This window comes from Bradyrhizobium sp. CCBAU 53415, from assembly GCF_028128735.1.
Classification (GTDB): domain Bacteria; phylum Pseudomonadota; class Alphaproteobacteria; order Rhizobiales; family Xanthobacteraceae; genus Bradyrhizobium.
Genome location: NZ_LBJF01000001.1, coordinates 798482 through 855354, shown reverse-complemented (window position 1 = coordinate 855354; position 56873 = coordinate 798482). Strand labels below are relative to the sequence as shown.

Annotated in this window: 57 protein-coding genes and 2 pseudogenes (2 of these 59 running past the window's edge); 18 read left to right on the top strand and 41 right to left on the bottom strand. The window is 63.1% G+C overall.

All coding sequences use genetic code 11. From position 1 onward, the window contains the following. The 4 genes in view from XH87_RS03980 to XH87_RS03965 are tightly spaced (at most 36 nt apart) and all read right to left on the bottom strand, a layout consistent with a single transcriptional unit that may run on beyond the window. Positions 1-433, bottom strand: the 5' portion of a protein-coding gene (locus tag XH87_RS03980; protein WP_271586240.1) for an SDR family NAD(P)-dependent oxidoreductase. 374 nt of this gene lie to the left of the window's left edge; 433 of the gene's 807 nt are visible here — the first part of the coding sequence; its start codon is at positions 431-433; its stop codon lies beyond the left edge, outside the window. Between the two features lie 22 nt (positions 434-455). Continuing rightward, complete coding sequence (locus XH87_RS03975; protein WP_271586239.1) at positions 456-1748, bottom strand: TRAP transporter large permease; 1293 nt, start codon at positions 1746-1748, stop codon at positions 456-458. Further along, positions 1739-2290: a TRAP transporter small permease gene (locus tag XH87_RS03970; RefSeq protein WP_271586238.1), complete on the bottom strand. Its 552-nt coding sequence runs from the start codon at positions 2288-2290 to the stop codon at positions 1739-1741. Before XH87_RS03970 ends, XH87_RS03975 begins: the two co-directional genes overlap by 10 nt. Before the next feature lie 36 nt (positions 2291-2326). After that, positions 2327-3298, bottom strand: a complete 972-nt coding sequence (locus XH87_RS03965; RefSeq protein WP_035704937.1) for a TRAP transporter substrate-binding protein — start codon at positions 3296-3298, stop codon at positions 2327-2329. Positions 3299-3588: 290 nt separating this feature from the next. Here XH87_RS03965 and XH87_RS03960 point away from each other — a divergent pair, with 290 nt between their 5' ends. Next, a complete protein-coding gene (locus tag XH87_RS03960) occupies positions 3589-4365 on the top strand; it encodes a cyclase family protein (RefSeq protein WP_271586237.1) in 777 nt (258 codons plus the stop codon). Positions 4366-4375: 10 nt separating this feature from the next. Here XH87_RS03960 and XH87_RS03955 read toward each other — a convergent pair whose 3' ends face one another. Both XH87_RS03955 and XH87_RS03950 read right to left on the bottom strand, forming a co-directional pair. Further along, on the bottom strand, positions 4376-5104 hold the full coding sequence (locus XH87_RS03955; protein ID WP_158668453.1) for a Crp/Fnr family transcriptional regulator: 729 nt from the start codon (positions 5102-5104) through the stop codon (positions 4376-4378). 500 nt (positions 5105-5604) lie between these two features. Beyond that, complete coding sequence (locus XH87_RS03950) at positions 5605-6366, bottom strand: helix-turn-helix domain-containing protein (protein ID WP_271586236.1); 762 nt, start codon at positions 6364-6366, stop codon at positions 5605-5607. 94 nt (positions 6367-6460) lie between these two features. Between XH87_RS03950 and XH87_RS03945 the strand changes: the two genes are divergently transcribed. Beyond that, complete coding sequence (locus XH87_RS03945; RefSeq protein WP_035704943.1) at positions 6461-6778, top strand: c-type cytochrome; 318 nt, start codon at positions 6461-6463, stop codon at positions 6776-6778. Between the two features lie 6 nt (positions 6779-6784). Here the strand turns inward: XH87_RS03945 and XH87_RS03940 are convergent, their stop codons facing one another. From XH87_RS03940 to XH87_RS03930, 3 genes are read right to left on the bottom strand one after another with little or no spacing between them, the layout of a single operon-like run. Continuing rightward, positions 6785-7888: an ABC-type transport auxiliary lipoprotein family protein gene (locus XH87_RS03940; RefSeq protein WP_271586235.1), complete on the bottom strand. Its 1104-nt coding sequence runs from the start codon at positions 7886-7888 to the stop codon at positions 6785-6787. 3 nt (positions 7889-7891) lie between these two features. Next, entirely contained in the window at positions 7892-8659 is a 768-nt protein-coding gene (locus tag XH87_RS03935) for an ABC transporter ATP-binding protein (RefSeq protein ID WP_271586234.1), read from the bottom strand. 2 nt (positions 8660-8661) lie between these two features. Then, complete coding sequence (locus XH87_RS03930) at positions 8662-9798, bottom strand: ABC transporter permease (protein ID WP_271586233.1); 1137 nt, start codon at positions 9796-9798, stop codon at positions 8662-8664. Between the two features lie 175 nt (positions 9799-9973). Here XH87_RS03930 and XH87_RS03925 point away from each other — a divergent pair, with 175 nt between their 5' ends. After that, on the top strand, positions 9974-10249 hold the full coding sequence (locus XH87_RS03925) for a hypothetical protein (protein ID WP_035704954.1): 276 nt from the start codon (positions 9974-9976) through the stop codon (positions 10247-10249). Beyond that, positions 10250-10733, top strand: a pseudogene (locus XH87_RS03920) (phage holin family protein). A gap of 93 nt (positions 10734-10826) precedes the next feature. Here the strand turns inward: XH87_RS03920 and XH87_RS03915 are convergent. Both XH87_RS03915 and XH87_RS03910 read right to left on the bottom strand, forming a co-directional pair. Further along, on the bottom strand, positions 10827-13520 hold the full coding sequence (locus XH87_RS03915; protein WP_271586232.1) for a bifunctional acetate--CoA ligase family protein/GNAT family N-acetyltransferase: 2694 nt from the start codon (positions 13518-13520) through the stop codon (positions 10827-10829). Between the two features lie 68 nt (positions 13521-13588). Beyond that, complete coding sequence (locus XH87_RS03910; RefSeq protein ID WP_271586231.1) at positions 13589-14428, bottom strand: universal stress protein; 840 nt, start codon at positions 14426-14428, stop codon at positions 13589-13591. 173 nt (positions 14429-14601) lie between these two features. Here XH87_RS03910 and XH87_RS03905 point away from each other — a divergent pair, with 173 nt between their 5' ends. The 3 genes from XH87_RS03905 to XH87_RS03895 are packed head-to-tail and all read left to right on the top strand — an operon-like array spanning position 14602 to position 18133. Next, complete coding sequence (locus tag XH87_RS03905) at positions 14602-15585, top strand: zinc-dependent alcohol dehydrogenase family protein (RefSeq protein ID WP_271586230.1); 984 nt, start codon at positions 14602-14604, stop codon at positions 15583-15585. Positions 15586-15608: 23 nt separating this feature from the next. Continuing rightward, positions 15609-17147 (top strand): bifunctional aminoglycoside phosphotransferase/ATP-binding protein, encoded by a 1539-nt coding sequence (locus tag XH87_RS03900; RefSeq protein ID WP_271586229.1) that lies wholly within the window; start codon positions 15609-15611, stop codon positions 17145-17147. Between the two features lie 11 nt (positions 17148-17158). Beyond that, positions 17159-18133: a CHAD domain-containing protein gene (locus XH87_RS03895; protein WP_271586228.1), complete on the top strand. Its 975-nt coding sequence runs from the start codon at positions 17159-17161 to the stop codon at positions 18131-18133. A 126-nt stretch (positions 18134-18259) separates the two neighbouring features. Here XH87_RS03895 and XH87_RS03890 read toward each other — a convergent pair whose 3' ends face one another. Beyond that, positions 18260-20113 (bottom strand): PHA/PHB synthase family protein, encoded by a 1854-nt coding sequence (locus XH87_RS03890; RefSeq protein WP_271586227.1) that lies wholly within the window; start codon positions 20111-20113, stop codon positions 18260-18262. 209 nt (positions 20114-20322) lie between these two features. Between XH87_RS03890 and XH87_RS03885 the strand changes: the two genes are divergently transcribed. Further along, on the top strand, positions 20323-21051 hold the full coding sequence (locus XH87_RS03885; protein ID WP_158668463.1) for a CBS domain-containing protein: 729 nt from the start codon (positions 20323-20325) through the stop codon (positions 21049-21051). A gap of 40 nt (positions 21052-21091) precedes the next feature. Here the strand turns inward: XH87_RS03885 and XH87_RS03880 are convergent, their stop codons facing one another. The 3 genes from XH87_RS03880 to XH87_RS03870 form a co-directional block, all read right to left on the bottom strand. Continuing rightward, positions 21092-21550: a RidA family protein gene (locus XH87_RS03880; protein ID WP_035704971.1), complete on the bottom strand. Its 459-nt coding sequence runs from the start codon at positions 21548-21550 to the stop codon at positions 21092-21094. A 21-nt stretch (positions 21551-21571) separates the two neighbouring features. Continuing rightward, entirely contained in the window at positions 21572-23263 is a 1692-nt protein-coding gene (locus XH87_RS03875) for a benzoate-CoA ligase family protein (protein ID WP_271586226.1), read from the bottom strand. A 148-nt stretch (positions 23264-23411) separates the two neighbouring features. After that, positions 23412-23930 carry a MarR family winged helix-turn-helix transcriptional regulator gene (locus tag XH87_RS03870; protein ID WP_035704988.1) on the bottom strand — a complete coding sequence of 173 codons (519 nt, stop codon included), beginning with the start codon at positions 23928-23930 and terminating at the stop codon, positions 23412-23414. A 250-nt stretch (positions 23931-24180) separates the two neighbouring features. On the opposite strand from XH87_RS03870, the gene XH87_RS03865 reads away from it, so the two are divergent. Together XH87_RS03865 and XH87_RS03860 are read left to right on the top strand one after the other, a co-directional pair. Further along, positions 24181-25356 (top strand): ABC transporter substrate-binding protein, encoded by a 1176-nt coding sequence (locus tag XH87_RS03865; protein ID WP_271586225.1) that lies wholly within the window; start codon positions 24181-24183, stop codon positions 25354-25356. A gap of 153 nt (positions 25357-25509) precedes the next feature. Continuing rightward, positions 25510-25965, top strand: coding sequence for a cupin domain-containing protein (locus XH87_RS03860; protein WP_035704990.1), 456 nt, complete (start codon positions 25510-25512; stop codon positions 25963-25965). A gap of 9 nt (positions 25966-25974) precedes the next feature. Here XH87_RS03860 and XH87_RS03855 read toward each other — a convergent pair whose 3' ends face one another. From XH87_RS03855 to XH87_RS03840, 4 genes are all read right to left on the bottom strand, one after another. After that, the gene (locus XH87_RS03855) at positions 25975-27225 is read right to left on the bottom strand and encodes a flavin-dependent oxidoreductase (RefSeq protein ID WP_271586224.1); all 1251 of its coding nucleotides are present in this window, start codon (positions 27223-27225) and stop codon (positions 25975-25977) included. Between the two features lie 51 nt (positions 27226-27276). Beyond that, positions 27277-29628 (bottom strand): bifunctional salicylyl-CoA 5-hydroxylase/oxidoreductase, encoded by a 2352-nt coding sequence (locus tag XH87_RS03850; protein ID WP_271586223.1) that lies wholly within the window; start codon positions 29626-29628, stop codon positions 27277-27279. 101 nt (positions 29629-29729) lie between these two features. Further along, complete coding sequence (locus tag XH87_RS03845) at positions 29730-30566, bottom strand: enoyl-CoA hydratase family protein (RefSeq protein WP_271586222.1); 837 nt, start codon at positions 30564-30566, stop codon at positions 29730-29732. 31 nt (positions 30567-30597) lie between these two features. After that, on the bottom strand, positions 30598-31359 hold the full coding sequence (locus XH87_RS03840) for an SDR family NAD(P)-dependent oxidoreductase (RefSeq protein ID WP_271586221.1): 762 nt from the start codon (positions 31357-31359) through the stop codon (positions 30598-30600). Positions 31360-31553: 194 nt separating this feature from the next. On the opposite strand from XH87_RS03840, the gene XH87_RS03835 reads away from it, so the two are divergent. From XH87_RS03835 to XH87_RS03815, 5 genes are read left to right on the top strand one after another with little or no spacing between them, the layout of a single operon-like run. Continuing rightward, positions 31554-32369, top strand: a complete 816-nt coding sequence (locus XH87_RS03835) for an alpha/beta fold hydrolase (RefSeq protein WP_035704998.1) — start codon at positions 31554-31556, stop codon at positions 32367-32369. Between the two features lie 12 nt (positions 32370-32381). After that, positions 32382-33671 (top strand): acyl-CoA dehydrogenase family protein, encoded by a 1290-nt coding sequence (locus XH87_RS03830; protein WP_271586220.1) that lies wholly within the window; start codon positions 32382-32384, stop codon positions 33669-33671. A gap of 2 nt (positions 33672-33673) precedes the next feature. Next, on the top strand, positions 33674-35209 hold the full coding sequence (locus tag XH87_RS03825; RefSeq protein ID WP_271586219.1) for a class I adenylate-forming enzyme family protein: 1536 nt from the start codon (positions 33674-33676) through the stop codon (positions 35207-35209). After that, positions 35206-36294, top strand: coding sequence for an NAD/NADP-dependent octopine/nopaline dehydrogenase family protein (locus tag XH87_RS03820; protein WP_271586218.1), 1089 nt, complete (start codon positions 35206-35208; stop codon positions 36292-36294). Before XH87_RS03825 ends, XH87_RS03820 begins: the two co-directional genes overlap by 4 nt. A 3-nt stretch (positions 36295-36297) precedes the next feature. Further along, a complete protein-coding gene (locus XH87_RS03815; RefSeq protein ID WP_271586217.1) occupies positions 36298-37290 on the top strand; it encodes a 3-hydroxybutyryl-CoA dehydrogenase in 993 nt (330 codons plus the stop codon). Here the strand turns inward: XH87_RS03815 and XH87_RS03810 are convergent. From XH87_RS03810 to XH87_RS03785, 6 genes are all read right to left on the bottom strand, one after another. Continuing rightward, positions 37287-38333 (bottom strand): peptidase M29, encoded by a 1047-nt coding sequence (locus XH87_RS03810; RefSeq protein ID WP_271586216.1) that lies wholly within the window; start codon positions 38331-38333, stop codon positions 37287-37289. The two genes, XH87_RS03815 and XH87_RS03810, sit on opposite strands and share 4 nt — an antisense overlap. A 32-nt stretch (positions 38334-38365) precedes the next feature. Continuing rightward, positions 38366-39133, bottom strand: a complete 768-nt coding sequence (locus XH87_RS03805) for an ABC transporter permease (protein WP_271586215.1) — start codon at positions 39131-39133, stop codon at positions 38366-38368. Continuing rightward, positions 39130-39915, bottom strand: a complete 786-nt coding sequence (locus tag XH87_RS03800) for an ABC transporter permease (RefSeq protein WP_271586214.1) — start codon at positions 39913-39915, stop codon at positions 39130-39132. Before XH87_RS03800 ends, XH87_RS03805 begins: the two co-directional genes overlap by 4 nt. Next, complete coding sequence (locus tag XH87_RS03795) at positions 39912-40757, bottom strand: ABC transporter ATP-binding protein (RefSeq protein ID WP_271586213.1); 846 nt, start codon at positions 40755-40757, stop codon at positions 39912-39914. The genes XH87_RS03800 and XH87_RS03795 overlap by 4 nt, the downstream gene beginning before the upstream one ends. 123 nt (positions 40758-40880) lie before the next feature. Next, positions 40881-42575: a dihydroxy-acid dehydratase gene (gene ilvD / locus XH87_RS03790; protein WP_271586212.1), complete on the bottom strand. Its 1695-nt coding sequence runs from the start codon at positions 42573-42575 to the stop codon at positions 40881-40883. Positions 42576-42649: 74 nt separating this feature from the next. Further along, a complete protein-coding gene (locus XH87_RS03785; protein WP_271586211.1) occupies positions 42650-43633 on the bottom strand; it encodes an ABC transporter substrate-binding protein in 984 nt (327 codons plus the stop codon). A 164-nt stretch (positions 43634-43797) separates the two neighbouring features. Between XH87_RS03785 and XH87_RS03780 the strand changes: the two genes are divergently transcribed. After that, positions 43798-44715, top strand: a complete 918-nt coding sequence (locus tag XH87_RS03780) for an NAD(P)-dependent oxidoreductase (protein WP_271586210.1) — start codon at positions 43798-43800, stop codon at positions 44713-44715. Positions 44716-44731: 16 nt separating this feature from the next. Here the strand turns inward: XH87_RS03780 and XH87_RS03775 are convergent, their stop codons facing one another. The 8 genes from XH87_RS03775 to XH87_RS03740 all read right to left on the bottom strand — a co-directional run bounded on the left by XH87_RS03775 (position 44732) and on the right by XH87_RS03740 (position 50160). Continuing rightward, on the bottom strand, positions 44732-45295 hold the full coding sequence (locus XH87_RS03775; protein ID WP_271586209.1) for a flavin reductase family protein: 564 nt from the start codon (positions 45293-45295) through the stop codon (positions 44732-44734). 9 nt (positions 45296-45304) lie between these two features. Then, the gene (locus XH87_RS03770; protein WP_193374117.1) at positions 45305-46510 is read right to left on the bottom strand and encodes an acyl-CoA dehydrogenase family protein; all 1206 of its coding nucleotides are present in this window, start codon (positions 46508-46510) and stop codon (positions 45305-45307) included. 89 nt (positions 46511-46599) lie between these two features. Then, positions 46600-47868, bottom strand: a complete 1269-nt coding sequence (locus XH87_RS03765) for a CaiB/BaiF CoA transferase family protein (protein WP_158668482.1) — start codon at positions 47866-47868, stop codon at positions 46600-46602. A gap of 203 nt (positions 47869-48071) precedes the next feature. Beyond that, positions 48072-48500: a GNAT family N-acetyltransferase gene (locus XH87_RS03760; protein ID WP_271586208.1), complete on the bottom strand. Its 429-nt coding sequence runs from the start codon at positions 48498-48500 to the stop codon at positions 48072-48074. A 62-nt stretch (positions 48501-48562) separates the two neighbouring features. Further along, the gene (locus XH87_RS03755; RefSeq protein ID WP_271586207.1) at positions 48563-48862 is read right to left on the bottom strand and encodes a hypothetical protein; all 300 of its coding nucleotides are present in this window, start codon (positions 48860-48862) and stop codon (positions 48563-48565) included. After that, positions 48859-49242, bottom strand: coding sequence for a hypothetical protein (locus XH87_RS03750; protein WP_035705028.1), 384 nt, complete (start codon positions 49240-49242; stop codon positions 48859-48861). Before XH87_RS03750 ends, XH87_RS03755 begins: the two co-directional genes overlap by 4 nt. A gap of 1 nt (position 49243) precedes the next feature. After that, on the bottom strand, positions 49244-49474 hold the full coding sequence (locus tag XH87_RS03745) for a hypothetical protein (protein ID WP_271586206.1): 231 nt from the start codon (positions 49472-49474) through the stop codon (positions 49244-49246). After that, the gene (locus XH87_RS03740; RefSeq protein ID WP_271586205.1) at positions 49471-50160 is read right to left on the bottom strand and encodes a hypothetical protein; all 690 of its coding nucleotides are present in this window, start codon (positions 50158-50160) and stop codon (positions 49471-49473) included. The genes XH87_RS03745 and XH87_RS03740 overlap by 4 nt, the downstream gene beginning before the upstream one ends. Before the next feature lie 57 nt (positions 50161-50217). On the opposite strand from XH87_RS03740, the gene XH87_RS03735 reads away from it, so the two are divergent. Further along, on the top strand, positions 50218-51297 hold the full coding sequence (locus tag XH87_RS03735; RefSeq protein ID WP_271586204.1) for an acyltransferase family protein: 1080 nt from the start codon (positions 50218-50220) through the stop codon (positions 51295-51297). Here the strand turns inward: XH87_RS03735 and XH87_RS03730 are convergent. From XH87_RS03730 to XH87_RS03695, 8 genes and pseudogenes are all read right to left on the bottom strand, one after another. Continuing rightward, complete coding sequence (locus XH87_RS03730) at positions 51290-52282, bottom strand: phage tail protein (protein WP_271586203.1); 993 nt, start codon at positions 52280-52282, stop codon at positions 51290-51292. The genes XH87_RS03735 and XH87_RS03730 overlap by 8 nt on opposite strands. Positions 52283-52351: 69 nt before the next feature. After that, positions 52352-52573 carry a hypothetical protein gene (locus XH87_RS03725; RefSeq protein WP_035705037.1) on the bottom strand — a complete coding sequence of 74 codons (222 nt, stop codon included), beginning with the start codon at positions 52571-52573 and terminating at the stop codon, positions 52352-52354. Then, positions 52527-53027: a hypothetical protein gene (locus XH87_RS03720; RefSeq protein WP_271586202.1), complete on the bottom strand. Its 501-nt coding sequence runs from the start codon at positions 53025-53027 to the stop codon at positions 52527-52529. The genes XH87_RS03725 and XH87_RS03720 overlap by 47 nt, the downstream gene beginning before the upstream one ends. Further along, positions 53024-53290, bottom strand: coding sequence for a hypothetical protein (locus tag XH87_RS03715; RefSeq protein ID WP_271586201.1), 267 nt, complete (start codon positions 53288-53290; stop codon positions 53024-53026). Before XH87_RS03715 ends, XH87_RS03720 begins: the two co-directional genes overlap by 4 nt. 57 nt (positions 53291-53347) lie before the next feature. Further along, a complete protein-coding gene (locus XH87_RS03710) occupies positions 53348-53869 on the bottom strand; it encodes a hypothetical protein (RefSeq protein ID WP_271586200.1) in 522 nt (173 codons plus the stop codon). 116 nt (positions 53870-53985) lie between these two features. Then, positions 53986-54468 carry a hypothetical protein gene (locus tag XH87_RS03705; protein WP_271586199.1) on the bottom strand — a complete coding sequence of 161 codons (483 nt, stop codon included), beginning with the start codon at positions 54466-54468 and terminating at the stop codon, positions 53986-53988. Positions 54469-54895: 427 nt separating this feature from the next. Further along, a pseudogene (locus XH87_RS03700) lies at positions 54896-55207 on the bottom strand (phage terminase large subunit); the annotation flags it as partial. Positions 55208-56435: 1228 nt separating this feature from the next. Next, positions 56436-56774 (bottom strand): hypothetical protein, encoded by a 339-nt coding sequence (locus tag XH87_RS03695; RefSeq protein WP_271586198.1) that lies wholly within the window; start codon positions 56772-56774, stop codon positions 56436-56438. Positions 56775-56862: 88 nt separating this feature from the next. Here XH87_RS03695 and XH87_RS03690 point away from each other — a divergent pair, with 88 nt between their 5' ends. After that, positions 56863-56873, top strand: partial view of a hypothetical protein gene (locus tag XH87_RS03690; RefSeq protein WP_271586197.1) — the 5' portion only. It continues 568 nt past the right edge of the window; 11 of the gene's 579 nt are visible here — the first part of the coding sequence; the start codon lies at positions 56863-56865; its stop codon lies off the right edge, out of view.

The following is a 56873-nucleotide window of genomic DNA, read 5'->3' as shown; positions in this document are numbered from 1 at the left end:
CGATGATGCTGCCGCCCTTCTGCGCGACCATGATGCGGCCAAAGGCCTGGAAGAACCAGACCGTGCCCTTGACGTTGAGGTTGAGAACGCGATCGAGATCCTCCTCGGTATAGTCGAGGATGGTCTTGCGGATGTTGAGCCCGGGCGTCGTCACGGCAATGTCGAGCCGCGGAAACTTCTGCATCACGGTCTTGGCCAGCGCGTTGACGTCCGCAGCGCTGGCGGCATCGCACCCGGATGCTTCCGCCCAGCCGCCCTTCTCGCGAATACCGGCGACGGTCGCCTCCGCGGCGTCAAGCGCGCGATCGGCGCAAACGACGCGGGCGCCGAGTCCGGCCAGCGCCTCGGCCGACGATTTGCCGATACCCGAGGCGGCGCCGAGGACGACTGCGGTCTTGCCGGTGAGATCGAAGAGCTTGCGATAGTCCGTCACTGATAGCGTCTCCCTGGTACTGCTAGCCCTTGTAGCCCATCAAGAGGCGCGGCAGCCACAGCGAGAATGCAGGGACGTAGGTCACGAACATCAGTGCTGCGATCAGTGCGGCGTAGAACGGCAGGATGGTGCGCATGACCGCGCCCACCGAGATGCCGCCGATGGCGCAGCCCACGAACTGCGTCGTTCCGACCGGCGGCGTGTTCAGCCCCAAGGCACAGTTGATCAGCATCAGCATGCCGAACTGCACCGGATCCATGCCCGCCTTCATCGCAATCGGCAGGAAGATCGGCGTGCAGATCAGGATCGTCGCCGCCATGTCCATGAACGTGCCGAGCACGAACAGGATGATGTTGATGAGCAGGAAGACGACCCAGGGCTGCGTCGACACCTTGCTCATCATTTCGCCGGCGAGGTCGGCAACCTCGTAAAGTCCCATCAAATATTGGAACATGGTGGAGACGCCGATCAGCAGCAGCACCACGCCCGTCGTCTTCACCGCCTTCGCTGCGGCTCGCAGGAAGTTCGGCAAGGTCATGGTGCGGTAGATCAGGAAGGTCAGCAGGATCGTGTAGGTGACCGCGACGGCGGCGGATTCGGTTGCCGTGAAGACGCCGGACAGGATGCCCGCCAGGATGATGCCGACGATCAGAAGACCCGGCAGCGCGGCCGCGAGCGAGCGGAAGACCTCGGCCCAGCCCGGAAACCTGCCCGCCGGATAGCCGCGCTTCACCGCGACCGCGTAGGCGGCGACCAGCATGCACACCATCAGCACGATCGCCGGCAGGAGCCCGGCGGCGATCAGCGCGCCGATCGACACCTTGCCGCCGGCGGCGAGCGCATAAATGATCATGTTGTGGCTGGTCGGCATCAAGGCTCCGACCAGCGAGGCATGGGTGGTGACGTTGACGGCGTAGTCGGTGTCGAACCCTTCCTTTTTCATCATCGGGATCATCACCGCGCCCATCGCCGACACGTCGGCCACGGGCGAGCCGGAGACCCCGCCGAACAGCGTGCAGGCGACCACGTTCGACATGCCGAGCCCGCCTCGGATGTGTCCGACGAGATTCTTGGCCAGCTGCACGATCTTGTCGGCGACCCCGCCATGCAGCATCAGCTCGCCGCTGAAGACGAAGAACGGAATGGCGAGGAAGGAGAAGATGTTCATCCCCGACATCATCTGCTGGAAGATGACGGCGACCGGCAGGCCTTCATAGAGAATGGTGCAGATCGCCGACAGGCCGATCGCGAAGGCAACGGGGACGCCAAGAATGAGGAATCCGAAGAACGTGGCGCCGAGGATGATCAGTTCCATGAGGGGACGACCTCTTCGCCGCGCAGCAGAGCCATGATGTGCTCGATGGAAAAGGAGACGATCAGGACGCCGGAGGCGATCAGCGGCACGTAGCGGATGACTTCAGGCAGGCCGAGATTTGGGATCCTCACGGTGCCGACCGATGCGCCGAGAATCCATCCGTTATAGGCCATCGCAATGCCAAACACTGCGACCAGAACATGGATCGCGATCTCGACCTTCTCCCGCACGTGGTCCGGAAGCATGACCAGCAGGCTGTCCATGCCGATGTGCCCGGCATCGCGCACGCCGACGGCGGCGCCGATCAGCGTGACGTAGAGGATCAGGACCAGCGCCAGGTTCTCCGTCCAGGTCGGGCTGGAGTTGAGCACGTAACGTCCGAACACCTGGTAGAATACGATGGCGACGATGACGAGCAGTCCGGCCACGGACAGATACATGCCCACGCGCGCAACAGGTGCATTGATCCGCGACAGCAGGCCGGTAGACGGGCGTGCCGCTACGGCGCCCTGCTCATGGCTTGCGACGTGTGGGTCTGTCATCCCGCGCCTCCTTACGGGGATCCGGCGCCACTGTGTCTACTTCGTGTCCTGGATGCGCTTGACGAGGCTCCGCAGCTTCTCGTCGCCGGCGAACTTCTGGTACACCGGCTTCATCGCATCGACGAATTCCGCCTTGTTCGCGATCGTGACGACCTGAACGCCGGCGGCCTCGACGGTCTTGCGGGAGGCCTGCTCACGCTCGTCCCAGAGCTTGCGCATGACGGGCACCGATTCCTTCGCTGCCTTCCGGATCATCGCCTGGTCCTCCTTGCTCAGCGTGTCCCAGACCTTCTTGGACATCACGAGGACTTCGGGCGCCAGGGAATGCTCGGTGATGTTGTAGAACTTGGCCGCTTCGAAATGACGGGACGACTCGTAGGACGGCCAGTTGTTCTCGGCCGCGTCGACAAGGCCGGTCTTGAGAGCGGTATAGACCTCGCCATAGGGCATCGGCGTCGGGTTGGCCCCGAGGCTCTGGATCATGCCGACCCACAGATCGGACTGCTGGACGCGAATCTTCAGGCCCTTCAGATCCGCGAGCGACTTGACCGGCGCCTTCACGGTGTAAATGGACCGGGCGCCGCTGTCGTAATAGGCGAGACCGACCAGGCCAGCGGGCTCCATCGCCGCCAGAATCTCGTCGCCGATCGGCCCGTCGAGGACGGTGCGCATGTGCTGGGTGTCGCGGAAGACGAAGGGCAGGCACAACGCGATGGTTTCCGGCACGAAGTTGTTGAGCGGCGACGCGTTGATCCGCATCATGTCGAGCGCGCCGATCTTGAGTTGCTCGATCGTGTCCTTCTCCGAGCCCAGGGCGCCATTCGGAAACACCTTCACGCCGAGCTTGCCGCCGCTCGCCGCTGCGAGCTGCTTGCCCATGAACTTGACGGCCTCGACGGTCGGGTAGTCCGCGGGGTGGACGTCGGCGGAACGGAAGTCGCGTGCGGTCGCCAGGGGCGCCGAGACCGCCAATGCAACGGCTGTGACGATACCGGTGAATATCTTCATCTGGGCTTTCCTCCTGGATTGATTATGTCGTTGTCGGGCGGATGCTTGGGCCGCCTTGGGGTCGCTCCGCTTCGAGTGTGAAGTCAAGCTCCAATGTCGTCCCTAGGGCGGGCGGCAATCTCTGTCCAAGCCAAATCCGGCATCGATCAATGCACGAGTTGCATCGATCGATCGGGCGCAGTTCATGGAGGACGACAGGCCAGGTTGACGTCGCCGCCACGTGACTTGACGCTACCGATGGAGGCCCCTCAAGATGCCAGATGCTCCGGACAAATCTTGAGGGAATGCCCATGCCGCGGAAGCTGATCGATATCTCCGTGCCGCTCGCAAACGACGTGACGGCCGATCCGCCCGGCAATCACCCGACGATCCAGTATATCGATCACCAGCAGGGCCTGCCGCGCATGCTGCAATTCTTCGACGGCCTCAAGGCGCAGGATCTGCCGGACGGCCAGGGCTGGGCCGTCGAACAGGTCTCGCTGTCGACCCACAACGGCACGCATCTCGATGCGCCCTGGCACTTCCATCCGACCATGAACCGCGGCGAAAGGTCATGGACGATCGACGAGGTGCCGCTCGAATGGTGCTTTCAGCCCGCCGTGAAGCTCGACTTCCGGCATCTGCCCGACGGCTACGTGGCAAGTGCGGACGACGTCGAGAAGGAGCTGAAGCGCATCGGACACACGCTGTCGCCGCTGGAGATCGTCGTCGTCAACACCAGCGCCGGCGCAAGGTTCGGCAGGGCCGACTACGTCAATTCCGGCTGCGGCATGGGCTATGAAGCCACCATGTACCTGCTCGAACGCGGCGTGCGGCTGACCGGCACCGACGGCTGGAGCTGGGACGCGCCGTTCGTCTACACCGCGAAGAAATATGCCGAAACAAGAGATGCCGGCCTGATCTGGGAGGGCCACAAGGCGGGACGGCACATCGGCTATTGCCATCTCGAGAAGCTGCACAATCTCGACCAGCTGCCTTCAACCGGATTCACGATCTCGTGCTTTCCGGTGAAGATCGAGCGCGCGTCCGCGGGCTGGACCCGCGCGGTCGCCATCATCGACAACTAGGTCGGGGGCATCAGTTGCCGTCGAGGCCGCTCTCGGCGAGCTCGCGCAGCGCGTCCGTATCCAGCACGACGATGGCGCCGTGTTCGAGGCGAACCCAGCTACGGCCGGCCCAGGCGCGCAACTGCTTATTGATGCTCTCGCGCGTCATCCCCACCATTTCGCTGATCTCCTGCTGCGTGATGGCGAGCGTGCCGCTGCCGGAATCGAGCTTGCGCTCTTCGGTGAGACCGAGAAGCGCACTCGCGAGCCGGCCCGGCAGATTCTGGAGGATCACCTGCTCGACCTGCTGACTGGTCCAGCGCAGACGCGCGCAGAGCAGCTCGATGAATTTCATCGCCAGCGCCGGCTGGCTCTTCACGAACGGCAGGAAGTCCCGGCGATCAATGACGTAGAGCTCGCAATTGGTGTTGGCGGTCGCATCCGCCGATCTGGGAGCGCCGTCGAGCACCGCGATCTCGCCGAAGATTTCGCCGGGACCGATCAGATTGAGAATGGCGTTCCGCCCGTCCGGCGACGAGGAGGAAATCTTCACTGTCCCCGAAATCACCGCGAACAAATTGTTGCCGGGATCGCCCTTCGCGGCGATCGTCGCGCCGCGCTTGACGGTGGTGTGCTTGGCGTAGCGGCAGAGCTGATCGAGCGCCTCCGGCTCCAGATCCGCGAAGATCGGGTGCTTGCGCAGGACCGATAGTTTGTTGCCCACCGACTGTCGGGGATCGCCGGTCTTGTCCTGAGGCACGCCGCGGGGCTCCTAAGACTACGAGGCTCTTGCTTCCTGCGTAGTCGACGTTACCAGGGTTTTCAACCGGAAAGCACGCTCGCGGTTTGAGGCAAATGCCGCGAGAAGACCGCGGCAGACGCCGGAAATTCGCATCCGAAGGATGCGACGATGCACCTCGGTCCATGCAGAGTTGCAGGCAACGCAAGCGCCGATTGCGTTGAGGCGCTGCCGACGGCCAGCGCCGGCCGGGCGAACGTCGGCCGTTGGCGCCAGAAGCGGATTGAGATCTGAGGGGCTCTAGTGTCTGGAATCCGGATCGAGCCGGCCCGCACTGGTTTGCCGGTCTGCCCAAGCCAGAGCCGTAGCGAATCCGACGAAGATCGCGACGACAACAATGGTCACCAGCAACGCGTCAACGGGCATCATGCTCCTCCCAGATTGTTGAGGGCATTATTTGCGGCGCACGACTGACGTCATTGATCGAGATCAAGAATTCGAGAGGCGTTGTGGACAGGATGTCAGGCTGCAGCCATCGCCTCGACGCGAGCCGGATCAAGCAGGCTGATACCGCCGTGAATGATCTGGATCACACCCTGACGCTCCAGCTTGGTGAAGGTGCGACTGACGGTCTCGATGGTCAGACCGAGATAGTCGGCGGTGTCCTGACGGCTCATCGGAAGCGGCACCGTGTCGGAGAGACCCTTGAGCGCGACCAGCCGCTCACGCCAGCCGAGCAGAAAAGTCGCCACCTTCTCGTCCGCCGAGCGTCGGCCGAGCAGGACCATATGGTCGCGAGCCTGACTCAACTCGCGAATGGCCAGCTCATTGATCCGCCTGAGCAGTTGTGGCCGGTCCTCGATGAAGCGGTTGAAGGGCGCTTTTGCGAATTGGCACACGGTCACCGCGCCGATTGCATCGGCCGAAAAGTTGTGCCGGCCGGATAGATTCATCCCCAGGAAGTCACCAGGCAAGGCGAAGCCGACGATCTGCCGCCGGCCGTCCGGCAGCAGCTTGTACAGCCGCATGACGCCCTCGATGACGTTGTAGAACGAGGTCGTGATGTCCTCCTCGGAAAACACGGTCTCGCCCGAGCCAAAATGGACGCGGCGGCCGAGATGCTCGAATTCCCTGAGCTCGGCCGCATCCAGCGACGAACAGACCGCCGCTCCGCGTACGGCACAATCGCTACAGAAATTCCCGTTCGGCTCAATTGCGACCACGGAAGCGCTCCTCGCGCCGGCTGCCCCGGACACCAGACCGAGTCCACCGCGCGGCTGCATTTTACTGCATCGCGCCAAAGCCGATTGACTCAGATCAAATTTGAGTGGCATCCCCGTCTTATTCTGCCTTTAGAGTTCGACGGGATCACTTTTCATGCTGCAAAGCGCACTGCGTCACGGCCTGATTGGGCTGCTTCTGATCACGCCTGCGCTGGCGGCGCCGACCGCCGAACAACGCGGCAGGACCTTTGCCCGAGTCAATTGCGCACGCTGTCACGCGATCGACCGCGTCTCCAAAAGTCCGCTCGAGATCGCGCCTCCGCTGCGGACCCTGCATCGGCGCTATCCGATCGACAGCCTCGGCGAGGCGCTGGCCGAGGGAATCTACACCGGCCATGCCGACATGCCGGTCTTCGAGCTCAGTCCGGACCAGATCCACGACCTCCTGTCCTACCTGAAGACGCTGGAATAGTCGGCCTCAGACCGCCTGCACGGTCCACCCGATCAGCTCCTTCGCGATGCGCGCGAAGGCCGCATCGAAGGCGGCGACTGAAGCGGCCGGTTCGACCTTGTCGAGCTTTTCGCTGGTCTCGATCAGGCGCGAGGCCACCACCTTGCCGTTCTTGTCGACGATCCGCGCCGACAGTGCGATCTCGGCTCGCGCCTCTCCCTCCGTAGCGATCCGAAAGCGTCTGATATCGATCAGGAGCTGGTAATCCGTCTGCCCGAGGTCGGTCGTGCGCAGCGGCGCGTGAGCGATGTCGTAGTTCTCGAAGCTGTCGATCAGGCGCGCCTGCACCAGTTTCGGAATGCTGTCAGCCCAGAGGAAATCCGCAAAGCCCGGCCTGTCCCCGGCGGGCGCGAACAGCATGCGCTGGGTCTGCAGCATTGCGACTGCGGTCGGCTCGGGAATCGCCAGCGACCCGGACAGCGCCTTGCCGGCCGGCCCGAGATTCTGCGGCGTGCGCAGATCGTAGGTGATCTTCTGCGCGGGCGCGCCGCCGCCGGTCATCTTCTCGAGGCCCGCCAGAATGCCGTCGATCTTGCCGGTGTTGCGCGCGAGCCCGTCGGAGAAGGTCTTGAAATTCGCAATGGTGTCCTTCAGCGGTCCGGAATTGTCCTGAAGCACCGTGTCGACCCGCCGCAGCGCATCGCGCGCCGCCTGCGTCATGCTCTGGCCGGCGCCGGCCTCCGCGATCAAGGTCAGGGGCTCGCCGGATTTGGCGACGATCACGCCGCCCTCCAACGTCACCACCGGCACGCCGGTCAGGCCCTGGAATTCGAGGCCGACCCTGGTGTCGGAACGGACCGGCGTCGCAGTGGCAACCGAGATCGTCGCATTGACGAAGCGCGGGTTGTCCGGCGCAAGGCCGAGCTGGGTCACCTCGCCGACGCGAATGCCGTTGAACAGCACGCCGGCGCCGACCAGCAGGCCGGGCACCGGCCCTTGGAATTGCACGTGGTAGTTCGTACGCGGCCCGATGCCGCCGGTGTTGTTGAGCCAATAGACGAAGCCGAACACCGCGAGGATCGCGGCCAGCACGAAACTGCCGATCAGCACGTAGGGAGCGCGGGTTTCCATCTCTCATCTCATCTCGTGTTGCAGCATCTGCGAGCGCTTGCCGTGGAAATAGGCGCGCACCCAGGGATGCTCGGATTGCAGCAATTCGCGCATCGGGCCGATCGCCACGATCTTGCCGTCGGCAAGCGCGGCGACGCGGTCGCAGACCGTGGTCAGGCTCGCAAGGTCATGGGTCACCATGAACACGGTCAGCTCCAGGGTCTTTTGTAGCGTCTTGATCAGCACGTCGAAATCGCCGGCGGCGATCGGATCGAGGCCCGAGGTCGGCTCGTCCAGGAAAAGGATCGGCGGATCGAGCGCCAGCGCACGCGCCAGCGCCACGCGCTTGGTCATGCCGCCGGACAGCTCCGCCGGATACTTGTCGGCGTCCTCTGCGCGCAGGCCGACCATTTCGAGCTTGGCGATCGCGATCTCGTCCATCAGTTCCTGCGACAGGACGAGATTTTCACGGAGCGGAAACTGGACGTTCTGGCGGACCGTCAGCGAGGAGAACAGCGCGCCTTGCTGGAACAGGATGCCCCACGCCGTCGCTGCGCCTCGACCGTGGTCGCCGGCGGATTGCCCCATGACCTCGATGGTCCCGCTCCGGCGCGGGATGAGGCCGATGATGGTCCGCATCAGCACCGACTTGCCGCCGCCGGACGCCCCCACCAGCCCGAGGATCTCGCCCCGGCGAACGTCGAGCGACAGATGGTCGAGCACGGTCTGACGACCGAAGCCGACCACGAGGTCACGGACGCGAATCGCGAACTCGTCTTGCGGTCGGTCCATCGTCACATCCCGATCGAGGCAAAGAAGACAGCGAACAGGCCGTCGAGCACGATCACCAGGAAGATCGACTTCACGACCGACGTCGTGGTCTGCCGCCCCAGCGACTCAGCGCTTCCCTTGACGCGCAATCCCTCGCTACAGGCCACGATCCCGATCACCAGCGCCATGAACGGCGCCTTCAGGATGCCCACCTCGAAATGGGTGACCGAAATGGCCTCATGCAGCCGCGCGATGTAGATCGCCGGTCCCATGTCGCCATAGAACTGGGCAACGAGGCCGCCGCCATAGAGCGCGGCAATCGATCCGATGAAGGTGAGGATCGGCAAGGCAATGACCAGCGCCGCGACGCGCGGCAGGATCAGGACGTCGACGGGATCGAGCCCCATGGTCGAAAGCGCGTCGATCTCCTCGCGCATCTTCATCGAGCCGAGCTCGGCGGTGTAGGCGCTCCCCGACCGGCCAGCGACCATGATGGCGACGATCAGCACGCCAAGCTCACGCAGCACCAGGATGCCGACCATGTCGACGGTGTACGACTCCGCGCCAAATCTGCGGAAGTGGAAAAAGCCCTGCTGCGCGATGATCGCGCCGATCAGGAAGGTGATCAGCGCGACGATGGGGATCGCCTGCCACCCGATGCGGTAGAGCTGATACACCAGCGACGTCAGCCGCAGCGAACGCGGCCGGCGCAGCACGCCGGCCACGGCCATGAACAATGCGCCGAGCATCTGGAGGAAGATCGTGATGTCTTCCCGCGCCCCGACCGTGGACTTGCCGAGATCGCCCAGCCTCGCCAGCACCGGATTGGGCGCAGCCGCCGGGGCCGGCGTGTGGCGGTTGACCTGGCGCACCTCGTCCATCAGCCCGCTGAAATGGTCGGCGACGCCGACGAATTCGGCCGATCTGCCCGACAATGCGGCCCTGCGCGACAGCTTTTCCAGGACCCAGGCGCCGAGCGTATCGAGCGCGCTGACGCCCGACATGTCCAGGGTTACAGCGCGCGACCGATCGACGTCGGCTCCGACCGACCGGGATAAAGTTTCGAGCGTCACCACATTGGCGGCAGTCCAGGGCCCTTCAGGGCACAATTTCAGCTCGTCGCCGGACGGCGTCGCGAGCAGCAGCGGTTCGTGGTTCACGCTTCCACCTCGTCGGGACAATCGGTCCCCATTCAGCCGGCATTTCTAGGCCAGCATGTGGCGGCCGGTTTGACCTGTCTCAAGACCCGAACACGCCCCGTCTCTTGACGCAAATCAAGCGCGGTCGCACGGGCGGGTCCTAGATTTTTTTCGATTCAACGAGGATACCAGATCCATGTTCGACAGTGACAGGATGGGCGAGGAACTGCGGGCGCTGAAGGTTGACGTCACACGCCTGCTGAGCACCGCCGGCGAGGAGATGTTCGAGAGCTCGAAAGATCGCGCCGAGGCGCTCGCCGATCAGATCAGAGCCGCACTCACCGAGCTCGGCGAGACCGTCGAACAAGAGCAGGAGCAGCTCCAGGGCCTCGTTGCGGAGCGTCCGATCACATCGCTCGCATCCGCCTTCGCGCTGGGCGTGGTTGTCGGCTTCATGCTGAGGAGACACTAGGTGAATACCGAGAATGTCGTCAAACACCTGCGCGTGGCGCACCGACAGGATCATCGCGGACATCAGGCTGCGCCATCTGCTGATCGGCCTCGGGCTGCGCGCCTTCGCGGCGCTGATCGCGGCGTTCGGGCTCCTGATGCTGGAGTTGTCGGCCTATTTCGCGCTGGTGCAGATCTGGAGCGCGATTGCCGCGGCCGCCATCCTCGGCGCCGTCAATTTCGCCATTGCGGCCGTTCTCTTCGTGATCGCCGGCCGCGCTCCGTCAGGCCGGGATATCGAGCTTGCCAACGAAATTCATGACGCATCCATCGAAGCCCTTCAGATCGAGGCGCGTGCGCTCCAGGCTCAGGTGTCAGGCGCGGTACATCATCCGCTCAGCACGATCGTGCCGGTGCTGGTGCCGCTGATTGCGATCATCGTCAAGAACTTGCGAACGACGGCCAAGACGCCCGCCGATGCAACATCGGCTGATTCGCGCTCTTGAAGAGCGGCGCGATTGGTCCTCGCGCTCGAGGCCATTGTTTGAGCACGCTCTTCCGGAAACCGCTTGACGCATGTCCGGATCATTCCAGCCCGCTCAGAGCTTCAACTTGACGTCGCAAAGATCAGGCTCCGTCGGATCCGCCTTGACCTCGAAGCCGAGCTGCCGGCACATGTCGAGCATCACGGTGTTCTCCTGGAGCACGTCGCCCGATATGGCCTTCAGTCCTTCCGAGCGCGCGTAGTCGATGATCAGCTGCATGAGGGCCCAGCCGAGCCCCCTGCCCTTGAGATCGGACCGCAGCAGGATCGCGTATTCGCCGCTCTCGTAGATCGAGTCCGAATGGATCCGGACGACGCCGACCATTTCGCCGGTGGCCTCGTCGAATGCCATGAAGGCCATCGCGCGCGCATAGTCGAGCTGGGTCAGGCGTGCGATGAACTCATGGGTGAACTCCTTCATCGGCGCAAAGAACCGCAGGCGAAGGTCGTGCGGCGTGACGTGACGCAGGAATTCGTGGATGGTCGGCTCGTCCTCGGGGCGCATGGGCCGCACGAAGATGTGCCAGTCGTCCTTGAGCTTGAGGCGGCGCTCCCATTGCGACGGATAGGCGCGAACGGCGAAATTGGCCGGGCCGGAGCCGGCGAACTTCCGCTGCGGCGGCCCGACCGCAACGCGGGCATCGACCGCGGTCACGCCGGTTTCGTCCGCCAGCAGCGGGTTGATGTCGAATTCGCGGATCTCGGGAATGTCGGCCGCGATCTGTGCCAGCTTCACCAGCACCATGGCGACGGCGTCCGGCTTCACCGCCGGCACGTCCCGGTAAGCGCGGAGCAGCCGCGACACGCGCGTGCGCTCGATCAGGTCGCGGGCCAGCTGCAGATCGAGCGGCGGCAGCGCGAGCGCCTTGTCGTTGATGATCTCCACAGCCGTCCCGCCCCGGCCGAAAACGACCACCGTGCCGAAGGTCGGATCGTCGGCGAGGCCCAGGATCAGCTCGCGCGCTTTCGCCTTGACGACCATCGCCTGGACGATGACGCCGCCGATGCGCGCCTCCGGGCGCAGCTTCTTCGCACGCCCCATAATGCCCATGGCAGCCCCTCGGACTGCTTCAGGCGTGGTCAGGTTGAGAACGACGCCGCCGACATCGGATTTGTGGACGATGTCCCGCGACATGATCTTCAGCACGACGGTGTCGCCTTGTGCGAAGATGTCCTTCGCATAGGCCACCGCCTGCTCGACATCGGTCGCCGCATAGGTCGGCACCATCGCGATGTCGTAGGCTTCGAGCAGGTGCTTGATCTCGACAGGCTCGAGCCATTCGCGGCCGTCCGCGATCGCGGCGGTGACGATCTGTCTCGCTCCCTGGGCGTCCGGAACGAAGGTGTCGGGCATTGCGGGAGGAACCTGGCTCAGCTCCTCCACCACTTCGCGGTGCCGGACCAGATGCATGAAGCCGCGCACGGCGTCGTCCTCGGTCGGATAGTTCGGCACACCGGCGCCGGAGAGTGTCTGAATGATGTTCTGATCGGCCCCAACCCAGGCCGCCAATACGGGCTTCGCCCAGCTGCGGTGCTGTTCGCGATATTTTCTGACGAGCTCCGTCACGGTCGTGGCGATCTCGGCGGCCGAGGCGATCGCCGTTTGCACATTGAGGACCAGGACAGCGTCGTTGTCGCGATCGGCCAGCAGTTCCTCCAGCGCCACCGCGTAGCGCGAGGCGTCGGCATCGCCCACGATGTCAACGGGATTTGCTCCGGACCAGGTCGGCGGCAGCGCTGCATCGAGCTTCTTGCGCGCCTCAGCCGAGATGGTCGCCGGAATTCCTCCGAGTTCGACCAATCGATCGATGGCAAGGACGCCGATGCCGCCACCGTTGGTCAGGATGGCGAGACGCTTTCCCGTCGGCGATTCCACGCGGCCGAGTGTCTCGGCACAATCGAACAGCTCACGCAGATCGGAGACCCGCAGGACACCCGCGCGGCGGAACGCCGCGTCGTAGACAGCGTCGGCGCCGGCGAGCGCACCGGTGTGCGTGGCAGCCGCCTTCGCGCCCTGCGCCATGCGGCCGGACTTCACCACGACGACGGGCTTCACGCGCGCGGCGGCGCGCGCCGCCGACATGAACTTGCGCGCGTCCTTGATGGCTTCGATGTAGAGCAGGATCGCGCGGGTCTTGTGATCCATGGCGAAATGGTCGAGCAGATCGGCAATATCGACGTCGATCTGATCGCCGATCGAGACGATGCCGGAGAAGCCGACGCCGCGCTGCGCGGCCCAATCGACCATGCCGGCGGCAATTGCGCCCGATTGCGAGATCAGCGCGAGGTTACCCGCCCCCGGCATGTGCGCGGCGAAGCTGGCATTCAGGCTGACGCCGGGCATCATGATGCCGAGGCAGTTCGGCCCGATCAACCGCATGCCGTTTTTTCGAGCAGCACTGCTTGTCGCCTCGTGCAGCGATCCCGGCCCCTGGCCGAGCCCGGCCGAGACGATCAGCGCGCCGGCAGAGCCGCGACGCCCGGCCTGGTCGACGATGCCCGGAATCTCGCCCGCGGGGGCGGTGATGACCACGAGTTCGGGCACGAAGTCCAGCCTGTCCAGGCTCTTCACCGCCGCGACGCCGCCGATCTCGGCATGGCGTGGATTGACGAGGCCAAACTGCCCCTTGAATCCGGCCTTGCGAATGTTCTCGAGGACGGCGCGTCCGACGGACGCCGGACGGGCGCTCGCCCCGACGAGCGCGACCGAGCGTGGCGACAGCAGGTTGTTGAGACGATAGATTGACATGAAAGCAAATGCGCCGGGTCAGCAGCGGTTCCGATTGGTTGACGATCAGGCCCGGAAGCAGAAGGAGCCTAGTGCGAGATCATAACCCAGCACGGTGGCTGGCCAATGACGGTCTTTGTCACGCCGCCCCAGACGATCTCGTTCAGGCGCGAATGATGATAGGCGCCCATCACGATCGCATCGATGCCATGGGAATTCGCCCAGTTTCCCAGTACCTTGCCGATGGAGCTGCCGCCACCCTTCGTCGTTTCGAACGAGGCATAGACCCCGTGTTCCCTCAAATGACCGACGAGAGCCGTTCCGGATTGTATGACCGCGTCAGTCTTATCCTCCGCCGCAGTCACCACGCGGACCGAGCTGGCAGCCCGAAGAATGGGCAACGCATCGCCGACCGCACGCGCGGCGCGGGCAGAATGATCCCAGGCAATCATGACGTTCTCGAATTCAGGCCGAAGTTCGTCCGCGAGATGTTCGGGACAGAGCAGAAGCGGCCGGCCGGATCCGAACAGGAAAGCTTCGACAATGCCCTCTGTTCGGCTGTCGTGCGGCTTCACGGGAACCAGCGTGAGGTCGCTGAAGCGGGCATGCTCGGCGAGGATCGCCCCGATCTGATCCGCAGGCACTTTACCCGATCGGCTCTGGGCGCGAACGCCGGCGCGGGAAGCTGCATTGGTGAAGGCGTTCAGGAGCTGTTGCATGTCGCCTGCCTCGGATGAACCGCTTGCGTCCGCGGAATCGCGATCGTAAGGCAGCATCATCTTCGGCCGCTCGAAAACCTCTTCCTCGAGCGCGAGCGCGGTGATCCTGGCGCCGAGATCGGCGGCAACAGCCACGCATTTCTCGATCGCGACCAGGGCCGGTCCGTGCGGCCGGCCGACCAGGGGCAGAAAGACGTCCTTGATGGGCATCGAAGTTCTCCTCACTCGTCACAATAGGTCGGCTCCCGTCGAGACGCTTGATCCTCATCAAGCCAGGGCACCTCGGTCCGGTCGCCCGGGAACAGGCGTTGACCGACGTCAAGGACTGGCCGCACTGTCATTCTATGAATAGTTCATCGGAGCGGATCGCCCCGGAGAGACTCATGCGTGCGATGGTGTTGCCGGCCGCGCGAGCGCGGCTCCAGATGGAGGAGCGGCCCGATCCGAAGCCGGGCGAGGGTCAGCTCCGGGTGAAGATCAGCGCCTGCGGCGTATGCCGGACCGATCTTCATCTGGTCGATGCCGAGCTGCCCGATATTCGCTATCCGATCGTGCCTGGCCACGAGATCGTCGGCCGGGTCGATCTCGTGGGCCCGAACGTGGCAACACATGCCCCTGGCGACCGGGTCGGCATTCCCTGGCTCGGCTTCACCTGCGGAAAGTGTCGATTCTGCCGGGAGGGCATGGAAAACCTGTGCGACGCACCGCTGTTCACCGGCTACACGCGCGACGGCGGCTACGCAACTCACACCATCGCCGACGCACGTTACGCCTTTCCACTCGGTGAGGCCGGCAGCGACGTGGAGATTGCGCCTCTGCTGTGCGCAGGGCTGATCGGCTGGCGCTCGCTGGTCCTGGCCGGCCCTGCCGACAGGCTCGGCCTCTTTGGCTTTGGCGCAGCCGGCCACATCATCGCGCAAGTCGCGGTTTGGCAGGGACGATCCGTCTATGCCTTCACGCGACGCGGCGATGCCGCAGCACAAGACCTCGCGCGTCGTCTCGGCGCGGTCTGGGCGGGATCATCGGACCAAGCGCCCGACGAGCCGCTCGACGCCGCCATCATCTACGCACCATCAGGCGAGCTTGTCCCGGCCGCGTTGCGCGCCGTCCGCAAAGGCGGTCGCGTCGTATGCGCCGGCATCCACATGAGCGACATTCCAAGCTTTCCATATGACCTGCTCTGGCAGGAACGGCAGTTGGTCTCGGTCGCCAATCTCACGCGGCAGGATGGCCTCGATTTTCTAAAGGTCGCTCTGCAAGCCGGCGTGCGCACCGAGACGACGGCGTTTCCGCTCGACCAGGCCAACGAGGTTCTGAACATGCTGCGGGATGGCCAGATTCTCGGCGCGGCCGTGCTGACGCCCTGATGGTGCTTCGGATGCCCGCTTCGATGAAAGATGAAACGGCGGCCCAGGAGCGGATCTTCCGGACGCTGACCGACCATCCCGGGGTGACGCGGATCGACACGCACGGAGCCTCGGTGTTCCTGGACGGAAAGCGCGCGCTGAAGATCAAGCGCGCCGTCCGGTTTCCGTTCCTCGACTACTCGACGCTCGAGAAGCGCAAGGCGGCCTGCGAGGAGGAGATCAGGATCAACCGGCCGCTGGCGCCGCAGATCTATCACCGCGTCGTGGCGATCACCGAAGAGCCGGATGGATCTCTGAAGGTCGACGGCGCCGGCCGGCCGATCGAGTATGCGGTCGACATGTCGCGCTTCGACGAAAGCAGGACGCTGGATCATCTCGCCAAGGCCGGTCCGCTGGACACGAAGCTCGCCTCGGCTGCCGCCGACGCAATCGTGGCGTCGCACGCGGCCGCGACTCGCGCCGACGGAAAAGCATGGGTCTCGTCCATCCCGGCCCTGATCGACGGCAACTGTGACGGTCTGCGGGCCGGCGGACATTTCAACGCGGGAGACATCGAAAGGCTCGGCAAGGCCTCGCACGAGGCATTTCTGCGAATCCGTCCGCTGCTCGCGGAGCGCGCCCGCCAGGGCTTCGTGCGCCGCTGCCATGGCGATCTGCATCTCGCAAATATCGTTCTGATCGATGATCGGCCCGTGCTGTTCGACGCCATCGAGTTCGATGCGCAAATGGCGACGGTCGACGTGCTCTACGATCTCGCATTCACGCTGATGGACCTGTTGCAGCACGATCAACCCGGCGCGGCCAACGTGGTGCTGAACCGATATCTCGCCGTGACGCCGGCCGACAATCTCGACGCGCTCTCGGCGCTGCCGCTGTTCATGTCGATCCGGGCGACGATCCGCGCCCAGGTGGCCCTGGCACGGCTAAAGCGGCCGCATTGCGATCGTCCCGGCATTCTTGACCAGGCGCAGCGCTATTTTGACCTTGCCAGGATGCTGATCCATCCTCCTGCTCCGCGTCTGATTGCGGTCGGCGGACTGTCAGGCACCGGCAAGACGGTCTTGGCGCACGCGCTCGCGCCGGTCGTCCCTCCGCAGCCGGGAGCCGTGGTGCTGCGCAGCGACCTCGTCCGCAAGCAGATGTTCGGGGTCGAGGACACGCACCGCCTGCCGCCATCCGCCTACACGCTGGAGGTCGCGACCCGGGTCTACGGCACGCTGGCTCAGCACGCCCGGCGGGTGCTGGCGCAAGGCCATTCGGCGATCATCGACGGCGTATTCGCCCGCGAGGACGAACGCGACGCGATCGCCGCGCTGGCACGCGAGTGCAATGTGCCGTTGAACGGCCTGTTCCTGGTCGCAGACCTCGCGACCCGGCAACTGCGGATCGGAAGCCGCCGGGGGGACGCATCGGACGCCACACAAGAGGTTGCCGCGCTACAGGAGCACTATAATATCGGCCACATCGGCTGGGCGACCATCGATGCATCCGGAACACCAGAGCAAACCCTCCAGAACTGCCGGGACGCAATTGCTGGGGGGCAAGTAAGGCAATCTGATTGACTCGGGCCAGGATGTCGCGACCCAGCACAAGCTCGACGGCGACCACGCACGCCAAGCCGGCGGCACGGCGCAGTGCGCTGCCCGCCCGCCTCAGCCCCGGCATGGCCTGCGACACCGCCTTCCGGATCATCGCCCGCCGTCACCTCGACGCCGTGCTCGCTCAGCACGACGGCACTTGCCGCGGCGATCCAGATGCGCTGCACCAGATCCGCGTCGCACTGACGCATCTGCGAACTGCCATCCGCTTCTTCTCGCCGATGGTCGACGATGCCCTGCGGCCGAATGTCTGGGCCGAACTGAAATGGCTGAACGGTCAGCTCGGCATGGTGCGGGATCTCGACGTGGCAATCGAGCGGGTCGTGGCCGAGAGCGGCGACGAGCTCGCCGTGATCGCCGAGCTTCAACACTGGGACGAGAAACGGGCCGAGAGCCACCGGCTGCTGTCGCGCGCGCTGCAATCTGCGCGTTACCGCCGCCTGGTCGAGCAGACCTCGACGTGGATCGATAGCGGCCCCTGGTCGACCCGGCGCAGCAAGGAAGCCATCAGGTTGCGCCGCCGCACGCTCGCCGACCACGCGATGGAGCGGTTGACCGAGTGGGAGACGACGCTGCTCAAGAAGGCACGAAAGCTCCGCAAGCTCGACGCCGAGAAACGACACAAGGTGCGCCTTCTCAACAAGCGGATGACCTATTCGATCGAGTCGCTCCAGGATCTGTTCGCCGAAGAAACGCTGACGAAACAGAAGTCCATCCTCAAGCAATTGCGCAAGGCGCAACGCTCGCTCGGACAATTGAACGACGATGCACGAGGACAAGCGCTGGCAGCGTCGTTGAACGGCGCCGGGATCGAGGCCGGCAATCGCTTCCTCAACCGCAAGCGGAAAAAGAAGCTGTTGCGAACGGCGGCGGCGGCCTATCGGAAACTGGACAAGGCCAAACCCTTCCGCTCCTCGGACCTTACGCCGAACTCCGAGCCGGAGGTTTAAAGCATGATCCGGAAAAGTGCGCAGCGGTTTTCCCTCGCGACAAACGCGGAACGCGCGTTTGCGCGGAGATCATGCCTAAACAACAACCTAAAGCGCGATGACGATTTATCCTAATCGCATCGCGCTTCAGGTGTGGACGTAGGCTCCCGGCGCGTCGGGCAGGCCGGATGCGTTTCCAAGCCCGATCTGCGGCGGATCGCAGGGCGCGCCGGAGCGCGCCGCAAGCCATTTGGTCCATTCTGGCCACCACGACCCTTCAGCTCGCGGAGCCAGCTTCAGCCATTCATCCGCACCAACATAGGGTGCATCAGCAGCCTTGGTCAGCACCTGATAGCTGTGGCCGGGCTCCTCTGGAGGCGCCACCACACCGGCATTGTGACCGCCACTGGTCAACAGGAACGTCACGTCGGCATCGACCTGATAGTGGATCTTGTAGACGGATCGCCATGGCGCCACATGATCGGCGAGCGTGCCGACCACGAACATCGGCGCGTGAATATCGGAGAGCGAAATGCTCCTGCCTCCGACGAGATAGCGCCCTCCCGCCAGATCGTTGTCGAGGAACAGCTTGCGCAGATACTCCGAATGCATGCGATAAGGCAGCCGCGTGGCGTCGGCGTTCCAGGCCATCAGGTCGCTCGGCGGCGCGCTCTCGCCCATCAGGTAGTCGTGTGACAGCCGCGACCAGATCAGTTCGTTGGAGCGCAGCAGCTGGAAGGCGCCGGCCATCTGCGTCGTGTCGAGATAGCCGCGCTGCCACATCATGTCTTCGAGAAAGGCCACCTGGCTCTCGTTGATGAAGAGCGTCAGCTCTCCGGCCTCGGTGAAGTCGGTCTGGGCAGCAAGGAGAGTGACGCTGCCGAGGCGGCTATCACCGTCGCGCTCCATCGCGGCGGCGACGATCGACAGCAGAGTGCCTCCCAAGCAATAGCCGAGCGCATGGGTCTTCCGACCCGGCATGACCAGGCCGATCATGTCGAGCGCGGCCATGACACCCAGCTTGCGATAGTCGTCGAAGGCAAGATCCCGATCCCTGGCATCCGGATTGCGCCAGGAGATCGCGAACACGGTGAAGCCTTGGCCGGTCAGATATTTGACCAGCGAGTTATGCGGCGACAGATCGAGAATATAGTACTTCATGATCCAGGCCGGCACGATCAGGATCGGCTCGGGTCGCACCTGCGCTGTGGTTGGATAGTATTGAATGAGCTCGATCAGCTCGTTGCGGTAAACGACCTTGCCAGGCGAGACCGCCACCGTCTTGCCGACCACAAACTGCCCGTCGTCCGCCAACTTCGAGTTGGAGAGCAGGCGCGTCAGGTCGCCGCACCAGTTCTGCCAGCCGAAGACGAAATTCTCCCCGCCGCTCTGGAACGCCTTCTCCAGCACCTTCGGGTTGGTCGCCGCGAAATTCGACGGCGCCAGCATGTCGAGCATCTGGCGCATCGAGAACTCGACGATGGCTTCATTTGCGTGTGACACGCCGCGCACGCCCGTTGCAGCATCGCGCCACCAGCGCTCCGCGAGCAGAAATGCCTGCGCCAGCAGATTGAACGGCGGGGTCTCCCATTGCGACCCGCCGAAACGGCGATCCCGGTGCTGCGGCGCGATCACAGCCCACGGCTTTTGCCCCGGCGACATCGCGTGCGCGACGGCTTCCATGAGCCGGCCGGTGTCGCGAAGGACGTTGCGGGAGATCTCCATCCGGCGCTGCGGCGCCGCGGCGAGATGCGAACCCCAATCGAGCCAGGCGAGCGACAGGGCAAGCGGCGATATTCCGCCCGTGAACCGCGCCAGCATCGCGTGAAAAGCGCGGTCAAGAGGATATGGCTCCGATCCAGGCAGAGGACCGGCGGCGACCGGCACGCGGTCGAGCCTCTCGGGGCTCACCGGCGAGGTTTCGGGACCAGCGACGGGATGAGCGGGAAGAACCTGCACCGCCGGCTCTTCGGCCCGTGGAAATATCTGCACGACGCTCATGGCTCATATTCCTGCGGGCTTCGGTTCTCAATGGCAACAGGATATGGCGAGGCTCCAGATCCGTCTTGAGCTGCATCAAATCCGGGTCCGGATCATAATTGCTCAATCAGGATCGGCCGTGTTCGCTCGCTTGACCTGTGTCAAGCCGCACCTTGATACCCGAGCTAGTTTTCGCGCATCGAAGTTTCAACAAGCCAGCGGAGTTGTCCATGCGCGCCCACCAGATCATGACCCGGTCGGTCATCTCGGTAACCCCAGACACCAGCATCGTCGAAGCGGCAAACATCATGCTGAAGCGGCATGTCAGCGGGCTCACGGTGGTCGATGAGACCGGCAAGCTGGTCGGTGTCGTGTCCGAAGGAGACTTCATCCGCCGCAGCGAGATCGGCACCGGGCGCAAGCGCGGGCGCTGGCTGCGGTTCATCCTTGGTCCGGGCAAATCCGCCAGCGACTTCGTTCACGAGCACGGCCGCAAGGTCGCGGAAGTGATGACCGACTCGCCCGTGACCATCACGGAGGATACCGCGCTCGCGGAGATCGTCGATCTCATGGAGCGCAATAACGTGAAGCGGCTGCCGGTGGTGCGCGGCGACAAGGTCGTCGGCATCGTATCCCGCGCCAATCTGCTGCAGGCGGTGGCGGGGCTCGCCCGCGAAGTGCCGGATCCGACCGCGGACGACGACCACATTCGCAGCCGCATCATCGACACCATGGAGAAGAACGACTGGTGCCCGTTCGGGCTGAACGTCATCGTCCGCGACGGCATCGTTCATCTCAGCGGCGTCATCACCGAAGAGCGCGCACGGCAGGCCGCGATCGTCGCCGCGGAGAATGTCGAGGGCGTCAAGAAGGTGCACGACCATCTGTGCTGGGTCGACACCATGTCCGGCGTCTATCTGAACTCGCCCGAGGACGATGAACTCGCCAAGGCGAGCTGACCAAGGCAAGCTGATCGAGGCGAGCCGATCGCGGCAGAGTTCAACGAGGAATGACGGCGGTGGCCTCGATCTCGACGCGCGCCGCCTGCTCGACGAGCCGGACCACCTGAACCAGCGCCATCGCGGGATAGTGCGCTCCGAAGATCTCGCGATAGACCCTGCCCAGCTCCTTCAGATTGGCCAGGTACTCGTCCATGTCGACGACGTACCAGGTCAGACGCACGAGGTGCTCGGGCCGGGCACCGGCCTCGGCCAGGATCGCGGCGATGTTGTCCAAGGTCTGGCGCACTTGCGCGACGAAGCCGTCGGCGAGACGCTCTGCTGCGTCCCAGCCGATCACCCCGCCGGTGACGACGATGCGCCCTTCGGCAGCCATGCCGTTGGCATAGCCCTTCGGCACCGGCCAGCCTGACGGCTGCAGGATCTGCGCCTCGATGCGCGTTCCGTCCTCGGCTGCTGTCGGCAGCACCGCGAGTTGCGGGCCTTTCGGCGTCGTCACAGACAATTCTCTATCCTTCTCTCATTCCGCAGCGACGCCTGAGGACGTCGCCGCGGCCTGCGCCAGCTGCCGCAGGGCAAAGCGCTTCAGCTTGCCGGTCTCCGTCTTGGGCAATTGCGCCACGAACTCGATCGCGCGCGGATATTTGTACGGCGCGATCTCGCGTTTGACATGCTCCTGCAACTCGGCCACGAGCTGAGCGTCAGGCGTCACGCCGGGCGCGGCGATGACATAGGCCTTCACGATCATCCCGCGCGCCTCGTCCGGCGCGCCGACCACGCCGCACTCGGCGACCGCCGGATGCGTGAGGAGCGCCGCCTCGACATCCGTGCCCGCGATGTTGTAACCGGCCGACACGATCATGTCGTCGGAGCGCGACTGGTACCAGAAATAACCGTCGCTATCCATCAGATAGGTGTCACCGGTGATGTTCCAGCCGTTCTGGACGTATTTGCGCTGCCGCTCGTCGGCCAGGTAGCGGCAGCCGGTCGGCCCGCGCACGGCGAGACGGCCTATCGTTCCGGGCGGCACGTCGCGGCCCTCATCATCGACGATCTTGGCCTCATAGCCCGGCACGGGCTTGCCGGTGGCGCCGGGGCGGATGTCGTCCTCGGTCGCACTGATGAAGATGTGGAGCAGTTCGGTCGAACCGATGCCGTCCATCAGCTTGATTCCGGTCGCCTTGAGCCAGGCATCGAATGTCGGCTTGGGCAGCGTCTCGCCGGCCGAGACGCATTTGCGAAGCGAGGAGATGTCGCGGCCCGAAAGCTTGCCGAGCATGGCGCGGTACGCGGTCGGCGCCGTGAAGCAGACCGTGGTCTTGTATTGCTCGATCGCCAACAGCAGGTCGTCAGGCGTCGTCTTCTCCAGCACGACGAAGGAGGCGCCGATATGCATCGGAAACAGCACTCCGCCGAAGCCGAACGTGAACGCGAGCGGCGCCGAGCCGATGAAGCGATCGTTCTGCTCGGCCCGCAGGATGTTGCGCGCGTAACCGTCACAGACCGCGAGCATGTCGCGGTGGAAATGCATGGTGCCCTTGGGATCGCCTGTCGTGCCCGAGGTGAAAGCGATCAGGCAGATGTCGTCGGACGCGGTATCGACAGCCCTGAATTCAGGACTGGCATCTGCGATCAGCGCCTCGAGCGAATCGGCGGCGCCATTGCCCCAATAGACGACGCGCTCGAGACCGGGCGCTGCGGCCCTCGCCTTCTCCATCTCCTCGGAGAGTTTTCCATCGCACAGTGCCAGCGTGATCGCCGCTTTCTGGATCGGATAGGACAGCTCCTTGGCGCGAAGCAGCGGCATCGTCGCCACGACGATGCCGCCAGCCTTGATCACTGCGAGATAGGTCGCAACCATCATGGGATTGTTGGCAGAGCGCAGCAGCACGCGGCCGCCGGGGACGAGACCAAGCTTGCCGACCAGCACGTTGGCGATGCGGTTCACGAGCGCCTGCAACTCGCGATAGGTGTAGCTGATGGCAGGGCTGATGACACAGGGTGCCTCGCCATGACCCTGCTCGACCCACCGATCGAGGAAATAGCTGACGCAGTTCAGCCGCGGGGCGTAGTGCAGCTCCGGCCGCGTGAAAACGAATTCGGGCCAGAGCTCGCGCGGCGGCAGATGCTGCCGCGCGAACGTATCGATATGGGCCGTCGCGGCGTTGCCGTCATGCGAGCCCGTCACTTGAACCTTGGCGGCGTTGGCCATCGCACGCTCCTTTCAGCATGGATTGCACCCGGCAGCACGATCTGGAAAACATTTTAGGCTTAAAACAATTTGGCGCAATAGCGGATTTTGGGCATGCCGTGCTTTTTCCTGCGGCAAAGGGGTTTTGCGGCCTGCTCGGCCGACCTGCTTATGGCCGGCGGCGCGCGGCCGACTTCTGCGCCGACGCCTTGGTCTTGGCCAGCAACCGCATCAATTCGCGCACGTCCTTCGGCGTCAGATCGGCGAAGAGATCGGCGATCCAGGTTTCGTGCTCCGCAGCCATCCTGCGAAACTCGGCCCGCCCGAGCTTCGTGAGGCGGATCACCTGGACGCGGCGGTCCGTCTCCGACGTTCGCCGGTCGAGATGACCGGAGTCCACCAGCCGCTCCACGAGGCCGGTCACATTGCCGTTCGACACCATCATGCGCTTGGAGACGTCGGACAGCGTCATGCCATCGGGCGCCTTGTCGAGCTGCGCCATCAGATCGAAGCGCGGCAGCGTGACGTCGAACCGCTGCCGCAGCCGGCCGCGCACCTCGCCCTCGATCAACGTCGTGCAGGTCAGGAGCCGCAGCCACAACCGAAGCTCTTCGGCGTGGTCCTCCGGCGTTTCGACGGCCTTGGTCTCGGAATCGAGCATGTTGATGCAGTCACTCACGGCCGGCATTGGCGCCCGCACGGATTCCCCAACGTTTTGAGCTTCAAATAAATCGGAGCCGGCCGCAAGTCCAAAGCTGCAACAATCGACCGCACGTGAATTTCTTTAGGCTTCAAATAATTGGCGCGCCGCTTGCATGCGCGCTACCCGCTTGGATGGCGACGCCTCGAGCTTGCTTGCCGCGGCAGCCGTCATCGGCATAAGCTTGGATTGGAGTACGCGGCTTGCAGCGCTCGCCGATAGTCACGAGGGACAGATCATGAAGATGCAAATGACCTTGGCCGCAGCCACCGTGCTGCTTGGCACCGCGATGACCCCTGCCCTCGCCCAGGAGAAGATCAAGCTGGGCGTGATCGTGACCCTGTCGGGGCCCGCGGCCGCGCTCGGCCAACAGGTTCGCGACGGCTTTGCACTTGCGGTCAAGGATCTCGGCAGCAAGATGGGCGGCCGCGATGTCGAGGTCGTCGTGGTCGACGACGAGCTCAAGCCGGACGCGGCGGTGACCAAGGTCAAGGGTCTTCTGGAGCGCGAGAAGGTCGACTTCGTGGTCGGGCCAATCTTCTCCAACATTCTCCAGGCGATCCATCGGCCCGTCACGGAATCAAAAGTGTTCCTGATCAGCCCCAATGCCGGCCCGTCGACATTCGCCGGCAAGGACTGCAATCCGTTCTTCTTTGTGACGTCGTATCAGAACGATCAGGTGCACGAGATCCTCGGCAAGGTCGCGCAGGATCGAGGCTACAAGCGCATGTACCTGATGGTGCCGAACTATCAGGCCGGCAAGGATTCGGCGGCGGGTTTCAAGCTCGACTACAAGGGCGAGATCGTCGAGGAATCCTACATGCCGCTGAACACGCTGGACTTCCAGCCCGAGTTGTCCAAGATTTCCTCGCAGAAGCCCGATGCGCTGTTCACGTTCATGCCCGGCGGCCTCGGCGTCAATCTCGTCAAGCAGTACCGGCAAGCAGGCCTCGCCGACACCATTCCGGTGCTCTCGGCCTTCACGGTCGATGAGTCGACCCTGCCGGCGCAGCAGGATGCGGCCGTCGGCATGTTCGGCGGCGCGAACTGGGCGCCCAATCTCGACAATCCCCAGAACAAGAAGTTCGTCGCAGCCTATGAAGCCGCCTACAACATCGTGCCCGGCACCTATGCTTTCCAGGCGTACGACGCCGCGATGTTGATCGACAGTGCCGTCAAGGCCGTGAAGGGCGACCTCTCGAACAAGGATGCTGTACGAGCTGAGCTGAAGAAGGCGGATTTCACCTCGCTTCGTGGTGCCTTCAAGTTCAACACCAACGGTTATCCGATCCAGGATTTTTACCTGACCAAGGTCGCCAAGCGTCCGGACGGCAAGTTCCAGACCGAGATCGTGCAGAAGGTGTTCGAGAACTACGGCGACCGGTATGCCAAGGACTGCAAGGCGGCGAACTGAAGCGCGATGCGATTAGGATGAATCGTCATCGCGCTTCAGGTTGTTGTTTAAGCATGATCTCCGCGCAAACGCGTTCCGCGTTTGTCGCGAGGGAAAACGGCTGCGCACTTTTCCGGATCATGCTTTAAAGGGCGCGTATCGCGGAGGATTGCAATGAAGAGCGAAATCACCGGCATCACCCGGGCCAATGAAGGCATCCAGGGCATCTCCTGGAACATCCTCGGCCAGACCTATGTGCCGAAGAGCTACGCCGAACACAGCTTCTCCTGGCATGCGACACTGCCGCCGGGCACGTTCGTGCCGCCGCACATTCATCCCGACCAGGATGAGTATCTCTACATGCTGGAGGGCAAGCTCGATTTCATGCTCGGCAACTCGGAGGCGCAGGCAACCGCCGGCGACCTGATCCGGCTCGGCATGGGCGTGCCCCACGGCATCTTCAACAAGTCGGATCAGACCGCGAAGGTGCTGTTCTGGGTCTCGCCGAGCCGCAAGCTGTTCGACCTGTTCTGGGGCCTTCACAACATGAAGGAGCAGAAACCCGAGGACGTGGTGGCGATGGCCGCCGAGTTCAACATCCACTTCCTGCCGCCGCCTCCCGGCGGCTAGCAGCGTATCTTAAGCGCGCACCGCGGCAAGGCCTGGCACTGCGGCGAAGCCGGCCTTGGTGGCGTAGCCGCGCACGATTGCCTCGCGCTGGGAATAGCTCAGGACGTTGTCGACATTGTCGAAGCCGTCGGGCGCGAGCTGCTCGACGGCGTCGATGACGCCCTCGGGGCCGCCGCGCCGGTTGGAGCGGACAATGTCCGCCGTCATCGGCAGGCGCTTCCTCTCGTATTCGAGCAGCGCCTGGCGCGGATGCTCGGCACGCACCAGCGCATCCGCAAGGCAGCGCGCGTCGAGGATCGCCTGCGAGGCGCCGTTCGATCCCACCGGATACATGGGATGTGCGGCATCACCGAGCAGCGTGACGCGCCCGGACGACCAATACGGCAACGGATCGCGGTCGCAGGTCGGATATTCGTAGAATTCGGGCGTCGCCGAGATCAGGCTCTTCACGTCGATATAGGGCACCGAGAAACGTGCGACATGCGGCATCAGCTCTTCGCGCCGGCCCGGCCGCGACCAGTCCTCCTTCCGCGGCGGCGGAGCGTTACCCTCGCCGACCTTCACCAGCACGGCCCAATTGGTGAGGCGGCTCGCCGGGCTTGATCCCTCCGCGATCGGATAGATCACCACCTTGGCATTGAGTCCGCCGGCCACGATCATCGATTTGCCGGTGAGGAACAACGGCCAGTCGCGCGCACCACGCCACAGCATCAGGCCGTTCCAGCATGGCGGCCCCTCGTCCGGAAACAGCGTCTCTCGGACGCGCGAATGGATGCCGTCGGCGCCGATCAGGATGTCGCCGCGCGCGGTGTGGACATGCGCGCCGGCACGATCGAAGAAGTAAGCGGTAACGCCGCCCTCGTCCTGCGTGAACGCACCAAGCCTGCAGCCGGTGTGAATTGCTTCCTGCCCGAGCCGCTCCTCGACCGCACGATGGATGACGCCCTGAAGACGGCCACGATGGATCGAGAATTGCGGCACGTCGTGGCCGGCGTCGATGCCGCGGGCTTCGCGCCAGACCTCCTGGCCGTGGCGGTTGAGGTAATAGAGCTGGTCGGTACGGATCGCGACCTCGTCGAGATTCTGGAGCAGGCCGAGCCCTGCAAGCTCGCGCATGGCGTGCGGCAGGGTGTTGATGCCGACGCCAAGCTCACGAACGGTGTCGGCCTGTTCGTAAATCTCGCAATCCAGACCGCGCGAGCGGAACATCAATGCCGTCGTGAGACCACCGATACCGCCACCGACGATAATCGCCTTCATCGCCCTTACTCCACTCGAAACACAGGCAATGGGTTAACGTCGCACGGGCGGTCACTCCGCTGCAAGCGGCTTTGTCGCCTCCGCCCTGAGCTCGGCCCGCGTCTTCGGCTTAGCCTTAATTCTCAGCTCCTCGAGATCCTGCCGGTCGCGCACGCTGTTGCGGAAAATCTGATCTTTTCCGGGCAGATATTGCGGCGGGCAGAACGCGTCGTTTGCCCCGTACCAGGCCGCCGCCTTCATGGTGAAGAACGGGTCGACCAGATGCGGACGACCGAGCGCGACGAGATCCGCACGGCCGGCGGCCAAAATGGTATTGGCCTGATCCGCCGTCGTGATGTTGCCGACACACATGGTGGCCACGCGCGCCTCGTTGCGAACCTGGTCCGAAAATGGCGTCTGGAACATACGCCCGTACACCGGCAGCGCATCGCGCACGGTCTGCCCCGTCGAGACGTCGACGAGATCGACACCCGCTTCGGCGAAGGCGCGCGCGACGGCGACAGCGTCGTCGCCGGTGATGCCACCTTCCGCCCAGTCGGTTGCGGAAATACGCACCGACATCGGCTTGTGCGACGGCCACACCGCACGTAGCGCCTCGAAGATCCCGAGCGGGAAACGCAGCCGGTTGGCGAGCGTCCCCCCATACTCATCCGTGCGGGTATTGGTCAGCGGGGAGATGAAGCTGGCGAGCAGATAGCCGTGAGCACAGTGCAATTCGAGCATGTCGAAACCGCAGCGCTCGCCGCGCTCGGCCGCCGCGACGAAAGCATCCCTCACCGCATTCATGCCGGCGCGATCGAGCTCGCGCGGCACCTGGCTATCGGGGAAATAGGGCAGCGGCGATGCCGAAAACACCTCCCAGCCGCCCTGCTCCAGGGGACGGTCCATGCCGTCCCACATCAGCTTGGTTGCGCCCTTGCGGCCGGCGTGGCCCAATTGAAGGCAGATTTTTGCGGCCGAGTTGCCGTGGACGAAATCCACGATGCGCCGCCATGCGGCTTCCTGCTCGTCGTTCCACAGGCCAGCGCAGCCGGGCGTGATCCGGGCGTCGCGGCTGACACAGGTCATCTCGGTGAAGATCAATCCGGCGCCGCCGATCGCGCGCGAGCCGTAATGCACGAGGTGGAAGTCTGTCGGCACACCTTCCTTCGCCGAATACATGCACATCGGCGACATCACGGCGCGGTTGGCGATCTCCATCTCACGCAGCCGGAACGGCTGGAACAGCGGCACCATCGGCCGATCGGTGTCGACATCGAAGCCGCTGCCGCGCACCTGCCTGGCAAACGACTTCTCGACCTCGGCCACGAAATCCGGCGCGCGGAGCTTCAGATTATCGTAGGTGATCGCCTTCGAGCGCGTCATCACGCCGAAGGCAAACTGCACGGGGTCGAAGTCCCAGAAGCGGTCGACGTGCTCGAACCAGACCAGCGAGACGTCGGCGGCGTGCTGGGTTTTCTCGACCTCCTCGCGGCGGCCGTGCTCGTATAGATCGAGCGCCGCCTCGATGGTGGGAGCTTTCTCCATCGCTTCGGCGAGCGCGATCGCGTCTTCCATCGCGAGCTTGGTGCCGGAGCCAATCGAAAAATGCGCGCTCGCCTTGGCATCGCCAAGCAGCACCATGTTGTCCTTGACCCAGCGCTTGCTGCGGATCATCGGGAAATTGCGCCACATCGAACGGTTGATGAGCAGCTTGTGTCCACCGAGGAACCAGCCGAAGATCTCCGCCATCCGTGCGGCGGATTGCGTCTCGTCCAGCCCCGTCAGGCCGGCCCGCTCGAACGTCTCTGGATCCGTCTCGAAGATCCAGGTCGAATGCCCGGCCTCATACTGATAGGCATGGGCGATGAACGGCCCCCATTCGGTTTCCTGGAAGATGAAGGTGAAGGCATCGAGCGGCTTGGTCGAGCCCATCCAGGCGAATTTGTTGGAGCGGACGTCGACTTCCGGCTGGAAATGATCGACGTATTTCTCGCGGAAGCGGCTGTTGATGCCGTCGGCGATCAGGATGAGATCGGCATCGGCGAAGCGGGATTCGTCGTCGATGTCCACCTCGAAGTGGAGGACGACGCCAAGCTCGCGGGCGCGCTCCTGAAGGATCAGAAGCAGCTTTCGGCGTGAGCAGCCGCAAAAGCCGTTGCCGCCGACCCGGTGCACCGTGCCGCGGAAATGCACGGCAATGTCGTCCCAATAGGCGAATTCCTGGGTGATACGCCGGTAGCTCGGAAGATCGTGCTTTTCGAAATTGTCCAGCGTGGCATCCGAAAACACCACGCCGAAGCCGAAAGTGTCATCGGCCCGGTTGCGCTCATACACCGCGATGTCGGCGCCCGGGCGCTGCTTCTTGAGCAGGATCGCAGCGTAGAGACCCGCAGGTCCGCCACCGATGATCGCGACTTTCATGGGAGCCTCGCCAATTCACCCGGCCACGAAAACTATTTTAAGCCTAAAATATTTTTGCGCAAGTCCCCGTTGTCGGCGCGGCCGCCGCAAAGGCGATCGGCCTAGTCGCCCCTGAAGACCGGCTTGACCTTGTTGGCGAAAGCCTCGAAGGCGCGCTCGAAATCGGCCGTTGTCATGCACAGGGCCTGAGCCACGGCTTCCGCCTCGATCGCCTCCTCCACCGACATCGCCCATTCCATGGCCAGCATCCGCTTGGTCATGGTGTTGGCGAAGGTCGGTCCTTCAGCGACTTGCCTGGCCAGCAATTGCGCCTGGGGCAACACTTGCTCCGGCGTCACGATACGGCTGAAGAAGCCCCAGCGCTCGCCCTCTTCCGCGGTCATGAACCGGCCGGTGTAGAGCAATTCCGAGGCGCGCGACTGCCCGATGATCCGCGGCAGGATTGCGCAGGCGCCCATGTCGCAGCCGGCCAGCCCCACCTTGTTGAACAGGAACGCCACCTTGGCCCCGCTCGCCGCGAGGCGCATATCCGAGGCCATGGCGACGATTGCCCCGGCCCCGGCACAGATGCCCTCGACCGCGGCCACGATCGGCTGCGGGCAGGCCCGCATCGCCTTGACGAGGTCGCCCGTCATCCGCGTGAAGGCGGTCAGGCCCTTGGTGTTCATCTTCACGAGCGGGCCGATGATCTCGAACACATCGCCGCCGGACGAGAAATTGCCGCCGGCGCCGGTGACGACGATGGACTTGACCGCGTCGTCGAACGCGCAGGCGCGGAAGAAATCGGTCAGTTCCCGGTAGCTTTCGAACGTCAGCGGATTCTTTCGTTCAGGGCGGTTGAGCGTGACCGTCGCGACACCGTCGACCACGGCCAGCAGGAAGTGCTGCGGCGAGTAATCGGCAAGCGGGACGGTGACGGGATTGGCTGGTCTGCTCATGCGATCTCCTCGGTATGTTTGTTCCGCTCCGCTAAATCTCGCCGCCGGCGACTGCAATCGCCTGTCCGGTGATCGCACCAGCGCCCTCGCCGCACAACCAAAGCACAGCGTCCGCCACCTCTCGAGGTGTGATCAGCCGTCCCTGCGGATTATGCTTGGCGAGCTCGGCGATCGCCTGCTCGCGGCTCCGTCCCGTCTTCTTCATGATGTTTTCGATGCTGCCGGCGACCAGATCGGTATCAGTGAAACCCGGGCAAACCGCATTCACGGTCACATTGCTGCCGGCCACCTCGAGGGCAAGCGAACGAACGAGACCAACCACAGCGTGCTTCGCCGCGCTGTACGCGCTGACATAAGCATAGCCCTTGAGCCCCGCCGTCGACGCAATCACGACGATGCGGCCATAGGGACGATCCTTCATGCCCGGCAGCACGCCGTGGATGGCATGGACCACGCCCATGAAATTGATGTCCATCATGCGAGCAAACAGAGCGCTGTCCGATTTCGCAAATGGCGCGGATTCGGCACTCCCCGCATTGGCGATCAGGACATCGATCGGCTTTCGCGCATGGGCCTCGGCGATGGCGGCTTTCAGAGCGATCTCGTTCGAGACGTCGGCGACAGCCGCGAAGTGCGCGGCGCCTGCCTTGACCGCCTCCTCGAGGGTGGCAGCATTCCGGCCAAGTACCGTCACAGTCGCGCCGGCACCGACGAGAGCCGCCGCGATTGCACGGCCGATGCCTTTACCGCCACCGGTCACCAGCGCGTGCGGCGAGTGCGGCAATCCGGACATGCGCTGGCTCCCTCAGATCTGCGGATCGTTCTTTCGATATATTTTAACCTTCAAGCTTTTGCAACGAAAGCGCAGACCGACCATCGCGAGCGCGGGCACGATACTCGGCCCGAAAATTGCTTTAAGTATAAAATTATCGCTTCCCATCGCCCGCAGGCCTGTTAGCATCAAAGGGCCCAGCAAAAGGATGTCGCGTGTCGCAGCCTGTGCCAATGATAACAAGGGACGGACGCTTCGCCTATGAAGCCGCGGGCGATCCGGGCGCGATACCTCTGATCTTCCTGCATGGCATCGGCGGCGCGGCACGAGCCTGGCGGCGGCAGCTTGCCACATTCGGCAGCCGCTTCCGCGCGATCGCATGGGACATGCCGGGCTATGGCGGATCGGCACCACTGACCAGCGTCAGTATCGCTGCCCTAGCCGATGCGCTTCAGCAATTCATCGAGCAGCTTGGTGCGGCCAAGCCTATTCTGGTCGGCCATTCCATTGGCGGCATGATCGTCCAGAAATGGCTGGTGCAGTCCCCCAAACTGGCGCGTGCGGTCGTACTGGCACAGACCAGCCCGGCCTTCGGCAAGGCCGACGGCGATTGGCAGAAATCATTCATCGCTGCACGGCTCGGGCCGCTCGATCGCGGGGAGACCATGAAGTCGCTGGCGCCATCGCTGGTGAAGGAGCTCGTCGGTGACGATCCCGATCCGAACGGGATGGAGCTTGCACGCGAGTGCATGGGAAGCGTGCCCGAGGCAAGCTATCGCGCCATGATGCTGGCTCTCATCGGCTTCGATCAGCGCAGCACGCTTGGGGATATTTCCGTCCCCACACTGCTGCTGTCCGGCTCCAGGGACAACAATGCGCCCGCGCCAATGATGGCAAAGACGGCGACCTATATCCCCGGAGCTGAATATGTCGAGCTCGCCGGCGTCGGCCATCTCGCCAATCTTGAAGGCCCCGGTGCTTTTGACGAAGCTCTCGGCCGGTTTCTAAACTCTCTCGCGATCAAAGCCTAAGGTAACTGCGCGATGACCATGCAAGTCAGCAAGACGATTGACACGACCAACAAGGTCGCGCTTGATACGCCGATCTTCGATCCCGTCGCGTTCCGCTTGAGCGACGAGCAGGCCGGCATCGTTGCGCGCGCCCGCGAGATCGGCCAGAGCGTGTTCGCCGCTCGCGCCGCGAGCTACGATCGCGAGGCGACTTTCCCGACGGAGAATTATCGCGACCTGCATCGCGTCGGCCTGCTCGGCATTGCCGTCCCCAAGAAGCACGGCGGCCTCGGCGCGAACTACCAGACCTATGCTTTGGCAGCCGCCGAGATCGGCCGTTATTGCGGCGCGACCGCGCTGACCTGGAACATGCATGTTTGCTCGACCCTGTGGTCGGGTCCCCTCGCCGACGATCTGGACATGGATACAGAGACCCGCGCGGAGCACGAGCGACGCCGCGCGGTCCACTACAAGCGCATCGTCGCGGACGGTGCGGTCTATTCGCAGCCCTTCTCCGAAGGGGGCGCGGCGGCGGCAGGCGGCGTCGCCTTTGGTACGGAAGCAAGGCCGGTCGCGGGTGGCTGGATCGTCAACGGCAAGAAGATCTTTGCATCGCTTTCCGGTCATGCCGACTATTACGGCGTGCTCTGCACCGAGATCGAGGAAGGCGAGAAGGCATCGCGCCGCAACACCCTTTACCTCGCAATTCCCGCAAAATCAGAAGGCATCTCGGTCGTCGGTGACTGGGATCCGCTCGGAATGCGCGGCACGGTCTCGCGGACGCTGCTGTTCAAGGACGTGTTCGTGCCGGAGGATTCCGCGCTGATGCCGCGCGGCGTCTATTTCCAGGCAGCTCAGCGCTGGCCGCACATGTTTCTGACGCTGTCGCCGACCTATATGGGCCTCGCGCAAGCCGCCTATGATTTCACCGTACGTTACTTGCGCGGCGAGGTTCCGGGCATGCCGCCGGTCAAGCGGCGGATGTATCCGACCAAGCAGATCGCGGTCGCGCAGATGCAGATCAAGCTGGAGCAGATCAAGTCGATCTGGTTCCAGGCGGTCACCGAGGCGCGCGCCAATCCGAGCAAGGAGCAGGTGTTGCGGGCCTATGCCGCGCAATACTCGGTGATGGAAGGCGCCAATGAGCTCGCCGCGCTCGCGATCCGCACCTGCGGCGGTCAGGCCATGCTCAGGTCGCTGCCGCTGGAGCGGATCTATCGCGACAGCCGTTGCGGCTCGCTGATGCTGCCCTGGACCGCCGAGCTCTGCCTCGATCGGATCGGGCGCGAAGCGCTGTACGAGGCCGGCGAAACGGACGACTGACCGTGGACCTCTGCAGCCTGATCGACCGCAACGCGGCGTTCGCGCCACACAAGACGGCTATTGCCTTCGAAGGGAAGCGGCTGAGCTATGCCGCGTTCGCCGCGCGCATCGAGCGGACTGCGACCGCCTTGAAGCAGGAGCTCGGCGTCGGCCAAGGCGACCGTATCGCGATCCTGAGCCTGAACCAGCCGGATTATCTGGTTCTGCTCTACGCGTGCGCGCGGCTCGGGGCGATGCTGGTGCCGCTGAACTGGCGGCTGGCTGTCGCCGAGCAGCTGTTCATCCTCGGCGATGCCGGCGCCAAGGTTCTCGTGCTTGAGCAGGCCTTTGAGGGCGTTCTTCACGAGCTTGCGCAGTCCGCGGCGGGGATTGCCGTTGTCGGCCTCGACTTCGCGCCGCCCGGCGGCACAACATTCGAAGATCTGCTGGCTGGAAGCGACGGCATCAGCCGAAATCCGCACACCGATCTCTCATGCCCGCTGCTGATCGTCTACACGTCAGGCACGACCGGGCGGCCAAAGGGCGCGGTGCTGCGCCAGGAGGCGCTGTTCTGGAACGGCGTCATGAGCCAGCACATGCACAACATGACGTCCGACGACCATGTGCTGACCGTGCTGCCATTCTTCCACGTCGGCGGCCTCAACATCCAGACCACGCCGGCGCTCCAGCTGGGCGCGACGGTCACGGTCCATGCGCGCTTTGCGCCGGATACCGCGCTTGCGGCCATCGCACGGGAACGGCCGACACTCACGGTGATGGTGCCCGCGATCATCCAGGCCGTAAGCGAGCATCCCGCCTGGGCGACCGCTGATCTTTCGTCACTCAAGGCCGTCGCCACCGGCTCGACCATCGTGCCTCCGCACCTGATCGAGCGTTTTGTCGCGCGCGACGTCCCGGTTCTTCAGGTCTACGGCTCGACCGAGACTTGCCCGATCGCAATCTACACAAGGCTCGGCGGCGATCTTTCGCGCGTGGGATCGACCGGCCTTGCCGGCCTGTGCTGTGAGGCGAAGGTGATCGATCAAGCTGGCAATGAGATGCTGGCGGGCACGCCGGGCGAGATCGCGGTGCGCGGTCCCAACGTGTTCTTCGAATATTGGGGCAACGGCGCCGCAACGCGCGACGCCTTGCACGACGGCTGGTACCGCACCGGCGATATCGGCCTGTGCGATGCTGACGGCTATTTCTGGGTCCGCGACCGCAAGAAGAACATGATCATATCCGGCGGGGAAAACGTCTATCCGGCCGAGGTCGAGCGCGTCCTGCTCGAACACCCCGATGTCAGCGAATGCGCCGTGATCGGCCGGCCGGACCCGCGCTGGGACGAGGTGCCGATCGCCTATGTCATTGCGAGATCCGGCTGCCGGCTCGAAGCGGACGAATTGAGGGCGCACCTTCGGGCGCAACTCGCGCGCTACAAGGTTCCACGCGAGATCGTCTTCGTTACCGATCTGCCGCGGACGGCGCTGGGCAAGGTCCAGCATTTCCTGCTGAAGCAGCTTGATGCGCAATCACGCAGGCAAGGAGAAGCGTCTTGAAGATTGCAGTTCTGGGTGGGGGCAACGGCTCTTTCGCGGCCGCGGGTGATTTTGCGCTGTCGGGGAATGAGGTGCGGCTTTGGCGCCGCGATGCCGATCAGGTCGCGGCACATCGGGCCGCGGGGGCGAACATCCTGGTCAAGGATCACAACGGCCGCCACGACGTGAAGCTCGCGCTGGTCACGACCGATATCGCCCAAGCCGTCGATGGCTCTGAGTTGATCCTGTGCCCCGCTCCCGCCTTCGCGCAAGCAGATATTGCCCGCCTGCTCGCCCCGCATCTGCGAGACGGCCAGGTCGTTTTTCTGCCGCCGGCGACATTCGGCTCGATGATCTTCGCCAAGGCTGCGCAGGATGCTGGGAACCTTGCGAAGGCTAGCTTTGCCGAGACCGGCACCCTGCCCTGGCTCACCCGCAAGCACGGGCCATTCGAGGTCGCGATCACCATCCGCGCGAAGCGGCTTCCGGTCGGCGTGTTCCCGCTCGATCGGGCGCCCCACGCACTCGAAATCATCGGACGCGCTTTCCCGGGCGTGATCGAACCATGCGGAGATGCGCTGTCGGGGGCGCTGATGAATGCAGGCCCCATCATCCATCCGCCGTTGATCGTGATGAACGCAGGGCCGATCGAACATTTCGAACGCTGGGACATCCACAAGGAAGGCACCCAAGCCGCGATACGGCGGGTCACCGACGCGCTCGATGCCGAGCGAATCGCGGTGCGCGAGGCATTCGACTATGGCGCACCGCATTTCCCGCTTGCTCACCACTATGCGAAGGAAGGCGAGATCTGGATGTATGGCCGGGGCTCGCACGACCGGCTGACCGATTCCGGCGACTGGCGCGAACGGATCGTGCTAACCGAGCACCGCTACATGCGCGAGGATCTGCGGCTCGGGCTGTCGTTGCTGGCTTCTGTCGCCGACATGGCTGGCGTGGTCACGCCGCTGGCCAAAGCGTTCCTGTCGATCGGCGGCGCGGTTTGCGGCGAGGATTTTGCGCAAGGCGGCCGAACGCTCGAGACGCTGGGGCTCGGCAATCTCAGCAAGGCTGAATTGCAGACGCTGCTTCGCAATGGATTCTGATCGATGACCAATCGCGTCAATATCGCCTGCCTCGGTGCTGGCCGCATGGGACGCGGCATCGCCGTCGCGTTCGCCTATGCGGGCCACAGCGTCACGATGATCGACGTCAAGGCGCGCTCTGCGGAGGAATTTGCCAGGCTGGAAGCGGACGCACGCGACGAGGTCAGGAAGACCTTTGCCAGCCTGTCGAAGCTGGGGCTCTTGACCGAGGCGGATGTCGTGCCGCTCATCGCGCGGGTCTCGGTGGTCGCGGCCGGCGGAAGCGGTCCAGCGCTCTCTGAGGCCGGCATGGTGTTCGAGGGCGTTCCCGAGGTCGTCGAACTCAAGCGGGAGGTGCTGGCGGCCGCCTCAAGGCAAGTCGGTCCGGACACGATCATGGCATCGACGACATCGACCATTCTCGTCGATGATCTCTCCGGCGCGATCGTGAACCCTCGTCGCTTTCTCAACGTGCATTGGCTCAATCCAGCCTACCTGATCCCGCTGGTCGAAGTTTCCCCCGGCAAGTCCACCGACCCCGCCATCATCGAGGAAGTCAAAGCTCTGCTCGAAGGCATTGGCAAGGTGCCCGTTGTCTGCGCGGCGACGCCCGGCTTCATCGTCCCGCGCATCCAGGCGCTCGCGATGAACGAGGCCGCACGCATGGTCGAGGAAGGCGTCGCCAGCGCGGAGGAGATCGACAAGGCGATCCGCTACGGCTTCGGCTTCCGCTATGCCGTGCTCGGACTGCTCGAATTCATCGATTGGGGCGGCGGCGACATTCTCTACTACGCAAGCCGGTATCTGGAAGGCGCGCTCGGCAGCGAGCGCTATCGCGCGCCGGACGTCATTTCTCACAACATGCATGAAGGCCGGATCGGCCTGCGCACTGGCGCAGGATTTCTCGATTATTCCGGGCTCGACGTCGACGCCTATCGCGCGAAGCGGCTCCAAGCCATGGTCGACCTGCTCCGGCACTTCGGGCTGGCGCGCCCCCCGGTGCTCGACCGCAACTAGCCGAAGACATCCTGGAGCACACCCTCCCGGACCACCGCAACGCCGTCGAGTTCGATCGTCGTTCCCATCATCGGGAGGTCGAAATGTCCTGCCGTGTAGCGCCCTGCGAATTCATTCGCGCCAGTCGAGAACAGGAAATTGCCGGAGACTGCCCGAATCTCGGTGCCGTTGGTATCGCGCTGATCGTACATCGACAGCGCCTCATAGCGCGCGCCCGGATTCATGCCGAAGCCGACATGCGAGACGGCGTAGGCTTCGCGATCGCCCCAGGCGGCGAGATAGGCGCGCATCATTGCTGCGTCGGTGCCCTCACCTTCCAGCTCGACGACATAATCGTCTTTCAACGTCATCTTCACGGGCGACGTCAGGTAGCGCTTGAAGGTGAGGTTGATGTCGCCGGGCGCCATCACCAACGTGCCGTTGATGGTCCCGCTCTTGGGGAAGCTGACGACGATTCCACCGGGCCAGTGCGCCAGCGTGCCGGGTTTATCGGTCCAACCCCACACCCCGACCGTAGACGCGCCGACCATATCAACATCGAGCGCCGTGCCGGACTTCGACGTCACCCGCATCCGCTTGGTCCCACGCAACATCTTGGCCGCGGCTCGAACGCGTCTCTCGAGCGCGCGATCCGGCACCATCCGTTCCAGCGCCTCGGGATGCTCATTCGAGATTACCAGGATCCGCGCCCCGGCCTTCAATATCTCTGGCGTCTCCACCGCGTGCATCAGCCCCTCGATGGTGCAATCCACCACGAAGCCGGCCTGCTGAAGTGCAGTGACGACCGGGCCAAGCCGTTGGATCGCCTCGCTGGCCCCAGTCGAGCGCACCGGAACGATATGCCGGTTGCGCGGTGTCGGCATCACGACGTGAAACGGCCGCGCTCCCATCCGCAGCAGCGCGAGCTCCGCCAGATGCACGTTCAACGCGCGCGATTGGGTTTCCGAGAGGATCGCCGCAGTATCTCCGGCCTTGACGGCGCATCGCTCAAAGATCTCGCAAAATGCGTCAATCCATTTTGCTTCGATGCGATCAGCCAGCATGATTCTCTCCCGATCTTCAGGATTCTTTTTTGTTACGCTTCGGGGAAGCCGCGGAGCAAGTACGAGCGCACGGCTCCCAACAGGCCATTCAAGATCAAGCCCAGCAGCGAGATCGTGATCAACGGCACGAACATGTCCACGGCCTGAAACGTTCGGGCCGCCGTTACCAGGGCGTGCCCCAGTCCGTCCGTCGACGTGATCATCTCGGCCAGAAACACCACGATGCAGGAAATGACAAGGCCGATCCGGCATCCGGTCAGGATCGACGGCATCGCGGCCGGCAGCACCACTTTGAAGAGGACTTCATAGCGCGGCGTTCCTGCCGCCATGGCTGACCAAATCAGCTTCTGCTCGACGGTCGATGCACCGTAGTAGGTCGAGAGCAGAATGGGAAAGAGCGCGTCCGCGGCCACCAATGTGATCTTCGATCCGTGGCCGAACCCGAGCAAGAGCAGGAGCGCCGGATAGAGCGCGACCTTGGGCAACGGCGCCAATACACGGACGATCGGACGGACCACGGCGTCGATCGCGGGACTGGCGGCAGCCGCGATACCGATGCTCACGCCAAGCACGACCGCAATCGAGAATCCGGCAAACAGCCGGATCAGCGTTGCCGCGATCTCCTGCTGAAAGGCGAACGTCACGAGCTGTTGAAGGAGCCGGCCGAAGACGAAGCCCGGTGGCGGCAGCAAGACCGCGGGCGCAAAGCCGAATGACACCAAGCCCTGCCACACCGCGATCACCAGCACGATCGGGGCGATTCCAAGAACGACGTTCGGGGAGAGAAAGCGCGACATCATGAGAAGCTCAGCGGCATGTCGAACTGCGGCTCGGACCAACGCACGAGTCTGGCACGTACCTTTTCGAAAATCGCATCGAGGCAAATTCCCATTGCCCCGACGATGATGATCATCGCAAAGACGGTGTCATATTGACCCATGTCGAGCGCATTGAACAGGATGTTGCCGGCCCCCGATTGACGGGCGATCATCTCGCTGGTGATCATCGTGATCAGCGCCAGCACCAATCCTGTGCGGCATCCGGTCAGGATTTCCGGCAGCGCCGCGGGCAGCACGATCCGTACCAGGCGTTGTGCGGGCAAAAGCCCCATCGCGGCACCCGACCATAGCATCTTCTCTTCGACGGCTTTGGCACCCTCGAAGCTGTGATAGATCACAGGGAGGCTGACGCCCAGAAAGATCACCAGTGTTTTGGTGATGTCCCCGACGCCCAGCCAAAGCATGATAATCGGCATCAAGGCAGCTTTGGGTACCGGATAGATCACCATCAGAAGTGGATTGAAGAAGGCTGCAACGCCGCGGCTGCGTCCCATCAACAACCCCAGTGGAATCGAAACCAGCACCGCCACACCGAACCCGATCGCCATGCGGCGAAGCGAAGCGAGGATGTTGATCAGGGATTCCTTGTCGCCGAGAACGTCCGGAACTGCCCGGATCGCCTCGATCGCCGTCGGGAAGCTGTCGTTCTTCAGCGCGAGCGCGGCAAGCTGCCACACGGCCAGCAATCCGATGCAGGCCAGCACCGGAGCGGCCCGCCTGATCAAGGCAGCCGGCGCCATCATGAGACAGACCCGGCTTCGTCGCTCTCATCGAACATGCGCTCGATATCGACGACGTACTTCTGATAGCGCGGGTCGAGCAATAGCTCATTGCGGCGGCGTGGCCGCGGCAGATCAATGTCGATGACCTGCCGGATGCGGCCGGGCGATTTCGACATCATGACGACTTTGTCCGAGAGGAAGACAGCCTCATCGACCGAATGAGTGACGAACAGCACCGTCTTGCGGTCACGCTCCCAGATGTTCAGAAGATCGTTCTGCAGGCGTGTCCGGGTGTGCGCGTCGAGCGCGCCGAACGGCTCGTCCATCAGAAGCACTTCGGGATGGTAGGCGAGCGTGCGCGCCAGCGCCACGCGCTGCTTCATGCCACCCGACAATTCCTTGGGGTAGAAATTCTCGTATCCCTTGAGGCCGACCATCTCGATCAAGGCCCGGCTCTGCGCTTCTGCCTGAGCGGCGTGCACCCCTTGCTGGCGCGGGCCATACATCACATTGCCCAGCACGGTCTTCCAGGGAAACAGCGCGAACTCCTGAAACACCGGTCCGCGATCCGGACCTGGCCCTGCGATCGCATGTCCCTTGATCCTCGCTGTGCCGCTCGTCGGGCGGACAAAACCACCGACGATATAGAGCAATGTCGACTTGCCGCAGCCGGACGGACCAAGGATGGAGACGAAGGCTCCCTCCTCGATCGTCAGCGAGATCTCCGATAGCGCCAAATGATCCTTGCGCGCCGAGGTCTGAAAGACCTGCGAGACGCGATCGATCTCGATGATTGCAGAAGCCGGCTCTTGTGATGTCACCGGTCTCACCCATTCGCTCGATCTCGCAGGCACCACCGTCATCCAGTCTCTCGTCTCACTCGCGCGAACATTCTTCGATAAACCTGCTGAACGTCTTCCGTCAGCGGCACAAGCTTAGCAAGAAGCCTGCCAGACAGGCGGCCGTTTTCGCACCCGTGGGGTGCGTCATTCGAACCACGGCCACTCTGCCGGGCCTTCATGCGTGACGGCGCCGCCCGGCGCCTGGCCGACCAGTCGCGCATATTTTGCGAGCGCACCTGCACGGTGACGCGGCGGGCGTTGATTCCAATTGCGTCGCCGCGCGGCGAGTTCCTGCTCGTCGAGCAGCACATCCATCCGCCGGTTTGCGGCATCGATCCGGATCCTGTCGCCGTCGCGAACCAGCGCCAGAGGACCGCCGACAAATGCTTCGGGGGCCACGTAGCCGATGCACATGCCGCGGGTCGCGCCGGAGAACCGGCCATCGGTGATCAGCGCCACCTTTTCGCCCATGCCCTGCCCGTAGATCAGAGCGGTGACGCCGAGCATCTCACGCATGCCGGGCCCGCCGACCGGCCCCTCGTTGCGGATCACGAGAACGTCGCCCGCCTTGTAAGTGCGATCCCGAACCGCTTTGACACAGCCTTCCTCGTCTTCGAACACGCGCGCCACGCCCTCGAAGAATTGACTCTTCAGGCCGGCGACCTTGATCACCGCACCGTCGGGGCAGAGATTCCCCTTCAGCACCGCCACGCCGCCGTCAGGCATGATCGGGGCACGAGACGCGTAAACCACCTCGCCGTCCGGCGCGTTGGCCGCGCCGTATTCTTCAGCAAGCGTGCGGCCTGTGATGGTGATGCAACTGCCCTCGATGTGACCGCTCTGGATCAGCTCGCGGATCACGACCGCTGCGCCGCCGATGTCGTAGACATCCTTTGCCGTGTACTTGCCTCCGGGACGCAAATTCCCAATCAACGGCGTCCTGGCGAATACCTCGCCCACGTCATCGATCGTGAATGCAATGCCTGCCTCGTTCGCAATCGCCGGCAGATGCAGCGCAGCGTTGGTCGAGCCCCCCGTTGCCGCAACGATCGCCGCGCCGTTTTCCAGGGATTTCCGCGTCACGATGTCGCGCGGCAGCGGTCCGCCGCGCTCCAGCATCTCCATGATCAAGCGTCCAGCGCGGCGCGAAATCTGCGCACGCTCGGCATAGACGCCGGGCACCATCGAGACGTTGGGAATGGTCAGCCCCATCGCCTCGGAGACCATTCCCATGGTGTTCGCGGTGAACTGGCCGGCGCACGCGCCGATCGTCGGCAAGCAGGCACGCTCGATCCGCTCGAGCGTGGCGCCGTCGATCTCGCCGGTCATGAAGCTGCCGACAGCCTCATAGGAGTCGAGCACCGTGAGCGTACGCCCATCCACGCGGCCCGGCAGTGAGCTGCCTCCATAGATGAAAATGGATGGTACGTTGCAGCGAACCATGCCCATCATCACGCCGGGAAGCGTCTTGTCGCATCCGCCGTATCCGATCAGCGCATCGTAGGCCAGCCCATGCACGACGGCCTCGATCGAGTCGGCGATCAGTTCACGCGAAAACAGCGAGAACTTCATTCCCTCGTGATTCATGCTGATGCCATCGGAAACCGAGACGGTCGAGAACTCACGCGGTGTGCCGCCAGCTTCCTCGATTCCGGTCTTGGCGGCGGCCACCTGGAAGTCGTGGGTCATGTTGCAGGGCGTCTGCTCGCCCTTCATGCTGACGATGCCTACCATCGGCTTGGCAATCGCAGCGTCGTCGAGCCCCATGGCGCGCATGAATGCACGATGCGGGGCCCGGTCGAGCCCATCCGTGGTGACTCGTGATCGCAACTTCTTCATATCCGCATCTTCTTCATGCAGCGTCCCGGATGATCCGGGACGCCACGATCTTACGCTCGACAATTCCCCCGCTGCTATTGCAGCGGAGCGACGATCGTCTGATGCTTGAACTGTGCGACATCCAACTTGGGCAGCATTCCCGTCTCTGCATAGATGTCCAGCATCTTCTGGATCGCGGGGAAGTTTGGTGCTGCACCAGGATCACGACCGAAATCATTGTCCTTGAGCAGGTAGGTGTCGAGCACCGGAATGGGCGCCTTGAGCACCTCGGATACGACCTTTAAGGTCTCTTCACGGTTGGCCAGCGCCTTCTTCATGCCCGACGTGATGTCACGGACATAGGCCTTCACCAACTCGGGGTTCTTGTCCACGAAATCGGCACGGCACGCTTCCAGAATGTGCACGATGTTCGGCATGGCCTGGGACAGCGAAAACAGCTTCCTTGTGCCGCCCCTTGCCTCCGCGCGCGCGGCAAACGGCTGGTTCATGTTGACCGCATCGACGCGGCCCTGGCGGAGCGCATCTTCGGAGACGGCAAAGCCGACCTCGACCAGCTTGATGTCCTTGGCCGGATCGACGCCATTCTGCTTCAGAAGCAGGTTGAACGGCCCTTGCGTGCCGCCACCGATCACGGAAATGCCGACCGTCTTGCCCTTGAGATCGGCGATTGTCTTGATGGGCGAGTTATCCATGACCGCCCAGTAGACCGAGAAACCGCCAGGCTTCTCGAAGACGTGCTGCGCCACGATGTAGGCCTTGAGATTGCCGCCGACCACGCCGTTGGCGAGCGATAGCGGCGCCTGCGTCGCGCAATCCAGCGCGCCGGCTGCAAGGGCCTGCGTCATCGGCGCGGTGCCCTGGAATTGGGTCCATTCGATATTGTAGGCCTTACCAATATTGGGAAATTCGGTTGGCCTGCGCATCATCCAGTACTTGGATTCCTCTGCCGGGATCGTCCAGCCGACGCGGATCGTCTGCTGCCCCCATGACGGGCCTGCCCCCGCGCTCACGGCTGCAGCCGCTCCCAGAGCCAGGACCCACTTCGAAACGGTTCGCATCGTGCCACTCCGCTGCTCCGGCGCCGACCGGCGCCCCCAACCCGACCGCCTCAAATGTTTCATGGTTCAAACAATCAGGCAAGCCATGCAAGCCAGGCGGTTTTGCCGTCCGATGCGCAATGTATGGTAAAGCGGCGTCGCATTGCGACAGAAGGAGGCAACCTATGGCTGATGAGAGCAAGGCAAACGCGCAAGCCAGCGAGAGGCTCGGCTACCTGGGCCTTGGACTCATGGGAACGCCGATGAGCCGACGCCTGCTCAAGGCCGGCTATCGGGTTGCGGTCTGGAACCGGTCGGAGGGCAAGGTGGCTCCGCTCGCCGAGGCCGGCGCCAAGCGCGCGGTCACGCCTCGTGATCTCCTGGCAAACTCGGACATCGTCTTCATGTGCGTGACCGATGCGGCGGCGGTCGAGAAGGTGATCTTCGGACCAGAGGGTCTGGCAGCGGCGCCTGGCGCAGGCAAGCTTGTCGTCGATTTCTCGTCGATCCATCCTGACGCCGCGCGCGACCTTGCAGCGCGACTGAAAAACGCAAACGGCGCGCGCTGGATCGATGCGCCAGTGTCCGGGGGCACCAAGGGCGCCGAGGAAGGCACACTCGCCATCATGGCGGGCGGAGAAGCTGGCGACATCGAGAGGGTGCGGCCTTATGTGCTGACCATGGCGCGCAGGTTCACTCACATGGGCCCAATCGGCGCCGGCCAGACCACAAAGCTGTGTAACCAGGTGATCGTCGGATGCGCAATGGCGGTGCTCGCGGAAGCAACGCGCCTAGCCGTGAACGCCGGGATTGACGCGAACCGATTGCCGGAAGCGCTCGCCGGCGGCTTTGCGGATTCCATTCCGCTCCAGCTGTTCGTGCCGCGGATGGTGCAGGGCATTCACACCCCGCCGCTCGGCCACATCGCCACGATGCTCAAGGATCTCGATACGGTCGCCGATGTCGCACAGGCGACGTCGACGCCGGTGCCGATGGCCTCGCTTGCCGGACAGCTTTTCAGGCTGGCCAAGGCCGCTCGCGGCGCGGAAGCGGACGCGCTGGAGATCTACAGGCTTTCAGCGGCAGAGCGCGAGGCTGTCTAGGGCGACCTGAAGCGCGTTACGGCGCCTTCTTGCGTTCATCGTCGGCCATGAAGCGGCCGAACGCCCCTTGCGCGAAAAGCAGCGGCTCCTTTGCATTGTAGGCGTAGGCCTCGACCGCCCCGAGAAAGATCACGTGATCGCCGCCATAGTAGCGATTCACGGAGCGGCATTGGAAGTTGGCAACGCTCTCGCCGAGCACTGGCGCGTTGCCGAGGCCAGGGGTCCAGTCCACGCTCGTGAACTTGTCGTCCGACGATTTTGCGAACTTGTTCGCAAGCGCCTGTTGCGAGGCGCCGAGGACGTTGACGGTGAAATGGCTGGCGTTCTGGAAGATGATCAAACTCGAGGAATAGACGACGAGGCTCCACAGAACCAACGGCGGATTCAGCGAGACCGACGCGAACGAATTGCATGTCAGCCCGTAGGGCTTGCCGTCAGGCGCTGCCGCCGTGATGATCGTCACGCCCGTTGCATAGGTTCCGAGCGCGTTGCGAAAGTCGCGAGGATCGATCTGAGAGTTGTCGCTCGCGAACTCGTTGGCGGGATCGGGAGCGCGGGGCTGCTTCGGCAGATCATTCATCGGCCGACCTCACAGCGTGAGATTCTCGGACGGCAGGCCGAGCGCCACCCGTCCATAATTGGTCCCGGCCGCATCGAAGTTGAACGCGAGATGTGAATTGATCGCGTGCGCATCACGGAACTGCCGTTGCAACACGCCGCTCGTGAACAGACCGCGCGCGCCGCTCGCGGCAAACAGCATCGAGACTGCGTCCGTGCACAAGTTCACTGAAAAAGATCCGTCGCGCCGATATCTGGTCTTGGTCGCCATGTCAGGGATGTGACCGCGCCGCGCGTGCTCCATGGCTTCGAGGCAGGCCGACCGCATGATCAGGCGTGCGGCGTCGATCTTCGCCGAGGCCTCCGCAATCTTGATCTGCGTGCTTTGAAAATCACTCAGCTTGGCGCGGTTGTAGGTTGAAATTCGATGACGTGCGACCTCCGTATAATCGTCGAGACACGCCTGCGCATTTCCCAGCGCGACACCGGAGAGGACGTACGGGAACAGCGAGAACACGGGAAGCGCATACAGCGGATTCGGATTGACCTTGCTTCCCGGCGTCGGACCACCGGCAAGGTCCCCGACGGCGACCGTCATATGGTCAGCCACGAAGGCGTCCCTGACCTCCACGTCGCAAGATCCCGTCCCGCGCAGCCCGGCGACATTCCAGGTGTCCAGCACCTTATAATCGCCTTTCGGCAGCAGAAAGATTCGATACTCGATGCCATCAGCCTCGTCGTCGGAGTAGACCACGCTTGCAAGCATGTTCCATCCGCAGGAGGCAACGCCGGAGGAGAATGGCCAGCTACCATGCAGCTGGTATCCGCCCGCGACCCGCGTGGCGCGTCCGGCCGGAAAAATGAACGAGGATGCGATCAGCGCATCCGGATCACGGCCCCAGACCAGATCCTGCGCCTTCTGCTCGAACATGCCGAGCATCCAGTGATGGCTCGCCAGATTGGCGAGATTCCAGGCCACCGACGCATCCGCCTGCCCGAGCAGCTCTGCGCAATCGACGAGGGCGACATAGTCGAGCTCTGCGCCGCCGATCCGGGCCGGTTGAAGCATCCGGAACAGGCCGGCGTCGTGGAGGTCCCTTTCGGTTTCCGTCGGAAGATGCCGCAGTTCCTCAGTCCGCGCCGCACGCTCTCGAAGTCGCGGCAGAAGCGCCCGGCCCTTCGCAATCATCGACGTATAGACCTCTCCACGGGCTTGCTGGCCTGTGGGCTGGGTCATGATCGGCTCCTGGCCAGGTGCCATGCGTGTCCCTCGCTTTCACACATTTATGCGGCGGGACCTTCGTCAAATCAAGCCGAGGGAATGAGTCAAGCCGACGTTGGAGGCTTGACCGAGCCGAAGGCGCCCTTCTCGGCAAAATTCGCGATCCGACGTTCGTCGTAGCCGAGCGTATCATCCAGGACCTGCTTCGTATGCTCGCCCAACAGAGGTGCCGCAACGGGATCAATCGCGCCGGTCAGGCTCATTGTGATCGGCGGCTCGATATTCGGCACCCATTCCGCTGTAGGGTGCGGAATCCGGTTCAAGCGATGACGCTCGCGAGCCTCGGGCGCATTGAACCCCTCCTCGACCGTCCGGAGATAGCCGACCGGGATATTGGCCGCCTTCATCTTCGCCATCCAGTTTTCGAGAGTATCGCTTGCAAAGACTTCCGCAATGGCAGCCCGCAAGAGCTCCTTGTTCTCCGAACGGGCTTTGCGCGTCGCAAACTGCGGATCGGTGATGAGATCAGGCCGATTCAACACCTCGACCACGAGCCGGCGGTAGAGCCGGTCGTTGGCGCAGGCCATGTAGAGCGGCCCGTCGGAGGCTTCGTAGACGCCGACGGTGGGAGACCCGCTGGGCGAATTGCCGAACCGGCCGGGGTTTTCGCCATTGATGAGATAGGCCATGCCATAGAAGCCGGTCATCCCCATCGCGATGTCGAACAGGGCGACTTCGACGTGCTGGCCGCGGCCGAGCCGATCGCGGGCCAGCAGAGCCAGCAGGATGGCATTGCAGGCAGACATCCCCGTCGCCATGTCCACGATGGGCGGACCGGTACGAACCGCCGGGCCGTCGGCAAATCCGTTGAGCGACATGAAGCCGCTTTCCGCCTGCGTGATGGGATCGAAGCCGGGCCGCGCGGCGAACGGTCCGGTGCGACCGTAGGCGGAGATCGAGCAATAGACCAGCCGCGGGTTGAGCGGCGCGACCGACTCATAGTCTAGCCCGAACTTCTTCATCACCCCGCTCGAAAAATTCTCCACGACCACATCTGCCTTGCGGATCAGATCCAGCGCGATCTCTCGGGCCGCCGGCACGGCAAGGTCGAGTGCAATGCCGCGCTTGTTGCGGTTCAGGCTGAGATAGGCGGCGCTTTCGCCGCCAATCTCGGCGTGCTCATAGGCGCGCGTGTCGTCGCCACCCTCGGGATTCTCGATCTTGATGACGTGCGCGCCAAAATCGGCGAGCGTCTGGGTGCAGGCCGGGCCGGCGACCACGCGCGTGAAATCGACGACCAAAAGACCATCGAGCGCAGTCGGCCCTCCCGTCCCTCGTGACGAACGTACCGGCAGTTGAGGCTTGGTGGGCATCGATAGCGCTCCCTTATCGGCTTGTGGCCGCCGAATTTCTCGCAGGAACAGACTTAAAGCCCGGCGCCGCCGGCTTCGCAAGTGCTTCACCCGCATCGCTTCAATACGCAAAAAGGACATTTCAGGCACACGAGGTCGCGCTACAACTCGTACCGGCCGTTCAACGCTATAGGAGGCACGTTCCGTGCGGTGGGAAACCCTGCTCAACGAAGCCACTTTCGCCAATAGAGCGTATGCGCCCAGGCCCAGGGCGCCTCGGGCTCGAAGAGCCGATAGCCCGCCTGGATGAAGTTGTTCGCAGATATGGGATTGTCCGTCGTATCAGAGACGATGCTGTCCCATCCGATACGCCTTCCGCTCGCCTCGGCCACACGCATCAATCTTCGCTGAAGGCCGCGTCCCCAATGCCGTTGCAGCACGCCAACTCTGGAGAAATAGCCGCCATTTCTTACGTGCGTGGATGGAACGACGCCGGCAAAAGCGACTGCATCATCACCGTGATAGGCCAACCACCACGCGCCCAATTCGAATTGCGGCATGGCGGCCGAATCGAGGAATGTCGACTGATGCAGATCGGACAATGCATCGGCGACGTCGTCGTCGGATGCATCGACAATGCGAATTCTGTACATGGGATGGCCGTCCGCAAGGAATAACGTGACTGCTGGTGCAGCGCTGTCGCCGCCGTGAAAGTTCACTTGCCCAGCACGACCTTGACACCAAGCCAGACGGCCCCCATCAGGCCGGTGGCAAGCACCGTGATCACGGCTTTGAAGGTGTAGCTCTGCGCCTGCTCCACGCTCTTTCGCCACCTCCGCAGGTGCTGGAAATCAGCCCTCAGCTCCCTTCGGTCATCGTCTTCGATTCCAAAAGAGGCCAGCACCGACGCCACCGCCTTCAATATGATTGCATCAACGCTTTCCTGCTGGAGCCTGTGCTGCTCAGCTAGGGTTTCGGTAACAATGGCCCTGATTTCGTCGTCTGGCATCTTCACCGCTTGATGATCCTCGCAACATTCTCGAAGCCGCGCTTGGCGAAATAAAACGAGACCACAAGATTGGCTGTGATTGCCGCAAAGCCCGCCAGAGCATCCGTCGAGCCAAGTCCAAGGACCTTGTCCCAGACCAGGAGCTTTGCGAAATAGAGCGCCACGCAATAGCCCATCAGCTTGTCCGGCTCGTACCAGTGCCCGATCTCGGCAATGCGGTACTGCATGACGGCGTTGGCTTCCGCCGTCTGCGACGCGATCTCGCTCGCCGCGAGATCTGCCGCGATTTTGCTATCAACATTGCCGGCCTTGAGCTTGGCCTGGTAGGCGTCGATCAGTCCCTTGATGACCGGACCGCCGAGGAAGCTGAGGATGGTCATCCACATCTTAGAGCGTCCGGCGCCGTGCGATTTCGGTCAACACGCCAGCGGTCGCAACCGCGAGCAGCATCTTGAACGCAGATCTTGCGTCCATGCTCGTGAGCTGCGTGAAATCGTAGCCGGAAAACGCCGCGATCAGGCCGGCGCCCAGCACTCCCAGGACGTACTGAATGCGCGCCCACAGGATCGTCACGGAATCCTTGAACCAGACCTTGACCTTATCGAGCGAGATGGTCATGACTTCCTCCTGAAGATGACGTTGAAGACGTTGGCGATGAACGCGCCGATGGAGCCTTTCGAGGGGGTGACGCCGGAAGGAGGCTTGTGCGGTGCTTGTGGCGCCGACGGCGCGACCTCGGTGCCCGTGAATGTAATGGCGGGATCGATCGCCATCATCGAGAGCAACAGCGCCACGCAGCCGAGTTGCTGGTCGACGTGGTCCGGATCGTACCGCCCATCAGCGACATATTTTCCGGACTTGTATTGATTGGTGCCCGCCCACAGGTATGGGCTCGCAACGCCTTTGCTGGCGTAACCAAGACCATTGTACATCTCCAGCGCGATCAGAACGCCAGCAAGAGACCAGTCCTTGCGTTTCGCAAGACGCGGGTGGCAATTGAGCAGCGCATCGACTGCCGCCTCTTCCCACGAGTTGAACGGACCGCGGCCGGCCGGCACGTGGACGGAGACCTTATTCCAGAGGTCTCCTTGGGCCAACGAGCGGCTCCAATTCTGAGACGATTCCCGCTGGTGGATGACGGCGATAACCGACCACGGGACGGCGGTTTCTGCCTCGACGGCCTGGTAGCGCTTCTTGGCCGCCACCAGCGATTTGGCGACGCTGTCGCTCAGCGTCTTCCGGGTGGGCTTGGCTTGCTGCCAGCGCCGTAGGTTCGCCCGAGTGAGGGCGTCGAAGTCTACCATGGGTTGCTCGGATTAGTTGTTGAGTGGTAAGGTCCGCGGCCATCTGGATGGGTCCGCGTGTTTAGTCTGCATTATTCCAAGAACGACACATCACTCGCGCTTGACTCTCTCCGCTGCTTTGCTGCGCAAGCCGTCTGTATCGGCCACGGATTATCGTTCTTCATGCCCCAACTACGTGGCGGCCAATTCCCGCTCCCACAAAACGTTGGCGTGCTACTGTTCTTCGTCTTGTCGGGGTTCCTGATCAGCCATACCTTAGTGGAGAGGTCGAAAGACCCTCAGTACGGCTTCCAGCAGTTCTTCATCGACCGCGCCGCCCGCATCTATTCCGGACTGCTGCCATGCCTGATCGCGATCGCAATTCTCGATGCTGCCACGCTGCATTTCATCGGCGATGCAACAATCTCGGCAAACTACAGTTTGAGAACGTTCCTCGGGAACGTTCTCCTGCTTGAGACCTACCGCGGTCCTCTTGAAGGTCATTTCCCGCGGTTGCCGACATTCGGGTCTGGAAGCCCTCTATGGACTCTCGTCATCGAATGGCACATTTACCTATTCGTCGCTGCGATATTCTTCTTGGCCGCACGACGAATGAAATCGCTGTCGTTGATTCCCGTCGCTCTTTTCTTTGGTCAAATTCCTACGCACTACATTTTTGGCGCACTTCAGGATGATGGCGTGGGTCAGTCCCTGTTTCTCCTTTGGCTTGGAGGCGCCGCTATCTTCGTTCTAGCGCGTCGTTGGCTTCCAAGCCCCGGCACATCGCTCGCGATAACATTGGCGTCAGCCGTGATCTATCTTCTGGTTGCACGCCCCTACCACGAGTACCAGCCCCGAACCTATCCGCTGCTACTCCTATTCGTGTTTGGGATCGTCGGTGTGACGCAAGCTGGCCGCCTTCTGCGCTCAGATGCGTTCTCGAAGATCGTCCGGTTTCTCGCTGGGTACTCCTTCACCCTGTATCTGATCCACCATACGATTATGTATCCAGCGTTCTTGCTTTGGAAGGATGGCGGATGGCTGGTCTTCGCCCCGCTCGTCATCCTCTCGAATGTCGTTGCCGCTATCCTCGCAGTGTTCACAGAGATGCGACACAAGCGGCTTGCTCAGTACCTTTCACGCCTTGCTGTCAGATAACCCGCAGCAGCTTGTTGGCAATGATAGTAGGCTGAACGATTGCGTGCGCAGCGCCGCCGCCAGTGTTAGCAAGTGAGATACCTGTAGTCGCTGTCGCAAGTGAGAGGTCCCCGGTAGCGGTGCTGCCGTTTGGAAAACCAAAGGAACCGGCATTTGACGCAGCCAGTCCGCGGAAGATTGCCGGAGCAATGGAGTGGCCGTGGCCCGGATCGGTCAGCGTGTGATTGTGGCTCGGCATTTCGGAGGAGGTCAGTGTGTGGCTTTGCGAACCGCCTACCGATCCCAGTTGATCGGCAGCTGATCCAAGGTAGGTGCTAGTCAATCGAAACGCGTTGATTCCGCCCATATCATCCTTGCCGGCGATAACGCGCCCACGAAGGTCCGGCACATTGAACGTCGTCGAACCGTCTCCGCTTCCATAGGTCGTGCTGAACATTGAGAACAAGGTCGAATACGTCGTTCGCGATATGGCCTGACCGTAGGCAAGCACAAACGAGCTGTTCGGCGCCGATGCGCCCCAGAAGTCAACGCTGGCGCCGATCGGGATGGAATACGGGCTGTTGAAGAACCCATGAAGATAGAACGCTGCATCGCTCGCATTGTAAAGCGCGGCATAAGGCGTGCCCTGCACCAGAACGCCAGCAGGCAATTCAACAGAGGGCGCCGACCAAAGCGGCTTTGCACCAAGACCGTCTACATTGAGCGTCACGGTCGCTCCATTCGTCGCATGCGGCGTGAACGCGATCACTTGACCGTTCAGCTGCGAGACCGACTGAAACACCTGATAGGTATTGGCCGCATAGGCCGTGCTGGTGCCGGTCGTCACGATCGCACCAGCGACGTCATCACGGTACTTGGCAATCGCCGCCATCATCGCGCGCGCCGAGTCGTTGACACTGGAAGGGGCCTGCCCCTCCGCCCAGTTGATCGTCGAATCTGCCGTGGCGTCGGCCGACGCCGTTTGAGACCATTTGTAGAGAGTCATCCTGTATCCTTGATGTGGAGTGCGATGCCGTGGCTCGCGATCGCCTGGTTCGATGAGTCGCTGCTGCCGTCAGTCCGGCGTTTTCGTCTCTCGGCTGTGGAGCTCGAGGTACTGGGCGCAGCGACACGACGGTGCCCGGGCTGTCAGGAGGTTGCGGATCACGCCTGCGGGGACGCCGGGGCTTTCGCTTGCGATCCGGGCCACGCGCGCGTCGATGATCCCGTCGATTTCGGCTCGCAGCTCCTCAATGCGATCTTCGATCCTGGTCACGCGTTGCAGCTTGGTTGCCATTGGTCTTTTCGTCCTTTGTTTCGGCCTGAAATGCCGCCAGCTTCTGGCGAACGGAGGCGGCATCGTTCTGTGCACGTCGGAGCGCGCGTTCGCGCTGTGCCTCGTGTGAGGCGAGATGAACCTGGATGTCATAGGGTAATGCGGCGAACCGTTGCTTGAACGGTCCCGGCCAAGATCGAGGCGGCGGGATGGCCGCAATCGCATTCATCGCGCTGGCCGCCGGACCTCCCAGCGTAGGATCCGCCAAGCCGAGGGCGACGTGCATCCGCGATATGTCCTGTACCGCCGGCCAGAGCCGGTCCATGCCGAGCGCCGCACAGTCGGTCACAAAGCGCGCCACCGACGCAGGCGTCGTCGGACAGGCCGACACACTGTTCAGCTCACACCATCTGACGAACATCGGCGCGTCGCGCAGGCGCGCCTGCGCAAGCGCCGTCAGCAGCGGATGGGTCATCGCTTGGCCTTGCGCAGCGCCTCATGGAGGCTGCCCATGCGCCGGCGCAGATCGACGAGCTGAACACGCTTTCGCAAGCTGTGGGGGCTGGAATCAATATCGCCACCCAGTTCGGCATCGAACCTCTCGAGCGCGGCCACGCGCTTCTTCAACCCATAGAGCGCGAAGTTCTCCGCGATCCGCTCCATTGACATTGGCTCGCCGTAGAGATTGCCGGTGATGGACCCGGCGCGTTCGATGAAGTTTCGATTATCTTCGCTCATGGTGTGCTTTCCTGCCGCGAATTCGATTGATCGGGTACGGTGAGACGACTGCGGCTTCTAGAAGGGGAAGAATATTGGTGGCGCGAGGCGCCGCTCCGGCCTGTTGGCCCCGCCTATGGGCCGATCGGAGGAGGTCGAGATTGACCATTCCTGGCGCGGAACGGGGGCATCCTTCATCGGAGGAGCAAACGGATTTGGATCCACGTACAGCTCATTCCTGTCTCGGGTTGTGGGCGACAGCCCTGGCGGGAGCTCGATCGGGTCGGAAGGCCCTACGCCCTCCATTCTGTCGCGGAAGTTTTTGGCGTGTGCGCGGAGGTACCTGACCACGTCTCCGAGGATATCCGCCGGATCATTGACGTGTCCCTGCGAGCTCCTGAACGATTTGATGTAGCGGTCCAGATCATCGGCCCGGGCCTGCCAGTCCTTCTGGACGCCATCCGGATAGTAGGGCCGATTGCCTTCCAGCAGATCGCCCAGTTGCTTGCGAACGGCATCGTAAATACGCGGACGGTCCGCCTCCGCGATCGTCGTCTCGTAATCCGGGGGAGGCAGATACTGTTGCTCGATGGTAGCCATGACGAACTCCTGTCGAATCATGCCGAAGCGATCCCGCGACCAACAAAGGATCGCAGAATGATTCGGCTGACGAATAAGGGGGAAAGACGGGGCTGGCGGCGCGCCCGGGCGCCGAACTAATTGAAGTCCGAGAACTGCAGATACAGAAGCCCTAAGGGCAGATTTTCAACGTATTCGTTTCTCTTGCGAGCTTGCCCTTCGTAGATCCAAAGGCGAAGCAATGGCTCGGCAAGCTCCTTTGAAACCAGGCGATCTCCACCGAAAAAATAGCAACAACCGTCGCTGCGGCTGCGGCCGCCATCGGCAAAGACCGTCACCTTATGGGACCACCCTGAACGCTCAACGTGGAACGATATCGTCAGATCCGATTTTGTCAGCTCGATCGTGCAACGTTGCCCGTACCGACATTCTTTCGCGATCCCCACTTCGTTGGACGCGCCTGTCGCGCCTCTGGCGACGTCCGCCCTCGTCGTACCGTCGAAGGCATAGGAAACGGTGTAATCTCCAGCAATCGCATAAGACGGCAGCTCAAGAGCTGTCACGATGACGGCCACAGCCAAAGCCCGATTCAGCAACCATATCCAGCTTGGCCGAAACATCCTGTAACTATCCCCCCGCGAACTCGAGAGCTTGATTTGCTGCCGCCGCCATCAATACCCAAATGAGCTCGGTCGCAAGGGAGGCTTTGCCAAACCAACTCGCCTCACCTGAGCATCTAGTCCTGCTCTAAGCCGTACGGGGGGCTCAAATTTGGCGATTAACCTCCATAGAACAAACAAAGAACAATGTCAATGTGGAATCGACGAAGGCCTCCACTTATTCTCCACGCGTTCTCCGGGCCTTATAAAGAGCGACCGCGTCACTGAGATTTCCGGTGTTTGAAAGCCGCGCGCTCAACGTCCTCAAGGCATGCTGGTTAAGTTCACCCCGGCTTGTCGCCATACCAGGCCGTTGCACCGGTGGAACGGCCTTTGCCGAAACGGCGTCCCTCGCCTTCATCATCAGTCTGTATTTTCCGGCGTCGTACTGAAGCCCGCGGAAGATGATCAGCCCATCCCCAGGCGTCTCGATCTTGTCGCTGAACAGCTTGAAGCCGTGGCCGAGGCGAAGGCTTGCGATCTTGGCTTCGATCAGACGTTTCGAGGACTGCGCCAGCGTGCGCTGCGCCTCGCGAATGCAGACCGCGAGCGTGCCGCGCTCGGCCTGGCAGGTCTCGACCAGGAGTTCACCGAAGAAATGCGATTTCCCCGAGCCGCGCCCGCCGTAAACGCCCTTGTAGCGCGCAGGCTTCAGCAGAGGCTCAAAGATCTTGGCCGTCGGAATTTTCAGGATGGACAATGGATGCGCTCACCCTAGGGCAGGCCGGTGCGCCTGCGCAACATTGCGGACCAGTCTTCGTCGTCTGGAGTTTCAGGTCGCCCTTGCCGAGTTTGATTGACACCAGCGAGAACGCCGCCTCCGGAAGCCGAAGGCCAAGAGCGCTCATCCGCGAGATGGTGTTTACGCCGCGGCGGGTGCCGATTTCGAGGAACGTTGCTCGAAATTCAGCGACACCATCATTGCGTTCGCCAGGAAATCGATCATTACGGCCTCGAACGAGTGCGAGGTCTTCCGCACTCAGGTTCAGCTTCCCGACACCGTCAGGATCGGCGCCGATTGCACATTGCAGCCGGCTTAAGACAAGGACGCCGTCAGCGTACAGAATGTGGGTACCACTCCAGACCGCGAGAACCTGATGTTCAAGAAGATCGACGACAAGACCGTCATCCTCTGGATCTCAAGGATGGGCACTTCACCGGCGAGGGCCGAAAGCTGTCCTATTGCAGCGACCAGGTGCAGCGCGCCTATGCCGGGCAGCGCCGAGCCGGCAAGCAAACCAGGCACTAGGGATCGCCGAAACGAAGAACCCGCGGCGGATTGCTTCCGCGCGGGCTGAAACCAAACTATTTCGATGATGCCATTCTGCCAGTGTTTTGCCCGACGTGTCAAACGATCAATCCGAATCTCAATTCGAGATGCGCGGTAGAGCAAGCATCGCGCGCAGTGCCGCGTCCGCCATAGACGCCCTTGTAGCGCGCGTCCTCGGCAACCGCTCGAGGATCCTGGCCGTCGGAATTTTCAGGATGAACCGCCAACGTCGAAAGACCGAAAATGATGCCTAAGGACAGGACAAGTGTATAAGTCCTAGGCTGACAAGGAAGTATGTTGGAAGCACGCATACGATTGAAGCGACCGTCGAGAAATTATTGATCGCAGCGCTCGCCTCAAGAATTGGCTCGATGTCCATGATCGATCTCCGTGGACGAATTTCTCCCGCGCTTGGCTCGTGCAATCAGCGGCTCTGCCAATACCGATTTTTCTTCTGTCAGATCGGCGGGATCGCGTCGTCGGCCGCGATAACAGCGCCAGCGGCTCTCGTTCATCCACATTGAGCGTCCCCTCGCAACGTCGGACGGTCTTCCTTGAATCACGAACAACACCGACGATCCAGGGGCGCACTTGTGCAGAATTTGATGAAAGACGCCAATCCCGTCTCTGATGAGGTTTGATCGTTGCCCCCTCGCCCTCAAGCCTGGGGACCAGCATCGCCATCGACCGCCTCTTCCGGGCGCACGATGATGCGCTCGACCCGGTGGACCGTTTCCACGGTGCCCTCTTCGCCGCTCTCGATCGGCTGCGCCGACTTGCCCCAGCCGCGATCGAGAATGGCGTTGGCTGCCGAGAGGCGCACGGCCGGCGTCGCATCGTCGCTGCGCATGATGCCGACGAGAACCTTCAGGGCCGTCCTGGTGTGGCTACGCGCCAGCGAGCGGATTTCGGTCAGCGCGCGCGCCCTGGACCTTGCCTTCGTCACCGGCGGCTGGGACGGCTCGCTTGCGAGCCCGCATTCGACCTCCTCACTCACGACAACATCTCCCACAGCACGATTGCGACGAGGCCCGCGAGCGCGAGCGATATCAGATATGCGGTCATCATCCCTCCCGGAGAAGAAAATGCGCGGCAG

Coding starts and splice junctions, on each gene's coding strand:
- XH87_RS03975 (WP_271586239.1), bottom strand. CDS start 1,748: ATGGAACTGATCATCCTCGGCGCCACGTTCTTCGGATTCCTCATTCTT.
- XH87_RS03970 (WP_271586238.1), bottom strand. CDS start 2,290: ATGACAGACCCACACGTCGCAAGCCATGAGCAGGGCGCCGTAGCGGCA.
- XH87_RS03965 (WP_035704937.1), bottom strand. CDS start 3,298: ATGAAGATATTCACCGGTATCGTCACAGCCGTTGCATTGGCGGTCTCG.
- XH87_RS03960 (WP_271586237.1), top strand. CDS start 3,589: ATGCCGCGGAAGCTGATCGATATCTCCGTGCCGCTCGCAAACGACGTG.
- XH87_RS03950 (WP_271586236.1), bottom strand. CDS start 6,366: ATGCAGCCGCGCGGTGGACTCGGTCTGGTGTCCGGGGCAGCCGGCGCG.
- XH87_RS03945 (WP_035704943.1), top strand. CDS start 6,461: ATGCTGCAAAGCGCACTGCGTCACGGCCTGATTGGGCTGCTTCTGATC.
- XH87_RS03940 (WP_271586235.1), bottom strand. CDS start 7,888: ATGGAAACCCGCGCTCCCTACGTGCTGATCGGCAGTTTCGTGCTGGCC.
- XH87_RS03935 (WP_271586234.1), bottom strand. CDS start 8,659: ATGGACCGACCGCAAGACGAGTTCGCGATTCGCGTCCGTGACCTCGTG.
- XH87_RS03925 (WP_035704954.1), top strand. CDS start 9,974: ATGTTCGACAGTGACAGGATGGGCGAGGAACTGCGGGCGCTGAAGGTT.
- XH87_RS03915 (WP_271586232.1), bottom strand. CDS start 13,520: ATGTCAATCTATCGTCTCAACAACCTGCTGTCGCCACGCTCGGTCGCG.
- XH87_RS03910 (WP_271586231.1), bottom strand. CDS start 14,428: ATGCCCATCAAGGACGTCTTTCTGCCCCTGGTCGGCCGGCCGCACGGA.
- XH87_RS03905 (WP_271586230.1), top strand. CDS start 14,602: ATGCGTGCGATGGTGTTGCCGGCCGCGCGAGCGCGGCTCCAGATGGAG.
- XH87_RS03900 (WP_271586229.1), top strand. CDS start 15,609: ATGAAAGATGAAACGGCGGCCCAGGAGCGGATCTTCCGGACGCTGACC.
- XH87_RS03895 (WP_271586228.1), top strand. CDS start 17,159: ATGTCGCGACCCAGCACAAGCTCGACGGCGACCACGCACGCCAAGCCG.
- XH87_RS03890 (WP_271586227.1), bottom strand. CDS start 20,113: ATGAGCGTCGTGCAGATATTTCCACGGGCCGAAGAGCCGGCGGTGCAG.
- XH87_RS03885 (WP_158668463.1), top strand. CDS start 20,323: ATGCGCGCCCACCAGATCATGACCCGGTCGGTCATCTCGGTAACCCCA.
- XH87_RS03875 (WP_271586226.1), bottom strand. CDS start 23,263: ATGGCCAACGCCGCCAAGGTTCAAGTGACGGGCTCGCATGACGGCAAC.
- XH87_RS03870 (WP_035704988.1), bottom strand. CDS start 23,930: ATGCCGGCCGTGAGTGACTGCATCAACATGCTCGATTCCGAGACCAAG.
- XH87_RS03865 (WP_271586225.1), top strand. CDS start 24,181: ATGAAGATGCAAATGACCTTGGCCGCAGCCACCGTGCTGCTTGGCACC.
- XH87_RS03860 (WP_035704990.1), top strand. CDS start 25,510: ATGAAGAGCGAAATCACCGGCATCACCCGGGCCAATGAAGGCATCCAG.
- XH87_RS03855 (WP_271586224.1), bottom strand. CDS start 27,225: ATGAAGGCGATTATCGTCGGTGGCGGTATCGGTGGTCTCACGACGGCA.
- XH87_RS03850 (WP_271586223.1), bottom strand. CDS start 29,628: ATGAAAGTCGCGATCATCGGTGGCGGACCTGCGGGTCTCTACGCTGCG.
- XH87_RS03845 (WP_271586222.1), bottom strand. CDS start 30,566: ATGAGCAGACCAGCCAATCCCGTCACCGTCCCGCTTGCCGATTACTCG.
- XH87_RS03840 (WP_271586221.1), bottom strand. CDS start 31,359: ATGTCCGGATTGCCGCACTCGCCGCACGCGCTGGTGACCGGTGGCGGT.
- XH87_RS03830 (WP_271586220.1), top strand. CDS start 32,382: ATGACCATGCAAGTCAGCAAGACGATTGACACGACCAACAAGGTCGCG.
- XH87_RS03815 (WP_271586217.1), top strand. CDS start 36,298: ATGACCAATCGCGTCAATATCGCCTGCCTCGGTGCTGGCCGCATGGGA.
- XH87_RS03810 (WP_271586216.1), bottom strand. CDS start 38,333: ATGCTGGCTGATCGCATCGAAGCAAAATGGATTGACGCATTTTGCGAG.
- XH87_RS03805 (WP_271586215.1), bottom strand. CDS start 39,133: ATGATGTCGCGCTTTCTCTCCCCGAACGTCGTTCTTGGAATCGCCCCG.
- XH87_RS03800 (WP_271586214.1), bottom strand. CDS start 39,915: ATGATGGCGCCGGCTGCCTTGATCAGGCGGGCCGCTCCGGTGCTGGCC.
- XH87_RS03795 (WP_271586213.1), bottom strand. CDS start 40,757: ATGACGGTGGTGCCTGCGAGATCGAGCGAATGGGTGAGACCGGTGACA.
- ilvD (WP_271586212.1), bottom strand. CDS start 42,575: ATGAAGAAGTTGCGATCACGAGTCACCACGGATGGGCTCGACCGGGCC.
- XH87_RS03785 (WP_271586211.1), bottom strand. CDS start 43,633: ATGCGAACCGTTTCGAAGTGGGTCCTGGCTCTGGGAGCGGCTGCAGCC.
- XH87_RS03780 (WP_271586210.1), top strand. CDS start 43,798: ATGGCTGATGAGAGCAAGGCAAACGCGCAAGCCAGCGAGAGGCTCGGC.
- XH87_RS03775 (WP_271586209.1), bottom strand. CDS start 45,295: ATGAATGATCTGCCGAAGCAGCCCCGCGCTCCCGATCCCGCCAACGAG.
- XH87_RS03770 (WP_193374117.1), bottom strand. CDS start 46,510: ATGACCCAGCCCACAGGCCAGCAAGCCCGTGGAGAGGTCTATACGTCG.
- XH87_RS03765 (WP_158668482.1), bottom strand. CDS start 47,868: ATGCCCACCAAGCCTCAACTGCCGGTACGTTCGTCACGAGGGACGGGA.
- XH87_RS03760 (WP_271586208.1), bottom strand. CDS start 48,500: ATGTACAGAATTCGCATTGTCGATGCATCCGACGACGACGTCGCCGAT.
- XH87_RS03750 (WP_035705028.1), bottom strand. CDS start 49,242: ATGTGGATGACCATCCTCAGCTTCCTCGGCGGTCCGGTCATCAAGGGA.
- XH87_RS03745 (WP_271586206.1), bottom strand. CDS start 49,474: ATGACCATCTCGCTCGATAAGGTCAAGGTCTGGTTCAAGGATTCCGTG.
- XH87_RS03740 (WP_271586205.1), bottom strand. CDS start 50,160: ATGGTAGACTTCGACGCCCTCACTCGGGCGAACCTACGGCGCTGGCAG.
- XH87_RS03730 (WP_271586203.1), bottom strand. CDS start 52,282: ATGACTCTCTACAAATGGTCTCAAACGGCGTCGGCCGACGCCACGGCA.
- XH87_RS03725 (WP_035705037.1), bottom strand. CDS start 52,573: ATGGCAACCAAGCTGCAACGCGTGACCAGGATCGAAGATCGCATTGAG.
- XH87_RS03720 (WP_271586202.1), bottom strand. CDS start 53,027: ATGACCCATCCGCTGCTGACGGCGCTTGCGCAGGCGCGCCTGCGCGAC.
- XH87_RS03715 (WP_271586201.1), bottom strand. CDS start 53,290: ATGAGCGAAGATAATCGAAACTTCATCGAACGCGCCGGGTCCATCACC.
- XH87_RS03710 (WP_271586200.1), bottom strand. CDS start 53,869: ATGGCTACCATCGAGCAACAGTATCTGCCTCCCCCGGATTACGAGACG.
- XH87_RS03705 (WP_271586199.1), bottom strand. CDS start 54,468: ATGTTTCGGCCAAGCTGGATATGGTTGCTGAATCGGGCTTTGGCTGTG.